The organism is Bradyrhizobium sp. TM233 (assembly GCF_036247965.1).
Taxonomy (GTDB): Bacteria; Pseudomonadota; Alphaproteobacteria; order Rhizobiales; family Xanthobacteraceae; genus Bradyrhizobium; species Bradyrhizobium ottawaense.
In genome coordinates this window covers 1-57,002 of record NZ_BTIG01000011.1, presented here as the reverse complement: position 1 = coordinate 57,002, position 57,002 = coordinate 1, and the positions used below count along the sequence as shown (strand labels likewise).

The 57,002-nt window shown below is 64.0% G+C and carries 57 protein-coding genes (1 of these 57 running past the window's edge); 28 read left to right on the top strand and 29 right to left on the bottom strand.

Annotated features, from left to right (window positions below; all coding sequences use genetic code 11):
• The 13 genes in view from AABA86_RS23235 to AABA86_RS23175 are tightly spaced (at most 31 nt apart) and all read left to right on the top strand, a layout consistent with a single transcriptional unit that may run on beyond the window.
• A protein-coding gene (locus tag AABA86_RS23235; RefSeq protein WP_338308563.1) for a flotillin family protein crosses the window boundary here: on the top strand, window positions 1–2,056 show its 3' portion. 860 nt of this gene lie to the left of the window's left edge; 2,056 of the gene's 2,916 nt are visible here — the last part of the coding sequence; its start codon lies beyond the left edge, outside the window; its stop codon occupies window positions 2,054–2,056.
• Between the two features lie 9 nt (window positions 2,057–2,065).
• Window positions 2,066–2,503, top strand: coding sequence for an SRPBCC family protein (locus AABA86_RS23230; RefSeq protein ID WP_018318067.1), 438 nt, complete (start codon window positions 2,066–2,068; stop codon window positions 2,501–2,503).
• A 2-nt stretch (window positions 2,504–2,505) separates the two neighbouring features.
• Entirely contained in the window at window positions 2,506–2,949 is a 444-nt protein-coding gene (locus tag AABA86_RS23225; protein WP_092253134.1) for an SRPBCC family protein, read from the top strand.
• Window positions 2,950–2,951: 2 nt separating this feature from the next.
• Window positions 2,952–3,770, top strand: coding sequence for an FAD binding domain-containing protein (locus AABA86_RS23220; RefSeq protein WP_338308562.1), 819 nt, complete (start codon window positions 2,952–2,954; stop codon window positions 3,768–3,770).
• Between the two features lie 5 nt (window positions 3,771–3,775).
• Window positions 3,776–4,252, top strand: a complete 477-nt coding sequence (locus tag AABA86_RS23215; RefSeq protein ID WP_028143768.1) for a (2Fe-2S)-binding protein — start codon at window positions 3,776–3,778, stop codon at window positions 4,250–4,252.
• Window positions 4,253–4,260: 8 nt separating this feature from the next.
• Window positions 4,261–5,856, top strand: a complete 1,596-nt coding sequence (locus AABA86_RS23210; RefSeq protein ID WP_338308561.1) for a xanthine dehydrogenase family protein molybdopterin-binding subunit — start codon at window positions 4,261–4,263, stop codon at window positions 5,854–5,856.
• A gap of 1 nt (window position 5,857) precedes the next feature.
• Entirely contained in the window at window positions 5,858–6,880 is a 1,023-nt protein-coding gene (locus AABA86_RS23205) for a xanthine dehydrogenase family protein molybdopterin-binding subunit (protein WP_246551065.1), read from the top strand.
• Window positions 6,881–6,890: 10 nt separating this feature from the next.
• Window positions 6,891–7,772 (top strand): AAA family ATPase, encoded by an 882-nt coding sequence (locus tag AABA86_RS23200; RefSeq protein ID WP_338308560.1) that lies wholly within the window; start codon window positions 6,891–6,893, stop codon window positions 7,770–7,772.
• A complete protein-coding gene (locus tag AABA86_RS23195) occupies window positions 7,769–8,890 on the top strand; it encodes a vWA domain-containing protein (protein WP_338308559.1) in 1,122 nt (373 codons plus the stop codon). Before AABA86_RS23200 ends, AABA86_RS23195 begins: the two co-directional genes overlap by 4 nt.
• Window positions 8,887–9,771: an amidohydrolase family protein gene (locus tag AABA86_RS23190; RefSeq protein ID WP_338308558.1), complete on the top strand. Its 885-nt coding sequence runs from the start codon at window positions 8,887–8,889 to the stop codon at window positions 9,769–9,771. The genes AABA86_RS23195 and AABA86_RS23190 overlap by 4 nt, the downstream gene beginning before the upstream one ends.
• Before the next feature lie 31 nt (window positions 9,772–9,802).
• Window positions 9,803–10,651 (top strand): N-acyl homoserine lactonase family protein, encoded by an 849-nt coding sequence (locus AABA86_RS23185; RefSeq protein ID WP_338308557.1) that lies wholly within the window; start codon window positions 9,803–9,805, stop codon window positions 10,649–10,651.
• A 21-nt stretch (window positions 10,652–10,672) separates the two neighbouring features.
• Window positions 10,673–12,247: an isochorismatase family protein gene (locus AABA86_RS23180; protein WP_338308556.1), complete on the top strand. Its 1,575-nt coding sequence runs from the start codon at window positions 10,673–10,675 to the stop codon at window positions 12,245–12,247.
• A 3-nt stretch (window positions 12,248–12,250) separates the two neighbouring features.
• Window positions 12,251–12,877: an FMN-dependent NADH-azoreductase gene (locus AABA86_RS23175; protein ID WP_338308555.1), complete on the top strand. Its 627-nt coding sequence runs from the start codon at window positions 12,251–12,253 to the stop codon at window positions 12,875–12,877.
• Between the two features lie 22 nt (window positions 12,878–12,899).
• On the opposite strand, the gene ubiV is transcribed toward AABA86_RS23175, so the two are convergent.
• From ubiV to ubiT, 3 genes are read right to left on the bottom strand one after another with little or no spacing between them, the layout of a single operon-like run.
• On the bottom strand, window positions 12,900–13,832 hold the full coding sequence (gene ubiV / locus AABA86_RS23170) for a ubiquinone anaerobic biosynthesis protein UbiV (protein ID WP_338308554.1): 933 nt from the start codon (window positions 13,830–13,832) through the stop codon (window positions 12,900–12,902).
• A gap of 27 nt (window positions 13,833–13,859) precedes the next feature.
• Complete coding sequence (gene ubiU / locus AABA86_RS23165; protein ID WP_212253487.1) at window positions 13,860–14,837, bottom strand: ubiquinone anaerobic biosynthesis protein UbiU; 978 nt, start codon at window positions 14,835–14,837, stop codon at window positions 13,860–13,862.
• The gene (gene ubiT, locus AABA86_RS23160; RefSeq protein WP_212253371.1) at window positions 14,837–15,382 is read right to left on the bottom strand and encodes a ubiquinone anaerobic biosynthesis accessory factor UbiT; all 546 of its coding nucleotides are present in this window, start codon (window positions 15,380–15,382) and stop codon (window positions 14,837–14,839) included. The genes ubiU and ubiT overlap by 1 nt, the downstream gene beginning before the upstream one ends.
• Before the next feature lie 100 nt (window positions 15,383–15,482).
• On the opposite strand from ubiT, the gene AABA86_RS23155 reads away from it, so the two are divergent.
• The gene (locus AABA86_RS23155; protein WP_338308553.1) at window positions 15,483–17,012 is read left to right on the top strand and encodes a UbiD family decarboxylase; all 1,530 of its coding nucleotides are present in this window, start codon (window positions 15,483–15,485) and stop codon (window positions 17,010–17,012) included.
• Window positions 17,009–17,605, top strand: a complete 597-nt coding sequence (locus tag AABA86_RS23150) for a UbiX family flavin prenyltransferase (protein WP_338308552.1) — start codon at window positions 17,009–17,011, stop codon at window positions 17,603–17,605. The genes AABA86_RS23155 and AABA86_RS23150 overlap by 4 nt, the downstream gene beginning before the upstream one ends.
• A 37-nt stretch (window positions 17,606–17,642) precedes the next feature.
• Here the strand turns inward: AABA86_RS23150 and AABA86_RS23145 are convergent, their stop codons facing one another.
• The 11 genes from AABA86_RS23145 to AABA86_RS23095 form a co-directional block, all read right to left on the bottom strand.
• A complete protein-coding gene (locus AABA86_RS23145) occupies window positions 17,643–17,966 on the bottom strand; it encodes a metal-sulfur cluster assembly factor (protein WP_338308551.1) in 324 nt (107 codons plus the stop codon).
• On the bottom strand, window positions 17,963–18,472 hold the full coding sequence (locus AABA86_RS23140; protein WP_338308550.1) for a DUF2249 domain-containing protein: 510 nt from the start codon (window positions 18,470–18,472) through the stop codon (window positions 17,963–17,965). Before AABA86_RS23140 ends, AABA86_RS23145 begins: the two co-directional genes overlap by 4 nt.
• Before the next feature lie 12 nt (window positions 18,473–18,484).
• Window positions 18,485–19,831, bottom strand: a complete 1,347-nt coding sequence (locus AABA86_RS23135; RefSeq protein ID WP_338308549.1) for a hypothetical protein — start codon at window positions 19,829–19,831, stop codon at window positions 18,485–18,487.
• Between the two features lie 129 nt (window positions 19,832–19,960).
• The gene (locus AABA86_RS23130) at window positions 19,961–20,596 is read right to left on the bottom strand and encodes a response regulator (RefSeq protein ID WP_212253495.1); all 636 of its coding nucleotides are present in this window, start codon (window positions 20,594–20,596) and stop codon (window positions 19,961–19,963) included.
• 162 nt (window positions 20,597–20,758) lie between these two features.
• Window positions 20,759–21,388, bottom strand: a complete 630-nt coding sequence (locus AABA86_RS23125; RefSeq protein ID WP_212253389.1) for a response regulator — start codon at window positions 21,386–21,388, stop codon at window positions 20,759–20,761.
• Between the two features lie 60 nt (window positions 21,389–21,448).
• Entirely contained in the window at window positions 21,449–22,651 is a 1,203-nt protein-coding gene (locus tag AABA86_RS23120) for a sensor histidine kinase (RefSeq protein ID WP_338308548.1), read from the bottom strand.
• A gap of 588 nt (window positions 22,652–23,239) precedes the next feature.
• Window positions 23,240–24,061, bottom strand: a complete 822-nt coding sequence (locus AABA86_RS23115) for an outer membrane beta-barrel protein (RefSeq protein ID WP_212253400.1) — start codon at window positions 24,059–24,061, stop codon at window positions 23,240–23,242.
• A 145-nt stretch (window positions 24,062–24,206) separates the two neighbouring features.
• Window positions 24,207–25,469, bottom strand: a complete 1,263-nt coding sequence (gene arcA / locus AABA86_RS23110) for an arginine deiminase (protein WP_338308547.1) — start codon at window positions 25,467–25,469, stop codon at window positions 24,207–24,209.
• 26 nt (window positions 25,470–25,495) lie between these two features.
• The gene (locus AABA86_RS23105) at window positions 25,496–26,929 is read right to left on the bottom strand and encodes a basic amino acid/polyamine antiporter (protein WP_338308546.1); all 1,434 of its coding nucleotides are present in this window, start codon (window positions 26,927–26,929) and stop codon (window positions 25,496–25,498) included.
• Between the two features lie 143 nt (window positions 26,930–27,072).
• Entirely contained in the window at window positions 27,073–30,138 is a 3,066-nt protein-coding gene (locus AABA86_RS23100) for an efflux RND transporter permease subunit (RefSeq protein ID WP_338308545.1), read from the bottom strand.
• A complete protein-coding gene (locus AABA86_RS23095; RefSeq protein ID WP_445083482.1) occupies window positions 30,135–31,223 on the bottom strand; it encodes an efflux RND transporter periplasmic adaptor subunit in 1,089 nt (362 codons plus the stop codon). The genes AABA86_RS23100 and AABA86_RS23095 overlap by 4 nt, the downstream gene beginning before the upstream one ends.
• Before the next feature lie 290 nt (window positions 31,224–31,513).
• Between AABA86_RS23095 and AABA86_RS23090 the strand changes: the two genes are divergently transcribed.
• Window positions 31,514–31,714 carry a DUF3551 domain-containing protein gene (locus AABA86_RS23090; protein ID WP_212253408.1) on the top strand — a complete coding sequence of 67 codons (201 nt, stop codon included), beginning with the start codon at window positions 31,514–31,516 and terminating at the stop codon, window positions 31,712–31,714.
• 214 nt (window positions 31,715–31,928) lie between these two features.
• Window positions 31,929–32,432 carry a DUF1269 domain-containing protein gene (locus tag AABA86_RS23085; protein ID WP_028143792.1) on the top strand — a complete coding sequence of 168 codons (504 nt, stop codon included), beginning with the start codon at window positions 31,929–31,931 and terminating at the stop codon, window positions 32,430–32,432.
• Window positions 32,433–32,452: 20 nt separating this feature from the next.
• Here the strand turns inward: AABA86_RS23085 and AABA86_RS23080 are convergent, their stop codons facing one another.
• On the bottom strand, window positions 32,453–33,163 hold the full coding sequence (locus AABA86_RS23080; RefSeq protein WP_212253410.1) for a Bax inhibitor-1/YccA family protein: 711 nt from the start codon (window positions 33,161–33,163) through the stop codon (window positions 32,453–32,455).
• Between the two features lie 241 nt (window positions 33,164–33,404).
• Between AABA86_RS23080 and AABA86_RS23075 the strand changes: the two genes are divergently transcribed.
• The 11 genes from AABA86_RS23075 to AABA86_RS23025 all read left to right on the top strand — a co-directional run bounded on the left by AABA86_RS23075 (window position 33,405) and on the right by AABA86_RS23025 (window position 44,476).
• Complete coding sequence (locus AABA86_RS23075) at window positions 33,405–33,608, top strand: DUF6894 family protein (protein WP_212253412.1); 204 nt, start codon at window positions 33,405–33,407, stop codon at window positions 33,606–33,608.
• Between the two features lie 131 nt (window positions 33,609–33,739).
• Window positions 33,740–35,179, top strand: a complete 1,440-nt coding sequence (locus tag AABA86_RS23070; protein WP_338308543.1) for a basic amino acid/polyamine antiporter — start codon at window positions 33,740–33,742, stop codon at window positions 35,177–35,179.
• A 30-nt stretch (window positions 35,180–35,209) separates the two neighbouring features.
• Entirely contained in the window at window positions 35,210–35,455 is a 246-nt protein-coding gene (locus tag AABA86_RS23065) for a hypothetical protein (RefSeq protein ID WP_212253416.1), read from the top strand.
• A 48-nt stretch (window positions 35,456–35,503) separates the two neighbouring features.
• The gene (locus AABA86_RS23060; protein WP_338308542.1) at window positions 35,504–36,616 is read left to right on the top strand and encodes an AI-2E family transporter; all 1,113 of its coding nucleotides are present in this window, start codon (window positions 35,504–35,506) and stop codon (window positions 36,614–36,616) included.
• Window positions 36,613–37,200, top strand: coding sequence for a hypothetical protein (locus AABA86_RS23055; protein WP_338308541.1), 588 nt, complete (start codon window positions 36,613–36,615; stop codon window positions 37,198–37,200). Before AABA86_RS23060 ends, AABA86_RS23055 begins: the two co-directional genes overlap by 4 nt.
• Window positions 37,201–37,686, top strand: a complete 486-nt coding sequence (locus AABA86_RS23050) for a DUF992 domain-containing protein (protein WP_212253429.1) — start codon at window positions 37,201–37,203, stop codon at window positions 37,684–37,686.
• Window positions 37,687–37,914: 228 nt separating this feature from the next.
• Window positions 37,915–38,472: an HdeD family acid-resistance protein gene (locus tag AABA86_RS23045; RefSeq protein ID WP_212253431.1), complete on the top strand. Its 558-nt coding sequence runs from the start codon at window positions 37,915–37,917 to the stop codon at window positions 38,470–38,472.
• 329 nt (window positions 38,473–38,801) lie between these two features.
• On the top strand, window positions 38,802–39,047 hold the full coding sequence (locus AABA86_RS23040; protein WP_212253440.1) for a hypothetical protein: 246 nt from the start codon (window positions 38,802–38,804) through the stop codon (window positions 39,045–39,047).
• A gap of 64 nt (window positions 39,048–39,111) precedes the next feature.
• Window positions 39,112–40,350 (top strand): efflux RND transporter periplasmic adaptor subunit, encoded by a 1,239-nt coding sequence (locus AABA86_RS23035; protein ID WP_338308540.1) that lies wholly within the window; start codon window positions 39,112–39,114, stop codon window positions 40,348–40,350.
• Window positions 40,347–43,499 (top strand): efflux RND transporter permease subunit, encoded by a 3,153-nt coding sequence (locus AABA86_RS23030; RefSeq protein WP_338308539.1) that lies wholly within the window; start codon window positions 40,347–40,349, stop codon window positions 43,497–43,499. Before AABA86_RS23035 ends, AABA86_RS23030 begins: the two co-directional genes overlap by 4 nt.
• A 206-nt stretch (window positions 43,500–43,705) precedes the next feature.
• The gene (locus tag AABA86_RS23025; protein ID WP_338308538.1) at window positions 43,706–44,476 is read left to right on the top strand and encodes a hypothetical protein; all 771 of its coding nucleotides are present in this window, start codon (window positions 43,706–43,708) and stop codon (window positions 44,474–44,476) included.
• Between the two features lie 37 nt (window positions 44,477–44,513).
• Here AABA86_RS23025 and AABA86_RS23020 read toward each other — a convergent pair whose 3' ends face one another.
• The 14 genes from AABA86_RS23020 to AABA86_RS22955 all read right to left on the bottom strand — a co-directional run bounded on the left by AABA86_RS23020 (window position 44,514) and on the right by AABA86_RS22955 (window position 56,798).
• A complete protein-coding gene (locus AABA86_RS23020) occupies window positions 44,514–44,963 on the bottom strand; it encodes a tetratricopeptide repeat protein (protein ID WP_240543397.1) in 450 nt (149 codons plus the stop codon).
• Window positions 44,964–45,131: 168 nt separating this feature from the next.
• Complete coding sequence (locus tag AABA86_RS23015) at window positions 45,132–45,530, bottom strand: hypothetical protein (RefSeq protein WP_212253449.1); 399 nt, start codon at window positions 45,528–45,530, stop codon at window positions 45,132–45,134.
• 12 nt (window positions 45,531–45,542) lie between these two features.
• Window positions 45,543–47,222, bottom strand: a complete 1,680-nt coding sequence (locus AABA86_RS23010) for a type II and III secretion system protein family protein (protein WP_212253456.1) — start codon at window positions 47,220–47,222, stop codon at window positions 45,543–45,545.
• Window positions 47,223–47,655: 433 nt separating this feature from the next.
• Complete coding sequence (locus tag AABA86_RS23005; RefSeq protein ID WP_212253458.1) at window positions 47,656–48,075, bottom strand: TadE family protein; 420 nt, start codon at window positions 48,073–48,075, stop codon at window positions 47,656–47,658.
• A complete protein-coding gene (locus AABA86_RS23000) occupies window positions 48,072–49,409 on the bottom strand; it encodes a TadG family pilus assembly protein (protein ID WP_338308537.1) in 1,338 nt (445 codons plus the stop codon). Before AABA86_RS23000 ends, AABA86_RS23005 begins: the two co-directional genes overlap by 4 nt.
• Window positions 49,410–49,418: 9 nt before the next feature.
• A complete protein-coding gene (locus tag AABA86_RS22995; RefSeq protein WP_338308536.1) occupies window positions 49,419–49,850 on the bottom strand; it encodes a hypothetical protein in 432 nt (143 codons plus the stop codon).
• Window positions 49,851–49,901: 51 nt separating this feature from the next.
• The gene (locus tag AABA86_RS22990; protein ID WP_338308535.1) at window positions 49,902–50,549 is read right to left on the bottom strand and encodes a methyltransferase family protein; all 648 of its coding nucleotides are present in this window, start codon (window positions 50,547–50,549) and stop codon (window positions 49,902–49,904) included.
• Between the two features lie 2 nt (window positions 50,550–50,551).
• Complete coding sequence (locus AABA86_RS22985; RefSeq protein ID WP_338308534.1) at window positions 50,552–51,460, bottom strand: type II secretion system F family protein; 909 nt, start codon at window positions 51,458–51,460, stop codon at window positions 50,552–50,554.
• On the bottom strand, window positions 51,457–52,389 hold the full coding sequence (locus AABA86_RS22980; protein ID WP_338308533.1) for a type II secretion system F family protein: 933 nt from the start codon (window positions 52,387–52,389) through the stop codon (window positions 51,457–51,459). Before AABA86_RS22980 ends, AABA86_RS22985 begins: the two co-directional genes overlap by 4 nt.
• Entirely contained in the window at window positions 52,386–53,810 is a 1,425-nt protein-coding gene (locus AABA86_RS22975; protein ID WP_338308532.1) for a CpaF family protein, read from the bottom strand. The genes AABA86_RS22980 and AABA86_RS22975 overlap by 4 nt, the downstream gene beginning before the upstream one ends.
• Window positions 53,807–55,012, bottom strand: coding sequence for an AAA family ATPase (locus tag AABA86_RS22970; RefSeq protein ID WP_338308531.1), 1,206 nt, complete (start codon window positions 55,010–55,012; stop codon window positions 53,807–53,809). Before AABA86_RS22970 ends, AABA86_RS22975 begins: the two co-directional genes overlap by 4 nt.
• The gene (gene cpaB / locus AABA86_RS22965; protein ID WP_212253474.1) at window positions 55,012–55,974 is read right to left on the bottom strand and encodes a Flp pilus assembly protein CpaB; all 963 of its coding nucleotides are present in this window, start codon (window positions 55,972–55,974) and stop codon (window positions 55,012–55,014) included. The genes AABA86_RS22970 and cpaB overlap by 1 nt, the downstream gene beginning before the upstream one ends.
• A 1-nt stretch (window position 55,975) precedes the next feature.
• Complete coding sequence (locus tag AABA86_RS22960; protein WP_338308530.1) at window positions 55,976–56,482, bottom strand: A24 family peptidase; 507 nt, start codon at window positions 56,480–56,482, stop codon at window positions 55,976–55,978.
• Window positions 56,483–56,582: 100 nt separating this feature from the next.
• A complete protein-coding gene (locus AABA86_RS22955) occupies window positions 56,583–56,798 on the bottom strand; it encodes a hypothetical protein (RefSeq protein WP_038949704.1) in 216 nt (71 codons plus the stop codon).
• Window positions 56,799–57,002 lie beyond the last annotated feature (204 nt).

Genomic DNA, 57,002 nt, shown 5'->3' with positions numbered 1-57,002 from the left:
GCGCGAGACCATCGAGCGCGCCCGCATCGCCAACGACCAGGCGATCGCGGAAGCCCGCATCGCCTCCGAGCGGGAAACCCGCCAGAAGGAGATCGAGCGGACCCGCACCATCGAGGAAAAGGAGTTGCTGGCGCGCGAGGAGATCGAGAAGACGAGGATCGCCAACCAGCGCTCGATCGACACCACGCGGATCGCATCCGAGCGCGAGGTCCGCCAGCGCGAGATCGAGCGGATGCGGACCGTCGAGGAAGCCGAGATCGCGGCGCGCGAAGCGATCGAGAAGGCGCGGATCCAGCAGGACCGCGTCATCACCGACGCCCGCATCGCCAACGAAGAGGAGACGCGGCGCCGCGAGATCGAGCGCACGCGTGCCGTGGACGAGGCCGAGATCGCCGCCCGCGAGGCGACCGAGAAGGCCCGCATCGCCCAGACGCTGATCGTCAATGTCGAACGTATCTCCTCCGACGAGCGCACCCGCGCGCTGGAGATCCAGCAGGTGCGCACCATCCAGGAGGCCGAGATCGAGGCGCAGCGCGCAGTGGAGGCCGCCCGCATCGCCCGCGAGCGGACGCTTGCCGCCGAGCGCATCGCCGCCGAGCAGAACACGCGGCAGCTGGAGATCGAGCGCAACCAGGCGCTCGACGTCGCCGGCATCGCCGCGCGCGAGACCACGGAGGCCTCACGCATTGCCCAGGAGGAACGTGTGCGCTCGCTGGAGATTGCCCGCAACCGCGCGGTCGAGGAAGCCGACATCGCCTCCCGCGAGGCGATCGAGGCCGCCCGCATCGCCCAGGAGAAGGCCGTCGCGGCCGAGCGCATCCAGGCCGAGCGCGACACCCGCTCGCTCGAAATCGAGCGCACCGGCGTGCTGGAGGCAGCCGAGCTGAAGCGGCGCGACGCCATCGAGCGCCAGCGCATCACCGTCGATCTGGCGCTGGAGGCCGAACGCATCAACTCATCCAAGAAGCGCGAGGTGCTCAACATCGAGCAGAAGAAAGCGATCGAGATCGCCGACGAAGACCGCGTCATCGCTTTGTCGACCAAGAAGTCCGAGCGGATCGATGCCGACCGCCAGGTCCGGCAGGCCGAGATCGTCGCGCGCAAGGAAATCGAGACCACGGACGTCTCGCGCGAGCAGGCGCTGGAGGCGGCTCGCATCGAGCGTCGCCGCTCGATCGAGCAACTCGAGGTCGCCCGCGTTCAATCCTTGCAAGAGGCCGAGATCGCCTCACGCGAGGAAGTCGAACGCGCCCGCATCGCATCCGACCGGGGCCTCGACGAAGCCCGCGTCGGCCGCGAGCGCGAGCTGCGCAAGCTCGAGGTCAATCGCGAAAAGGAGGTCGAGACCGTCCTAATGGAGAAGGCGATTGCGATCCACACGAAATCGCTGGAAGAGTCCGCCGCCAAGGCGTCGGCAGAGGAAGCGCGGATGCGCGCAACCGAAGCCACCGAGCGCGTTATCACGGCGCGCGAGAGCGAGATCGCCAAGCGGCGCAAGACGGTCGAGGTGCTGCTCGCCGAGAAGCAGGCTGAGGAGACCCGGATCGCGGCGGAGGCCGAGCGCGTGCGCGCGGCCGTGGAGGCGGAAGCCCAGCGGATGCTGAACGAGGCCGAGAACGTGCTGACCGACCAGGCGCGCTACTCGCTGTTCCGCCGCAAGCTGCTCGACCGGATCGAGGGCATCGTCCGCGAGAGCGTCAAGCCGATGGAGAAGATCGAGGGCATCCGCATCCTCCAGGTCGACGGCCTCAACGGTAACGGCCATGGCGGCAACGGCGGCCGCAGCGCCACCGACGAGGTGATCGACTCCGCCCTGCGCTATCGCGTCCAGGCGCCGCTGATCGACTCGCTCCTGGCCGATATCGGCGTCGAAGGCGGCAGCCTCGCCAAGATGCCGGGCCTGATCCGCGAGGCGCGCGATATGCAGGGCATCAAGGAGTCCGCACGCAAGGGCGGCGGAGGCGGAGGTGGCGGCGACAAGCCGGCGGCCGCGCCAGCCCCCTCGGCCGAAGGTGGCGAACCGCCGGCCGAGCGCGGGCCGAGGAAGAAGAGCTGAGGTCGCGCCATGGCCCGCGTCTACGTCTCCACCGTCGTCAATGCCCGCAACGACCGCGTCTGGGCGCGGGTGCGCGATTTCAACGGCTTGCCGAACTGGCATCCGGCGATCGCCGAAAGCCGCATCGAGGGCGGCGAGCCCGCCGACAAGATCGGCTGCGTCAGGGACTTTCGCCTGCGCAACGGCGACCGCATCCGCGAGAAGCTGCTCGGCCTCTCCGACTACGACATGTTCTGCACCTATTCGATCCTGGAATCGCCGATGGGTGTCGAGAACTACGTCGCGACCCTGCGGCTCACGCCCGTCACCGACGGCGACCAGACCTTCATGGAATGGACCGCCGAATTCGACTGCGCGCCGGAGCGGGAGACCGAGCTCGTCAGCAATATCGGCGGCGGCGTGTTCCAGGGCGGATTTGATGCGCTCAAGCGCGTGTTCGGAGGCTGACCGTGCCGCATGTCGTCAAGAGCACGATCCTGGACGCGCCGACCGATGCGGTGTGGACCGTGCTGCGCGATTTCAATGGGCACGATCGTTGGCATCCGGTTGTCGCGACCTCCTCGATCGAGCGCGCGCAATCCTCCGACAAGATCGGCTGCATCAGGCGGTTCAAGCTCAATGACGGCTCCGAGCTGCGCGAGCAATTGCTGGCGCTGTCGGACCTGGAACAGTCCTTCAGCTATTGCCTGCTCGATACGCCGGTGCCGATGTTCAACTACGTCGCCCATGTCCGGCTGCTGCCGGTCACCGACGGCGACCGCACCTTCTGGCACTGGGAGTCCCGCTTCACCACCAAGCCGGAGGATCGCGACCGCATCACCCACATGGTCGCAGAAGACATTTACCAGGCCGGATTCGAGGCGATCCGCCGGCATCTGAGGGAGGCCGCATAGTCATGGCCGTGACAGTGAAGACGTTTGCAAGCGCCAGCGAGGCGGCAGGGGCGCTGTCCTCGGACCGCACCGCGCGCTATCTCGGCGGCGGCACGCTGGTGATGCGGGCCTTGAACGAGGGCGATGTCGCGATCTCGACCGTGGTCCGCGCTCAGGACCAGGCGCTGACCCGGATCGACGCCTCGGGGCCGCGCATCACGCTCGGCGCCGGCGTCACCTTCGCGCGCATCCTTGCGGAACGGGACCTCGCCTTCCTGCACGCGCCCGCCCGCTCGATCGGCGGTCCCGCCGTGCGCAACATGGGCACGGTCGGCGGCAATCTCTTCGCGCCCAGCCCCTATGGCGATTTCACCGTGGCACTGCTCGCGCTCGATGCGACCGTCGCCGTCGCGGGCGGCTTTGGCTCCCGCGACATCGCGATCGAAGAGTTCCTGCAGGCGCGCGAACGTCAGGCCGGAACATTGGTGCTGTCGGTGTCCTGCACCCGGCCGGCGAGCAGCGACGCGTTCCGCTATCGCAAGATCGCCCGCATCAAGCCGAAGGGCGGCTCGGTCATCACGCTCGCGGCACATCTGCCGATCAGTGGTGGCCGGATCGCGGGCGCTCGGATCGCGCTGGGATCGATGGCGCCGACCCAGATCCGCGCCCGTGCCGCCGAGCGCGCGCTGGAGGGCCGATCGCTGGACGCCGCAACCGTCGCGGCGGCCGCATCCGCGGCGACTGAGGGAACATCGCCATCCGACAACGCGCTCGGCAGCGCCTGGTATCGCCGCGAGATCGTCGGCGTCCATCTGCGCCGCCTGCTGTCAGGCCAGGAATAGAGCCCATGTCCAAGATACCCCTGCAATTTCGTCACAACGGCCGCGACGTCGCCATCTTCGTCGACGGCGGCACCAATCTGCTGGTGGCGCTGCGCGAGCTGATCGGCGACATGACGCCGAAATTCGGCTGCGGCCAGGGCGGCTGCGGCACCTGCAGCGTGCTGATCGACGGCGAGCTTCATCTCTCCTGCCTGACGCTGGCGGAGACGGTGGCCGGCCGTTCGATCGAGACGCTCGACGGCATGAAGCAGGGCCCGAACCTGCACCCGCTGCAGCGCGCCTTCGCCGACCATTTCGCGGCCCAGTGCGGCTATTGCACGCCGGGCATGCTGATGGCCGCCAAGGCGCTGCTCGACCGCAATCCCTCGCCGAGCCGCGACGAGGTCATTGAAGCCATCTCCGGCAACATCTGCCGCTGCACCGGCTACGAGCCGATCATCAATGCCATCCTGGCCGCCGCGAGCGGCCGGGTCAGCGCCTGAGGTCAACCATGCTGGAACTTCGCAAGGACATTTTCGCCGACGAGCGCGACGATAATCTCAAGGAAATCGGCAAGGGCACCCAGCGCCAGGACATGCTCGGCCATGTCACGGGCACGTCGAGCTACTTCAACGATCACAAGCTGCAAGGCATGCTGCACCTGAAGGTCGTTCGCTCGACACAGGCGCATGCAAGGATCCGCCGCATGGATACGGCCGAGGCCGAGCGTTCGGCCGGCGTGCGCCGGATCATCCGTGGCACCGACGTGCCGGTCAATCTCAACACGCTGCTCAGCCTGATCAACTTCGGCAAGGACGACGAGCCGTCGCTGGCGGTCGACAAGGTCCGCTACAAGGGCGAGCCGATCCTCGCCATCGTCGCCGACAGCGAGCGCGAAGCGTTCGAGGCCATCGCGAAGGTCAAGGTCGACTACGAGCCGCTCCCGGCCGTGTTCGACGTCGAGGACGCACTGAAGCCCGGCGCGCCCGTGGTCAACGAGACCTATCCGAAGAACGCCTTCATCTATCACGACGTCTACGACCATCAGCGCCTGCGCTTCGGCGATGCCGACGCCGCGCTCGCCAGCGCCGACCACGTGCTGGATCAACGCTACCAGATGTCGCCGATCGAGCACGCGCCCACCGAGACCAACGGCGCGATCGCGGCGCCCGACACCAACGGCCGCTACGTCGTCTACACCTCGACCCAGGCGCTGTTCTTCTCCGTCGACACCTGCGCCAAGATTTTGGATGTGCCGTCCAACACGTTCCACTTCATCGGCGGCACCGTCGGCGGCGGCTTCGGCGGCAAGGTGGACACGTTGACCGAGCCGCTCGCGATCCTCGGCGCCATGCTGACCGGGCGCCCCGTGCGCTACGTGTTCGGGCGCGAGGAGGAGATGCAATACGGCCCGCCGCGCGGCGCCGAACGCATCTACATCAAGGACGGCGTGATGCGCGACGGCCGGGTCGTCGCGCGCAAGATCCGCGCCTATTTCGACAGCGGCGCCTACACGCGGCTGTCGAGCTACGCCGCGGTGAAATGTGCCGCCCACCTGCCTGGCCCCTACACCATCCCGAACGTCTATGGCGACGTCTACTGCGTCTTCACCAATCGCACGCCCGCGACCGCCATGCGCGGCTTCGGCGTTACCGCGATGGACTTTGCGATCGAATGCCAGATGGACAAACTCGCAAACCTCGTCGGCATGGACCCGATGGAGTTTCGCATTCTCAACGCCTATCGCGACGGCGACATGAAGGCGCACCGGCGCGAGGCCAAGAACACCGCGCTGATCGAATGCGTGCAGGTCGCGGCCGAGAAGGCCAAATGGCCGATCCGCGACGAATTCAAACGCGCCTCCTCGCGCAAGGATGGCGGCGGCAGCCGCGCGGCCATCCCGCCGACGCCGACGGACTCTTCGCGCACGAGGCCAGCCGCGCCGGTCCAGCAGCGCACCAGTTACGACCGGCTTCCGCCCACGGTCACCCGTGAACCACCGCGCGATCCACCCCCGCCGGCACCGCCGCCTCCCCCATCGCGCCCGGCCGCGCCATCGCATGGCGCGACGCGGTTCTCGTCGGTGTTCGGCACCAGGAGACGCTGACATGACCAGGCATCGCGGACGCGGCATGGCGTCGATCAATTATCCCATCGGCATGAACCTTGGCGGCGACCCGAGCCAGGCCCTGGTTCACTCCAATCCCAGCGGCAAGTTCACGGTGGCGCTGTCGTCGATCGACCTCGGCCAGGGCATGAAGTCGGTGACGCGGCAGATCTGCGCCGAGACGCTGGGCGTGCCGGTCGAGGACGTCTATGTCGACACGGCGGATTCCGACACCGGCCCGCACTGCATGGGCTCGTTCGCCTCGCGCGGCACCCACCGGGTCGGCAATGCCGTGATGGCGGCGGCCCGCGAAGCCCGCGGCGTGATGATGGAGGCGGCGGCCGAGGAGCTCGAGGTCAATGCCGCCGATCTCGACACCGACGGCCGCGGCAATATCCACGTCAAGGGCGCGCCGCACCGTTCGATCTCGACCAAGGATGTCGCGATTGCCGCGCAGTTCAAGCAGGGCAAGACCATCTCGGGCCGCGGCATCTTTCTGGTTCCCCTCTCCAACGTCGACCCGGAGACCGGCGAGATGTCGCCGGCGACCTGTTACGCCCATGCCTGCCTCGTCGCCGAAGTCGAGGTCGACGACGAGACCGGCGATGTCGCGATGGTCCGGATGGATTCCGCCTACGAGCTCGGTCGCGCGCTGAACCCGCGTCTGGTCGAGCAGCAGCTGGTCGGCGGCGCCTGGATGGGCGTCAGCCACGCGCTCTATGAGACCCCGGAGCCCTATTATCCCGATCCCGTTCACGGGCCCCGCGACTTCGTCGAATATCTGATGCCCGGCCCCGGCGACATCTGCCCGCACGATATCGCCGTGCTGGAACGCCCGGCGCCCGATGGTCCGTTCGGTGCCAAGGGCCCCGGCGAGATGTGCGCCAACCCGGTGCTGCCGGCCGTCGCCAATGCGATCTTCAATGCCGTCGGCGTGCGCATCGACGACCTGCCGATCACGCCTGAAAAGGTGCTGCGCGCGATCAAGGCCCAGGGCGGCGCGCGGCCGCAGGCGCGGCGCTAGAGGAACGGCCGTGGCGGTTCGCAGCAACATCGTCGGCATCGACAGCCCCGAGGCGCTGGAGAAGGCGCTGCGCGCGGCCTATTACCTTGCCGACGAGGGCCTTGCGACCGCGGCCTATCTCGGTCTCGCGCTCGGCAAGCCGCTGCTGCTCGAGGGCGCACCCGGCGTCGGCAAGACGGAAGCCGCAAAGGCCATTGCCGCCGTGCTCGGCCGCCGTCTCATCCGCCTGCAATGCTACGAGGGCATCGACGCCTCTGCCGCGCTCTATGAGTGGAACTACCCGCGCCAGATGCTGGCGATCCGCCAGGCCGGCGACGAGAGCATCGACATCTATGGCGAGACGTTTCTGATCGAGCGGCCGATGCTGGCCACGCTCCGCGCGCCCGATTCCACCGTGCTGCTGATCGATGAGATCGACCGCGCCGATCAGGAGTTCGAGGCCTTCCTGCTCGAATTCCTCTCCGACTTCCAGATCTCGATACCCGAGCGCGGCACGGTCCGCGCGGCCGAACGCCCCGTGGTCGTGCTGACGTCGAACCGGACGCGCGATTTGCACGAGGCCTTGCGCCGCCGCTGCGTCTATCACTGGATCGACTATCCGAGCGCCGAGCGCGAGGCGCGGATCATCATGATGCGCGCATCGAGCGTTGCCGAGGCCACCGCCCGCGCCGTCGTCGCGGCCGTGGAGAAGCTGCGGCGCGAACCCCTCAGCAAGGCGCCGGGCATTGCCGAGGCCGTCGACTGGGCCGAGGCCGCGACGCTGCTGCACAAGGGCGGCGCGCGCTGGCCCGATGCGTTCAAGCGCTCGATCGGCGTGGCGCTGAAGGACGAAGAGGATCTGCACTTCATCTCGCCGCGGCTCGATGCCTTGCTCGCGGAGGCGACCGCATGACCACCGAGCCGCAGCTCCCCCGCGCCGCACGCATCTTCGTCGCCTTCGTCCCGCTGCTGCGCGCGAACGGCTTTGCCGTGGCGCCGGAGCAGACCACGACGTTCCTGGCCGCGATCGAGCTGCTGGGTCCGCATAGCATCGAGCACGTCAGACAGGCCGCCCTGGCGACGCTGGCTCCGCCACCCGAACGCCGCGCGACCTTCGACCGGCTGTTCGATCTCCATTTCCGCGGCAGCGAGGCGATCGCGCGAGACGACGAGGGCGAGGACGACGAGACAGTCCGCCTCCAGGAGGAGGGCCGCGGCGACGAGGAGCCCCTGCTCTCCGACGAGGCCAATGAGTCCGGCCTCACCGCGACCCGAAGCGAGGCGCTGGTCGAGCGCCGCTTTGGGGCGACCTCGAGCACGGACGCATTGCGCCGCCTGACGCGGGAGGCGCCGCGGCGGCTGCCGCGACGGCGCGGCCACCGCCGCATGCGCGCCCGCCGCGGGCCGTTTGCCGATCTCCGCCGCACCTTGCGCGACTCTGTCCGCAGCGACGGCGAGATCCTGCGGCTCGGTCACATGAAGCGGCGCCAGCGCCCGCGCAAGATGCTGCTGCTGATCGACGTCTCCGGCTCGATGAAGAGCCGCACCGAGGAGAACATGAAGCTCGCGCATGCGCTGGTGCAGGCGGCGCCCAATGTTGAGGTGTTCACCTTCGGCACGCGGCTGACCCGCATCACCCGCCCGTTGCGGCTGAAGCGCCGCGAGCAGGCCATGAATGCCGCCGCGCATCTGGTCAGCGACTGGGACGGCGGCACCCGCATCGGCGATGCGCTCCAGGCCTTCCTCGCCGTGCCCCGCTTCGGCGGCTATGCGCGCGGCGCGGCGGTGGTGATCGTCTCCGACGGACTCGAGCGCGGCGAGACCGACGCACTTCGCGACGCCGTCGCGAAATTGTCGCGGCGGGCCTGGCGCCTGAGCTGGCTGACGCCGCTGGCGACCAGCCCCGGCTTCCGCCCTCAGACCGAAGCGCTCGTCGCCATCGAGCGCTTCGTCGATGACCTCGTGGATGGCGGTTCGAGCGCGTCGATCGTCGCGCATATTCTGGCGCTGGGACGAAGGAGAGCGGCGTGACCGACATTGTCGATGGTCATCATCATATCTGGCGGCAGGCCGACCTGCCCTGGCTGATCGGCCCCATGCAGCCGCGCATCTTCGGACCTTACGAGCCGATCCGTCGCGACTATCCGATCGAGGAATATCTCGACGACCTCAGGGCCACCGGCGTCACCCGCTCGGTCTACGTGCAGACCAACTGGGCCAACGACCGCTTCGAGGACGAGGCCGCCTGGGTGCAGCAGACCGCCGACGCGCACGGCTGGCCGCACGCGATCGTCGCCTATGCCGATTTTGCCGTGGACGACGTTCGCCCGCAGCTCGACCGCCTGAAGCGCTATCCTCTTGTGCGCGGCGTGCGCATGCAGCTGCATTGGCACGAGAACCCGCTATACCGCTTTGCGGCCCGCGCCGATCTCTGCGCCGACCCGATGATCCGCCGCAACGTCGCGCGTCTCGCCGGCTATGGCTGGAGCTTCGATTTGCAGGTGTTCACCCCGCAGATGCCGGACGCCGCGGCACTAGCCGAAGCCTGCCCCGACGTGACCTTCATCCTCCAGCATGCCGGTATGCTGGAGGATCTCTCGCCTAGCGGCCGCGCCGCCTGGCGCAGCGGCATGGCCCGGCTCGCGGCCTGCCCGAACGTGGTCTCAAAGCTCTCCGGGCTCGGCACCTTCATCCATCGCAACGATCCCGCGCACATCGCCGCCGTGCTCACCGACACCGTCGCGATCTTCGGCGCCGAGCGTTGCCTGTTCGGCTCCAACTTCCCGATCGAGAAATTGTGGACCAGCTATCGCGAGCTCGTCGGCGCCTTTCGCACGGCCGCGGCGCCGTTCAGTGCTGAGCAGCAGGACGCCATCTTCAGGACGACGGCGAGGCGCGTCTACCGGCTTTGACAGACAAGAAACAGATGAGGGAGGGCAACGAATGGCGCTGGAGATCAAGATCCTGGACTATGGCGATATCGAGCTGGAATCGAGCTTTCTGGTGCTCGGCCGCGACTGCGGCCGCACCCGCCGCGTCCTCACCCTCGGCTTCCTGATCCTCGGGGGGAAATATCCGGTCGTGGTCGACACCGGCTACCGCTCCAACCAGATCATGGAGACGCTGGGCATGCGGGGCTTGCAGTACCACGAGAACATGATCGAGAACCAGCTCGCGCGCCACGGCGTGCGCATGGGCGACGTCCGCTTCGTCTGCCACACCCATCTGCACATCGACCATGCCGGCAAGGACGATCTGTTCCCGATGAACACGACCGTCGTGCTCAATCGCAAGGAGCTCGAATATTCCGTCTCCGGCCTGATGCATCCGCAATATCCGGCGCCCGACATCAAGCACCTGATCGACCGGCTGCACACCAAGGGCGCGCTGCGCTTCCTCGACCTCGAGATCACCGGCCCGATCGAGCTGATGCCCGGCGTCTACTGCGACGCCGCCAATGCGCATACCGAGGGTTCGATGAACGTCATCGTCGAGACCGCCGATGGAATCGCCACTATCTGCGGCGATGTGATCTACGATTTCAACGACCAGATCGTGACGCCCTTCAACGAGATCCACGATTGGGAGCCGCGCACGACGGGCAACCACGGCACCAGCAAGCGGGCGGAGAAGGCCTCGATCAAGAAGCTGTTGAGCAATTCGCGCTATCTGCTGCCGGTGCACGACCGCCCCGCCAAGATCGAAGGCGGCAACGTCGTCGGCCGCCTGCACGATCAGGTCCCCGGACCGATCGTGCAGTCCTTGCCCGCACGCAACTGGTTCCCGGCTTGAGATGATCTTGGGGATCGACCGATGACGCACGTCACCTTGCGAAGCGAATTCGAAACTTTGATCGACCCCTATGCGCCGGTCGCGCAGGTCGGCACCGGCTTTGACTTCACGGAGGGGCCGATCTGGCATCCGGTCGATCACTATCTGCTGTTCTCGGACATGCCGGGTGACGTACGCCGGCGCTGGGACGCGCGGCGCGGCGTCGCCGAGGTCAAGCGTCCCTCCAACAAGTGCAACGGCATGACCTATGATGCCGAGCTCAATCTGATCGTCTGCGAGCACGCGACATCGCAGCTAGTCCGCGAATGGCCGGACGGGCGGCGCGAGGTGCTGGCTTCGCATTTCCAGGGCCAGGAGCTGAACAGCCCGAACGACGTCTGCGTGCACTTCTCCGGCGCAATCTATTTCTCCGACCCCTGGTACGGCCGCATGCCGGTCTATGGCGTCGAGCGGCCGCGCCAGCTTGGCTTCCAGGGCGTCTATCGCCTCGTGCCCGGCGGCGAGCCGAAGCTCGTGGTCGAGCGCAATCTGTTCGACCAGCCGAACGGCCTGTGCTTCTCGCCGGACGAGAAGCTGCTCTATGTCAACGACACCGTGCAGGCGCTGATCCGCGTGTTCGACGTCAACGCCGACGGCTCGCTGTCGAATGCGCGGGTGTTCGCAAGCGGCATCCGCTCCGAGCTCGAGGCCGGCCTGCCCGACGGCATGAAGTGCGATCAGCACGACAATATCTGGGTCACCGCGCCCGGCGGCGTCTGGGTCTATTCGCCGCGCGGCGAGCTGCTCGGCAAGGTCCGCGTGCCCGAGATGGTCGCCAACCTCGCCTGGGGCGGGCCGGATTTCCGCACGCTGTATCTGACCGCGACGCACTCGGTCTATGCGATCCCGACCAAGGTCGGTCCGCGGCACGAGCCTTATATGAGTGGCCGGCGAAGCGACGGCGGCCAGGCGGCAAGCGCATCGCCGGCGGCGCCTATCCTCGCTGACGGCGACATGCGCCTTGATCCGCAGCGCTGCGCCATGATCATCCAGGACCTGCAGAACGACGTCATCATGGACGGCGGCGCGTTCGCCGAGTCGGGCGCTCCCGGGCATGCGAAGCAGCAGCACGTCGTCGAGAATGTCCGGCGCCTTGCTGAGACCGCGCGGGCGCGGGGCGTTGCGATCATCCACGTCTGGTTCGTCGTCGAGCCCGGCGCACCCGGTGTCACGCTGAACGCACCGCTGTTCGAAGGCCTGGTCGACAGCAAGGCGATGGTGCGCGGAAGCTGGGGCGCAGCGCCGGTCTCCGGCCTCGAGCCCCGGCCCGGCGATTTCGTCGTCGAGAAGATGCGGATGAGCGCGTGGGAGGGCACGCGGCTGGAAACCATCCTCAAGGCGACCGGGCGCGACATGATCATCAACACCGGCGCCTGGACCAACATGTCGGTCGAGCACACCGCCCGCACCGGGGCAGACAAGGGCTATTTCATGATCGTCCCCGAAGATTGCTGCTCGACCATGAACCCCGACTGGCACAATGCCTCGATCAATTTTGCCATGCAGAACGTCGCGATCGTCACGAAGGCAGACACCGTTATCAAAGCGCTGGGATGAGCGGTGGCAAAGCTCCTGCACCTGTCCTGCTCTCCCCGCGCCGACTCCTTCTCGAGCGCCGGCGCGCGCGTCTTTCTTGACAGCTTTCGCCAGGCCCGGCCGGACTGGGACCTCGATGTCATGGACCTCTGGCGGGAGCGGATGCCGGAATTCTCAGGCCCCATCGTCGAGGCCAAATATGCACGGATGAACGGGCAAGCCTTCAACGACACGCAACGCGACAGCTTTGCCGAGGCCGAGCGAATGGCGCTGCGGTTTTCGTTGGCCGATCGGGTGTTGATCTCGACGCCGATGTGGAACTTCAGCATTCCCTACAAGCTCAAGCAGTGGTTCGACATCGTCGTGCAGCCCGGACTGACGTTCCGGTTCGACCCGTCACAGGGCTATCTCCCACTGCTCAAGGACCGGCCGACGCTGGTGATTCTCGCCAGTGGCAGCGACTTTGCCACCGGCATGAACCGCGGCCGCATCGACATGGCAACGCCTTACCTGCGCGACATCCTGCGCTTCATCGGCATCGACAATGTCCGTTTCGTGCCGATCGGGCCAACCACGGGACCGCAACAGCCGATCGAGGCCGCGCAGGACAGGGCCCATCGACGGCTGGCCGCAATGGCCGCGACTTTCTGAGCACCCGGCAACGCCGGAACGGTTAGAGAGCCCCGATTTGCGCCGAGGCTTGCGCATCCCCTGATCGGGCCTGACGATAGACGTGCCCCGGCTCCGCCCACACGAAGCCATTCGAGAACGGCACGCCGGGATAGGCTGCGGCAAGCCGGCGATTGCCGCCCTCGACATCGTCGCGACCGTCCAGCACGTCGCGAAAAGCCCTGGCGACGACGACCATGTCGCAATCCTGCGGCGACAGGCGCAGTGATCCGACATTGCTCTCGCGCAGGAGGCCGGCCTCGCCCAGCAAATTTGCGCAGGTGTGCGACAACGTCTGCACGCCGTTGATGGTCAGGAAGTCCTGCTGCTCCAGCGTGTTGAGGAGCAGACCATCCGGGTCCTTCTCGCAGACGAAGCGGCAATTGTCCTTGGTGAGCTTGTGAAGGCGCGCATGATAGCACCGCGCGGAGATGGCCAGCGGCACGCGGCCGAACGCGAACACTTCGATCGTGGCATCGGGAACAGCCTTCGCGATCGTGGCCACCGAGGCCAGCGGCAATTCCGGCGGCAGGCAGATGCGCCTCGCCCCGTGCGCGGCGTGAAAGGCCGCGCTCGCTTCGTTGTAGATGTTGACGAAGGGACCGATGGCGTGCGGCCGGCCCGCAAGCGCCCTGAGACAAGTCAGATCGTTGACCTCGACCATGGCGCCCTCGACCGCCGCGAGCTCCTCGGTCTGGCGGCGCTCGCGCCGCAGCGAGACCAGGATCAGCGAGCCCAGCAGCACCTGCTTGCCTGCGTTCTGCAGCCGTTCGACCACGGCCGGGATGTGATCTGCGAAGAACGGCGAACGCTTCGAGCAGACGATCTCGCCGACGGACACGATTTCGACCGGCGCTTCATCGGCGATCCGGAAATAGAAGTCGCGCCAGCGTTCCGGCGCCCAATTGTACAGAACTGGACCGAGGCTGAGTTGCATCTTTCGGATCTCACATCGTCGAACGGATTAGCGCCAGGTCTTGCGATAGGCGCCGAGCGTTGAGGCCTGACCTTCGGTGAACGGCTTCAGGCTCGCAATGTCCGCCTCACTGCCGCTCTCGAGCGCAGCGAGCGCATGACGGAAGTGGCGCACCACGCCTTCGACATAGGCACGGCCGCGCTGGCGGCCCTCGATCTTGAGCGCGGTCACGCCGGCATCGCGCAAGCCTTTGAGCAGCGTCGTGGCATCCAGGCTGACGGGGTCCTCGAAAATATAGCCGGCACCCTGCGCGGTCGAGAAGCGCCCCTTGCACAGCGTCGGATAGCCCGCAGGCTCGCTGACCCCGAACCGGTTGATGGCGAAGCCGCCGAGACTGGACTTGGTCCCATCCGCAGTCTGTTCGTAGGTCACATGGCTCGGCGGTGAGCAGACGCCCTGCATGTTCGGCGACTTGCCGGTCGCATAGGACGACAGCGAGCAGCGCCCTTCGGCCATGACGCAGAGGCCGCCGAACACGAAGACCTCGGTCTCGCAGGCCGACTCCCGGGTGATCTCGGCGATCTCAGGCACGCTGAGGACACGCGGCAGCACGACGCGCCGCGCGCCGAAAGTCTCGGCGTAGAAGGCGATGGCATCGGGATTGGCGGCCGCAGCCTGGACCGAGACGTGCAGACGCTGGTTCGGATGGCGCCTCGCCGCATAGTCCATCAATCCGATGTCGGCGAGGATCAGCGCATCGGCCCCCGCGCTCGCCGCATCGTCCACCGCGCGATGCCAGATGTCGACGGCGGAGGCGCGCGGGAAGGTGTTGATGGCCACCAGGATCTTCGCGCCGCGCCCATGCGCCAGCGCGATCCCCTTGCGCAGCTCGTCGCGGCTGAAATTCAGCCCCGGAAAGTTGCGCGCGTTGGTTTCATCGTTGAAGCCGCAATAGATCGCATCGGCGCCGGCATCGATGGCGCTCTTCAACGCCGCCGGCGTGCCGGCAGGACAGATCAGCTCCATCATCTCGATTGCTCGCCATGGCCTGAGGAGCCGATCACACGGCCACGGGCGGCCTCGAAGGCGCGCCTCGCCGGCGCGCCCAGCGGGCCGAACAGAGAGGACGCCTCGGCAGCGAGATCGAGCTGGGCGTCGTCGATCGCATTGCGCAGCGCCAGCACCGCCTCGACATCGCCCTCGACCACGAGCTCGCGCGAGAACATCAGGGCATCGCCATCGACCCTGCCTTCGAGCAGCGCCAGCAGATTGGCGAGCGAGGCCGAGATCCGCGCATCCAGGCCTCGCGGCAAGTCGCGCACGACGGACAGGCGCGGCGGCCTGGCCTCGACCACGAAGGCGAACGGCAGATCGATCGGCTTGATACCGAACCGCGCGCGCGCGTGAGGGCCGAGCCGGTCGAATATTGCAGGGTTGCGCCGGTGGATCCGCTGCAGGACGCCGCCGAGAACGAGCTGCAGCGGCAGCAGAGGCAGGGGACGCATGGCCAATGCGACGAGCGGCGGAATCGTCGGCAACGGGCCGGGCGATGCGGCGGACGGATCATTCATGGCCCCACATCTGGACGGATTGCACGCCGCTGTATTTGAGCGGGAACAATGAAGACCGAAAACAACCCGGCTAGCTCTGATTTTTTGGGAGCTTGTCCAGTTGCAACGTGATGTGCCGCGCTTTCGCGACTTGTCCGACTTCCTGCGCTTCATCGAAAGCCGGGGACAGTTGCGACGCATTCGCGAGAAGGTCTCCGTCGTCCACGAGATCACGGAAATCCACCGGCGTGTGCTCGAGGCACACGGACCTGCACTATTGTTCGAGCAGCCCGTCAAGGCCGACGGCAACGCGTCGGAGATGCCGCTCCTCACCAACCTGTTTGGAACGGTCGAGCGGATCGCGTGGGGAATGGGCATCACGCCCGACCGCCTCGGAGATCTCGGCGCGCTGATGGCCGAGCTCCGCGCGCCGCGACCACCGCACGGCATCAGGGATGCCCTCGACAAGATCCCGCTTGCGCGCGCCGCGTTGGCGACGCGCCCGCGCACACGCGCGGCGGCGCCGGTTCAGGACTGCGTCGCGATGGGGCCCGACATCGACCTTGCAAAATTGCCGATCCAGATCTGCTGGCCCGGCGAGCCGGCGCCACTGATCACCTGGCCACTCGTGATCACCGTCCCGCCGGAATCCGCGACGGCGGACCAGGAGGAGAATGTCGGCGTCTACCGCATGCAGGTGCTCGGCCGCGACCGCGCCATCATCCGCTGGCTCGCGCATCGCGGCGGCGCCCGGCATCACCAGCAATGGAAGGCGATCGGGCGCGACATGCCGGTCGCGATCGTCATCGGCGCCGATCCGGCCACGATCCTTGCCGCCGTGCTGCCGCTGCCCGAGACGCTGTCCGAGCTGCGCTTCTCGGGCATCCTGCGCGGCGAGCGGCCTGACCTCGCGCCATGCCTCACGGTCCCGCTCGCGATCCCGGCCGAGGCCGAAATCGTCATCGAGGGCTTCGTCTCGGCGACCGAAACCGCGCCCGAGGGACCGTATGGCGATCACACCGGGTACTATAATTCCGTCGAACAGTTCCCCGTGATGCGCGTGACGGCAATCACCAGCCGACGTCAGCCGGTCTATCTCTCGACCTTCACGGGCCGGCCGCCGGACGAGCCGTCGCGGATCGGCGAGGCGCTCAACCAGCTGTTCGTGCCGCTGATCCGTCAGCAATTCCCCGAGGTGACCGACTGCTGGCTGCCGCCGGAGGCGTGCTCCTACCGCATCGCGATTGCGGCGATCAAGAAGCGCTATCCCGGCCAGGCGCGGCGGCTGATGCTGGGCCTGTGGTCGATGCTGCCGCAGTTCAGCTACACGAAGCTGCTGATCATCGTCGACGACGACATCGACATCCGCGATTGGCGCGCCGTGATGTGGGCGGTCTCGACGCGCAGCGATTCCTCGCGCGATCTCGTGACGCTCACCGACACGCCGATCGACTATCTCGATTTCGCCTCGCCGAAATCCGGGCTCGGCGGCAAGCTCGGCATCGACGCCACCACCAAGATTCCCCCGGAGACGGATCGGGACTGGGGCGTTCCGCTGGCCATGGATCCCGCCGTGGTCGCGCGTGTCGATGCGATGTGGGCGAATTTCGGCCTGTCCGGCGCGCCCGCACGTGCACCGGTCCTCACATGAGCGGGCGGCAAGGCATCATCGTCGGCATCAGCGGCGCCTCGGGCGCTGCGATCGGCATGCGCATCGTCGAGCTGCTCGCCGATGATCCACACTACGCAGTTCATCTCGTGGTCTCGCCCGCGGCAGAGCGTACGCTGGGCGAAGAAGTCGGGCGCGATGCGCTCGCGCGGCTGCGCGCCCTCGCCTTCCGCCACTATCTTCATTCCGACATCGGCGCCGCGATCGCCAGCGGCTCGTATCCGGTCGCGGGCATGATCGTGGCCCCGTGCTCGATCCGCACGCTCTCGGCCATCGCCTGGGGGCAGCTCGACAACCTCCTGACGCGCTCGGCCGATGTGCAGCTCAAGGAACGGCGCCGGCTGGTGTTGCTGGTCCGCGAAAGCCCGCTGCATCTCGGCCATCTCAGGGCGATGCTGCAGGCAACCGAGATCGGCGCGATCATCGCTCCGCCGATGCCGGCCTTCTATCTGAAACCACAGTCGCTGGAGGAGGTGATCGAGCAGATCGCCGCCCGGGCGATCAACCTGCTCGACCTGGCAAAGCTTCGCGCACCCGCAAGGATCTGGTCCGGCCCAGGCGCCGAAGGCGTGTAGACAGCGGAGCGCCTCCAGGCAGAGCCGCCTCGCCGGATCAATTCACCTCGGCAAAGCCGAGCGACGCCTTGACGCCGGGCGAGATCATCCAGGGCTGCCAGGGCGGCTCGAACGTCATGGTGACGTCGACCGATTCCACGCCGGGAACCAGGCACGCGCTGTTGGCGACGCCCTCCTTGAGAAAGGATGCGGCGGGACAACCCGGTGTCGTCGCCGTCATGGTGATGTGCACCGCGCCGTCGTCGATCGACACGTCATAGACAAAGCCGAGGTCGACGATGTTGTGCCCGAGTTCCGGATCGATCACGACCTTCAGCGCCTGTCTGATCTGAGCCACGAGATCATCATCGTTCATCGTCATGCGCAAACCCTCACTGTCAGTTGATAGGTGTCCTTCTGCGGCGTGAATCCGCCGTGCCACTGATGGCCGCGCTTGGTCAGCTCCCGAAACAGGAAGACCGGTTCACGACTGAGCAAGGCGCAGAGCGTCTGCCCGGGGGCGAGCCGCTCCATTGCAGCCAGAATCCGGACCATCGGCTCCGGCGGATCGAGGTCGCGGTTGTCGAGATGAACCACGGGCTCCGGCCAATCGCCACCACTCGGCGCCGCGGGCGCCGGTTCAGCCGCATCTGGCGAGCCGTCGTCCGGCAGGAACCGGATCTCCCATTCGCCGCCTTCGAGCTCGGCTTCCCGATGCGCAAAGCCCTTGCTCGCCATGACGTCGAACAGGGGAACCGGCTTGAAGGGGACATAGAGCCGCAGCCCCTCCCCGGGCTCGAGCCGCGCGAGCGCAGCCATGATGATCGAGAACGGCTCGCCGCCTGCACGCAGGATCGGCCGGACATCGACGTCGACGAATTCGGTCATTGCAGTCTCCTTTCAGTTTCGCGAGACCAACAGATGCGGCAAGACTGCTCCCGTCGGCAGACGCAGCGGTTCCGCCACGTCCGCAAGCCGCCTTGCCCTGATGAGCTCCTCGCTCAGGCCGAGCGTCGCGAGCGTCACCACCGCGACGGCGACGCGAAAGCCGAGTGCCGCGTCGACCAGGAGCATCAAGGTTGCCGCCCAGCTTCCGGCAAAGAACAGCACGAACCATTTCAACGCGCGGCGCTCGTCAACGAGATCCTGCACGCGAGGCGTCGGCACTTTGCCCATCACCGGACCGTAGGTCTCGAGCCAGGTCAGGAACGGGACGATCTTGTAGAGATTGGCGAGCACGAGGCCAGTGAGCCAGCCGAACGCGACCAGGAACGCGAGCGCTCCGACATGCGACGGGAGAGAACCGGTCGCAAGGACCACGGCGCCGAGGATTGCGACTGCGACGAGGCTCGCCAGCGAAACGAGGCTCATGCGCGTGTTGAGCTCGAGCGCGCGACGTTTGCGGGCTCTGTACAGGCCGAGCACGTCGCGGCCGTAGGCGATTAGCGACAGCAGCGCCGCAGCTCCTGCCAGCAGAAGCGCCAGATTCACCCCGGTCGCACGCCAGAGTGCGAGCACGCCGCCGACGGCTCCGGCAGCCAGCGCCGCGATGCCGGCAAGCCAGGCAAGCCGTCCCAGCCTCGCATCGCCGTCGGGCGCGAGCATGAACATCGCCAGCAGGCGATAGCTGACGCCCATGGCCGTGAAGGTCAGCCATCCGCCAAGCCCGGCAATGGCGTGGATCGGAACGCCCGACACCAGCAGGTCCGGCCATTGCGCGCCGATAGCGGTTCCGGACAGCACGAGAGAGAACGTGCCGCCGAATGCCGCCGTGACGCAGATGCAGGCAAGCCCGGCTGCGACGAACCGCGCCGGCCCCGGCAGCGGACGGGCCGACCAGAGCGTCATGCCGAGATTGGCAACGATCAGCGCGAAGCCGGCGATCAGCAGGCTCGCGCCGACGGGCAGCAGCCGGGGCGACCCGTTGAAGTGTCCGCCAAGCGTCAGAAAGCCCGCGAGCAGGATGGCCAGCCCAAGCGTCAGCAGTACCAGAGCCGGCAGCGTCCAGCGCTCCGCATAGAGCGGCCTTGCGACGAGCACCGGCACGAACTGAAACAGCGCGCCGCACACGACCATGCTCAACCAGCCGATGCAGACCATATGGACGATGACGAGCGTGTCCGGGCCGCCGATGTCGTGGTTCGGAAAACCGAACCCGGCGACCACAAGGACTTCCGCGAGCAGCAGCCATACGATTGCGACCGCGAAGTAGCTGATGGCCCATCTACAGAGACTGGTTCCAATCACGGCCTGCTTCCCATCGCGTGCACACGAAACCCCGTGTCAGCACCCGAAACGGTAAGCAGTTGCAGTCACGACCACTTTGTCGAGGCGCAAACTCCGGCGCCTTTCGCGGCCGACATCAGCATGATCCGTTCAGGGCAAGACCAACTTCTTGCGGATCGCATAGCGGACGAGCTCGGCGGTGGACGACATCCTGAGCTTGCGCATGGCCGAGGCGCGATGGGTCTCGACGGTCTTCACACTCAGTTTCAGGATCGAGCTGATCGACCTGTTGGTATGCCCCTCCGCGATCAGCTGGACCACGCTCTGCTCGCGTGAAGTCAGCAGCATGTCGGCCCGATTCTCCTTGTTGCCCTGGTAGTCGTGCAGCAGCCTCTCCAGCAGGATGCTGGTGAAGTAAGGCCTGCCGTCAAGCAGGGCCTCGATGGCGGAGATGAGGTGCTTGCGTGCGTCTGACTTGAACAGAAAGCCGCGCACCCCGGCCAGAATGGCTTCGGTCAGAAGTTCCTCGCTCTCGTGCATCGTCAGGATCAGGACCTGCGCGCCAAGGTGGAGCGCCTTGAGGCGGCGACTGACCTCCAACCCGTTCATGACCGGCATGGAGTAGTCGACGATCACGATGTCCGGCCTGGTCTCGATCGCCAGCGCGACCGCCTGCTCGCCATCCGTCGCCACGCCGCTCACGATCCAGCTGGAATGCGTTTCGATGATTGCACGCAGCCCGGAACGCACAACTTCATGATCATCCGCAATCAAGATGCGTTTCACCGTGTCGTTCCCGTTTGCCGACCCTTGCGCTTCCGGGCCGATACCGGCAGCAAACCGCAGTCGAACGATCATAGGGAGCGCGGCTGGAATCGTTATCCCACAAAACCCTGATATCTCCCGGCGAAGGTACCGACGCCCGTACTGCTCGCCGATATCGCCGCCTCAAGCTTCGACCAGCCCGGTCCGAACGGCGTACCGGACCAGCCCCGCCGTCGAGTTCACCTCCAGCTTGCGCATCGCGGCTGCCCGGTGGGCCTCGGTGGTCTTGACGCTGAGGTTGAGGATCGCACTGATGCCCTTGTTGCTGTATCCTTCCGCGACCAGCTTGACGACCAGCTGCTCGCGAGCCGTGAGTTCGTGATGCCGCTCGCCGCCGGCCCGCGGCCCGTGGTCGAGTTCGGTCAAACCTCTCCGAGGGCAGAACGGCCGGTGCAGCAACAAGGCTTCGACAGCTGCGACAAGCAGCTTGTTGGCGTCGGACTTCACCAGGAATGCGCGCGCCCCCGCCTCGAATGCCTGCTGGGCAAGCAAGCCCGAATTGTGCACCGTGAAGATCAGCACCTCGGTCTGCAGCGGATACTCCCTGATCCGCCGCGCCACCTCGACGCCGGTCATGCGCGGCATCGAGAAGTCGACAATGGCGACATGGGGCCGGCTTTCGATCGCGGCTGCGACCGCCATGCCGCCGTCATTCACCTCGGCGACCACCTCCCAATCCACCCGTTGCTCGAGCACCGCCCGCAAGCCCGACCGTACCGCCTCATGATCGTCCGCAATGAGAATTCGCTTCATGGCAGAGCACTCCGAATCCGCATCGGTGATGGGCCGGGGACCCGGCCCGCCGCCTCGCGGTTAGTGTTTTTTCGCTGATTGTGCGCCTGCGCGGGCCCTTGCGCTTGTCGTGGCTCCGCGGCGATTGGCCCTGTCCGCCGAGGGAGCATAGGGAAATACTGCACACAACACCGTTCCGGCATGCCGGGACGCCCGACTGGATTGGATGTCGAGCGTACCTCCGATCTCGTGCAACCGCGCTTTCATCGCCGGAATTCCGACACCAACGGAGACCGCGCTCCTGCCGAAACCCGGCGGGAGCCCGCGTCCATTGTCGCTGAGCGTCAGGTGAAAACGGCCGTCCGCGGTGTCGATGACGATGGCCACCTCGGTCGCGTTGGCGTGACGGAAGACGTTCGTCAGCGCTTCCTGGACGACCCGCAGCAATGTCCGCTTCGTCTCATAAGGCAGCCGATCCACATCCGGCACGATGTCGACACTTGCGCGCAACGACGTGCGCGCCGCAAATCCCTCCGCGTACCGCTCGATCGCAGCCTTCAGGCCCTCACCGGCGAGGTTCCGGGGATGCAGCAGATACGCAAAGGCGCGGATTTCCCGGAGCGCTTCATCGATCGATCCATCGATCTCGTCGCAGAGCTGTTCGGCCAAGTCCGATTCGCCAATGCTGCTTCGGATCCGCATGAGACCGAGACTCGCGGCAATCAGGTGCTGGCACGTCGAATCGTGGAGATCGGACGCTATCCGCTGCTGAATGCCTTCCTGGATCAGGCCGAGATTCACGTCGAGCCGGTTGTCCGGTCCGCCCCCGCTCTCGAACGCGCGGTTGCGCAGGGGGCGGTGACTGCCGATCAAGCGAACCGCACCGCCACGCGAAGATTGAACGACCGGAGTTACAACCGTTTCAACGTTCCGGGGCGAGCCGCCGAACGCGAGACGCTGTCGGATTCTGATTTCCGCTCCTTCCGCGACGCACGCCCCCAGCGCCTGGCAGACGATTCTGGCGTCGTCCGCGTTCATGCAATCGAACACATCCATGTCGTAGACGTCTTCCGGCGAGAGACCGAGCCGAGACCCGAACTCCGGATTGATCGCCTGGTAGACGAAGCGTCCTTCAGGAGACGGACGCACGACGAAGAGGAGATCAGCCGAGAACGTCCAATAGAGCGCTTCGATCGATTGCTCCGAACCTGTCTGCAGCCAATTCCCGAGGCTGGTTCGATGCGACTCGCTGGCGGGGGAGACATGTACCTTCACGATACGCACTCACTCTTCTCCGGCGACATCGCGACGCTGACAACAGCATCGCTTGTGTCCGCTCGCCTGTTCGGGGACATCTCCCCTCGCCGGCCCGCGGACGCGCCTTGGAGCCGATCCAATTATACACCCTGGAATCGCCCCACAACAAGAGGTAGCATTTCCATAGGATTAAAATCTCGAATCCGCGACGCGGCGTCTGCGCTGCGCGACGAAGCGGTTCGCGCCCTGCGCTCGAATTTGGCGCAACAGAGATTAAAAATGCGGGATTCCGAGCAGCGGACTCCTGCGCCGATGGGCGGCCATGCCTACCAACGCGGCGATGACGCTAGCGGCCGCTGCCACCATTTGCGCCGGACTTCCCCCTGTGTTCCGTCCTTGCTTTTGAAGCCGTCGGAGGTGGCGCAATCTGCAGGGGATGCGATGGCGGCGTCAAACGGTGCGTCGCAGCATCGTCCCGAAGCGCATCGGTATCAAGACGCTGGCCTCGATCGACGGCGTCGCGCGGATCGGCGGCGGCAACGGATGCCGCCGCTAGGCCCACAACAATGCCGATCAACAGCGACAAGCCTCTTGCGTGCATCGATCGGATACCTCTCAAAATGCGAAGTCCAGACGGGGGCCGATGCGAACGTCCCTATATCGTCGTAGCGGCACGTTCGACGTTCGCGCCTCGTACAGCACGGTCGTCGTGAGCGACACATTGCTCGCAAAATTATACTTCAGACCGACGTCTGCCGAATAGAGCTGATCGTGTCGCCCGCGATTGAGCCCGTCGGTGAACCAGTAAGCCTCGAACAACGGCGTGCTCACAATCGACCATCTGGAATCGAGCTTGACCTCGATACCGAGCACGGCGTCGAAGCGCCAGCGGCGCGCCTCCGCCAGGTCGGAAAATCGATAGGTCAGGAGCAGCAATGGCGAAAACGTCGCGCTATTGAAGCGGAAGTCGCGCGCAACCGAGCCCATCACATCGTTCGAGGTGAAGGCCAGGTCGCGGTAGATACCGTCAAAATCGTAGCGATGCTCGTAAATGGCGGAGAAACGCCAGCCGTCCCAATTCTGGGTCAGGCGCCCGCCCATCCGCGCGACGGCAAAGTTGCCGTCCTTCTCCCGCGAAAACGCTTCATATTGCGCCCGCGCATAGAGGCGGTACGACAGGTCATTGCCGAGGTCCCCGTCCAGCCGGACGCTCACGTCGGGCACGTAGTAAACGTCCGACTTGCGGTTGTCGCGGGTAAACAGGGCGTTGTCGGTGAAGGTGGGCGCGATGGAACCGACGACGCTCCAGGTGGGTGTGGAGGTGTACGGCACAGGGGCCGCGATCGTCTTGAACTCGGTGACATCAAGGTCGGCTGCACCTGCCGTGCTTGCGCCGAACAGACCAAAGATCGGCAGAAGAATTCTGGACCTTCGCATGGTGTCCCTCGATGGCTGTCGCGTGCATCGGGATTCGCGTCAGGCTGTGACACGATTGTGGCGTGTTAATGTTATTCGGTTAAATCATGGGTTGATCAGATCGATCATCGTTTCGTAAACGGCCGCAAGGACCGCTGATGCGGGCTTAATAGTCGACTGCGTCCCTGATGATCGGACAGGTCATGCAATGACCGCCGCCGCGACCACGTCCGAGTTCCGCACCAACGATGGTGATGACCTCGATGCCCTCCTTGCGCAGCAGCGTGTTGGTGTAGGTGTTGCGGTCATAGGCAAACACGACGCCGGGGGATGCGCAGACGAGATTGGCGCCGCTATCCCACTGGGTTCGCTCGCGCATATAGGCATTTCCGCCTGTCTCGACCACGCGCAGCTTCTTCAGCCCAAGCGCCTCTGCGACGACCTCGACGAAGGGCTTTTCGTCCTTGCGCAGCTCGATGCCTGCGGAGCTGCCGGCCGGACGGTAGGAAAATGCCGCGATATTGTTGACGATGTCTGGATAGAGCAGCACGCAATCGCGATCGGCGAACGTGAAGACCGTATCCAGATGCATCGCCGCTCGGAGCTTGGGCATGGCAGCCACGATCACGCGCTCGGCCGCCTTCTTCTTGAACAGGGCGGCGGCGAGCTGGCTGATGGCCTGCCGCGAGGTGCGCTCGCTCAATCCGATCAGCACGTTGCCTTTTCCGATCGGCATCACGTCGCCGCCCTCAAGCGTCGCAAGGCCGTGATCCTGTGTCGGATCGCCCCACCAGACATTGACCTTGCCGGCGAAATCCGGATGGAACTTGTAGATCGCGGCGGCGAGGATGGGCTCTTCGTGGCGCGCCGGCCAGAACAGCGAATTCAGCGTAACGCCCCCGTAGATCCAGCAGGTGGTATCGCGCGTGTACAGGGTGTTGGGAAGGGGCGGCAGGAGATACTCGGTCATGCCGGCCGCTTCCCGGATGAGCCTGAGCGTCTCGCCGCCGCGGGCTTCCGGAAAGTCCTGGGTCGACAATCCGCCGATCAAGGTCTCCGCCAGCTCGCGCGGCTTGAGGCTCTCCAGATAGGCGCGCAGTTCGTCAATCAGGCCGAGGCCGACCTGATTGGGAACCACCTGATTGTCGAGAATCCACGTCCTCGCCTCCGGAATGGCGACCGTGTCGGCGAGGAGATTGTGCATCTCGACGACTTCGATACCGCGGTCGCGCATCTTCTGCACGAAATCGAAATGATCGCGCTTGGCATTGTCGACCCATAGGACGTCGTCGAACAGCAAAGTGTCGCAGTTCGTCGGCGTGAGACGTTGATGAGCCCGCCCCGGCGAACAGACCATCACCTTGCGCAGCTGGCCGACTTCCGAATGAACACCGAAGGGAACCCCTTGGTCCGATGTCTGCTTTGTCATGAGGCCTATCTCCGGAATTGCTCCGCTCAGATCGTGATGTAGCCCGTAGCCAGGCCATGAATGCCGATGGCCGCGCCGATCGCGACGACAATGAAGATGATCCACTCGACGAAGGTGAAGACTCTCGCCTTCTGTTCGAGACGTGCCCACAAATACAGTGCCGTGCCGGGCGCGTAGAGGATGGCCGACAGCAGGAGGTATTTCATTCCGGCCGCATAGATCAGGAAGAGCGTGTAGATCAGCGCAATGCCGGTAAAGATCAGCCCGCTTCGACGCTCGTCCGGGCGCTTCTCATAGGTCTCGCCCCGCTTGACCAGCAGGAGCCCGTAGGCGGCGACCAGGAAAAACGGGATCAAATTCATGACGCTCGTCAGATTGAGCATCAGCGAGAAGGCGTCCCGCGACCAATAGGTGCTGATGACGAAGAGCTGGACGACGACATTGGTCAGCCACAGCGCCGCAGCCGGGACCTTGTTCTCGTTCTCGGTGCCGAACAGGGCCGGCATATCCCTGGTGCGGCCCGCGGCTGAAAGAACCTCGGTGCAGATCAGGCTCCAGGCGAGATAGGCGCCGAGCACCGAAACCAGAAGTCCGATGCTGACGAAGACCGCCCCCCAATGTCCCACCACGGCCTCCAGCACCGCTGCCATGGACGGCTGACGCATGTCGGCGATGTCGGGACGCGGCAGCACGGCGTAGGGCAGCATGGTGACGAGCACCATCAGGCTGGTCACCATCACAAAGCCAATGATCGTCGCCGCGCCGACATGGGATCGCTCCTTGGCATAGCGGGAATAGACGCTGGCCCCCTCGATCCCGAGGAACACGAACACCGTGACCAGCATGGTCGCGCGGATCTGCTCGAAGAGCCCCTTGTCCGGCATGCCCTCGCCGCCCCAGAAATTGTCGCGGAACTGGTCGGCCTTGAAGGCGAAGATCAGGATGACGATAAAGACCAGGATCGGCACGATCTTGGCAATGGTCACGATGGTGTTGATCGCGGCGGCCTGTTGCACGCCACGCAGGATCATGAAGTGAAAGAGCCAGATCCCGATCGAAGCAACGATGATCGCGGTGACGGTATTGCCGTCGCCAAACACGGGAAAGAACGCGCCCAAGGTCGACTTGATCAGGACCCAATACGACACGTTGCCAATGCAACTTCCCATCCAATAGCCGAGCGCCGACAGAAAGCCGGGATAATCGCCGAAACCTGCTTTCGCATAGGCGTAGACACCGGCATCGAGATCGGGCTTTCGCTCCGCCAACGACTGAAACACGCGCGCCAGCGTGTACATGCCACCGCCCGCGATGCACCAGGCTAAGATGGCGCCGAATGGACCGGTTGCGATGCCGAATGTGCGCGGCAGTGAGAAAATGCCGGAACCGACCATGGAGCCGACCACCATGGCCGTCAGAGCAAATAGCGAAAGCTTCTGGATCGACGGCGTCGCGCTCATGTGAAAGCCTCGGACCGCGAGGGATGGTCGGCGCGGCGGCCGCTTCGCTCGCTGCGACCCGGACGATGCGCCGTGGGGCACGCATGGCCAATCAGGTGATTACCTAGTCGAGGTCCGGGATTACCCTCACCGCCCACGCGCTCTCAGGCCGCGGACGAAGAGCCGGAAGCTTCGGCCTGCTCCTTTCCGCCGAACCAGGCGACATACAGTGTCGGCAGGAAGACCAGGGTCAGACCGGTCGCAACCAGCAGGCCGCCCATGATCGCAAAGGCCATCGGCCCCCAGAACACCGTCGGCGCAATCGGGATCATGCCGAGAACGGTGGAGACGGCCGTCAGCATGATTGGACGAAAGCGGGAACTGCTGGCGTCCACCGCGGCCTGCCAGGGCCCCTTCCCCAGTAAACGCTCAGTCTCGATCTGGCCAATCAGGATGACCGCGTTCTTGCTGATCATGCCGAGCAGCGCAAGCACACCGAGAATGGCGACGAAGCCCAAGGGCCGGCCCGACAACAGCAGCGCTGCGACGACGCCGATCAGACCGAGCGGCGCAACACTGACGACCATCAGCAATCGCGGAAAGCTCTGCAACTGGGCCATCAGGACCGTGAACATGACGAACAGCATCACAGGCACCACCGCCATGACGGACGCCTGTGAATTCCGGCTTTCCTCCACCGTGCCGCCGACCACGACGCGGTACGAAGCCGGCAGCGCCGTCTTCAACTTTGCCATGGCCGCGGCCTGCCTGTTGACGACCGTCTCCGGCAGCACGCGGTCGGCAATGGCGGCCCGAACCGTGAGCGTGGGCACGCGATCTCGTCGCCAGATCAGCGGAAACTCCTGATCATACTCGAAAGATGCGAACTGGCTCAGTGGAACGGTCCGCCCGCCCGCGATCGGCATCTGCAACGTGCGTAAACTCGCCAGCGAGACCCGCTGTTCGTCGGTTGCGCGGACCACCACATCGACCAGATAGATATCGTCGCGCACCTGCGTGACCGGCGTGCCGGATATCACGGTGTTCAGAACGGCGGAAATCGTCTGCGAACTGAGGCCGAGAAGTCGGGCCTCGTCCTGGTTGACGCGAATGCGCACCTGGCGATCGGACTCCATCCAGTCGAAATTCACGCTCTTGGCAGCTGGATCGGCCCCGACGATCCGCGCGACGTCGAGTGCGATATCGCGCACCCGCTCGACGTCAGGACCACTGACGCGATACTGCAGCGGCCATCCGACCGGGGGGCCAAGGCCGAGCGGAGAGACCGACGAGATCGCGTTCGGAAACTCATCGGCGAGGAATCGTTCCAGCTTGCCATGCAGCCGCTCACGCGCCCCAATGTCTCTGGCCACGACGACCGCCTGCGTGAAGAATTCGTTCGGCAATTCGACGCTGAGCGGCAGATAGAACCGGATCGCACCGCGCCCGACATAGGTGCTCCAATGCGCGACGTCGGGATCGCCCGTCAGCATCTTGTCCAGACGCTTTGCCGCGGTTTCGCTGGCAAGGATCGATGCATTCTGCGGCAGGCTGAGATCGACCAGCAGTTCCGGCCGATCGGAGGACGGAAAGAACTGTTGCGGGATGAGCGGCAGCGCCAGCACGGAGGCGGCGAACAGCGCGGCCGTCCCACCGAGGGTCACCCACTTGGCGCGGATCGCCGATATCAGGAATCGTCGATATAGCCGGAACACCCATCCGGAAGCCGCAGCCCCCTTCTGCTCGGGCGGAACAAGGATGGCAACGCCCAGCAGTGGCGCGAAGATCACCGCGACGACCCAGGACGCCAACAGCGCGATCGCGACCACTGCGAACAGCGAGAACGTGTATTCGCTCGCGGCGCTTGCAGCAAAGCCGACCGGAATGAAGCCCGCGATCGTCACGAGCGTCCCCGCAAGCATGGCAAGCGCGTGGGTCCGGAAGGCGTAACCGGCGGCCTCGACCTTGCTGTCGCCCAACGCCAGGCGAATGAGCGTGGCGTCCGTCGTCGTCATGGCGTCATCGACCAGCAGGGCAAGCGCAATGATCAGGGCCCCGAGCGATATCCGCTGCATGTCGATGTGAAGGACCGCCATGACCGGAAATACGATCGCGAGCGTGAGCGGGATCGCCAGCGCGATGATCAGACCCGGACGAACACCGAGGCTGATGAAGCTCACGACCAGAATGATGGCGATCGCCTGCAGCAATGAGGTCATGAACTCGCCGACCGCCTTGCCCACGACGACGGCCTGGTCGGCCACGAGGCTCGGCTCGATCCCGATCGGCAGATCAGCGGTGATCCGCGCCATCGCCTCCTTGACGTTCCTGCCGAGCGCAAGGATGTCGCCGCCATCGCGCATGGCAATAGCAAGCCCAATCGCCGGGCGGCCATTGATCCGGAACAGTGGCTGGGGCGGGTCGGCGTAGCCCCGCCGCACTATCGCAAGGTCGCTCAGGCGCAGCATGCGACCGCCGGCGGCGAAGTTGATATCGGCAATGTCCTGCTCGGACAGGAAGCTGCCCGACACCCGCAGCGATATCCGCTCGGTGCCGGTCTGAATCGTTCCCGCCGGCATCACGACGTTCTGCGCGCGCAACGCCGCGATCAGGGCCGTGCGATCAACACCGAGATTTGCAAGTTCCTGCTTGGAGAACTCGACGAAGATCACTTCCTCCTGCGCGCCGAGCAGCTCGATCTTCGCGACATCCGGCACAGCCAGGAGCTGCGAACGGATCGCCTCGACCCGGTCACGCAGCTCGCGTTGCGCGAAGCCGTCGCTGGTGAAGCCGTAGACGATGCCAAAGGTGTCGCCGAAATCGTCGTCGAAGAACGGCCCAACGACACCGGCAGGCAGCGTATGGCGAATGTCGCCGATCGTCTTCCGCACGTGATACCAGGTATCGGAGACATCCCGCGCATTGGCGCTTCCCTTGAGGTTCACGAAGATGGTCGTGAGGCCAGGACGGGTGAAGCTGCGCAGGAAATCCAGATGCGGGGTCTCCTGCAATTGGCGCTCGAGACGCTCCGTCATCTGCTTCATCGTCTCGTCGGCCGTCGCCCCCGGCCAGACGGCATGAACGATCATGGTCCGGATCGTGAAAGCCGGATCCTCGTTCCGGCCCAAACGGAAATATGACAGGACGCCGGCAGCCACTGCTATCAGCATGAGGTAGACGATCAGCGAGCGTCGCCCCAGTGCCCATTCCGAAAGGTTGAATCCGCTCATCGCCCCGACCCGAGCACGCGCACCTTCTGGCCTGGATGAAGTGCCTGAACGCCCGCAGTCACGACGATCTCGCCGCTGTCAAGCCCTTGCGCAATGATCACCTGCGCCTGGTCGAACCGCAGCACGTCGACATTTCGCACCGAGACCGTATTGGCCGAGGGATCTAAGACCCAGACGGCCGGCTGTTGATTCATTCTGGTCAGCGCGGTTGCGGGAATGCCGATCATCGGTCCGGAGCTCGCCTCGGCGCGCCCGACCACGGTCGCCCCGAGCTGCATCGCAGCCGGCGGATCGGTAAGGCCAACCTTGACCTCGAAGGTTCGCGTGACCGGGTTGGCCTGGGCGGCGACCTGCCGGATGCGCCCTTGCGCCGTCACTGCCGGATCGTCCGTGAGAGCGACCGTTACCTGCAAATTGGCTGGCGCCGCTCTCACCAATTGGGCGGGCACATCGAAGACTGCATCGCGACCGTCCTGGCGAGCGATCTTCGCGATCGTCTGTCCGGCCTGGACGACCTCGCCGGCGGCGGGGCCGGTTTCGGTGACCTTGCCCGGCGCATCGGCGCGCAGCTCGGTAAAGCCGACTTGATCGTGGGCGGCGCTCAACTGGGCTTCGGCCGCATCGACCTGCGATTGGGCGGTTTGTTGCGCCTGCGTCGCGGCTTCGAAGTTGGCACGGGTGGTCCAGCCCTGCGCCAGCAGCGTCTGCTGACGCTCGAAGTGATTGCGGGCCTGAGTGAGCTGGCCTTGCGCCGCGGCAAGGGCCGCCTGCGCCTGGCGTAGCGCGTTCACTTCGTTCTGCGATTCCAGCTGCGCCAGAAGCTGGCCGGCCTGGACGCGATCACCAAGCCGGGTGTTGTTCGAAAGCAGCCGCCCGCCGATTCGAAATGCAATGCTTACCTCGTCCTCCGCCTCGATGCGCCCGGTGAACGTGAACGGCGTCAGCTGCTCGCGCTTCTCGACCGTGGTCGTGCGAACCGGACGTGGCGCCGGGGGTGCATCCTCCGCCGGATCCCTTTCACAGGCGGCAACCAGCAGCGTGGTGACCGCTGCGACAAGCGCGGTGTTCAGCGGCCGCATCGGCATGACATGATCATCGGTCAACTGCTCCGCCGGCGATCTTGTCGATGGATCATCTCCCTTCCATCGGTAAATCTACTGAGCGATCACCGATGCAATCGTGGTCCGGAGATCCTTCCGGCATAGTCAGAAGATTCCCAAGGCAACGTCAGGCAATCACCTGATACCGAGGGCGCCGCAAGCGGTGCATCAAGGCTGCACCTGCTCTCGCCGCGGCGCGCTCGCCAAAGCAGCAGGTGGCAAGGGAACCGGCCGCTCAGGCCCCGAATGATTCACACGACGATAGGAGGATCGACATGAGAAAGCTGGCTTTGCTGTCCGCCGCCGTCTTCATTGCGCTCAGCGCGATGGGCTCGCCGACGCCCGTACAAGCGCAGGATCTGGCATGGTGCTCGAAGTTCAAGGGAATGCTCAACTGCATGTACGAGACCCGCTCCCAATGCCGCGCATCGCTGAGCGGACGGCACGGCACCTGCGTGCAAAATCGCCGCCGCTAACGGCAGCGCTCAGTCCGATATCGGCCGGGCGGCGTAAATGATGCGCTGTTGGTTGTCGTACGCCACCCGGATTCGGCATGCATGCCGCAACTGCCCGCCCATCGGGACATTCCTCCGCCAACGTCCGGGGTTTCCTCCAATCGCGGCGGGTACCCTTGCACGGTAGCGTCGATTGCAATGCGCCGGTTCGCTTTTGGATCAACGGGAGGTGTCAATGTCCGATCTTGTCGCGATCGTGTATCCGTCGGAAGCAAAGGCAGAAGAAGTCCGCCAGCAGCTCTTCAAGCTGCAGAAGGAATATCTGATTACCATCAGCGACGCCGTGATTGCCGTGAAGACGGACGCTGGCGGCATCAAGCTCAATCAACTCGTCAATACGACCGCGATGGGCGCAATGACGGGAAGTTTCTGGGGCCTTCTCATCGGCGTCCTCTTTCTGAACCCAATCCTCGGAGTCGCGGTTGGCGCAGCGTCCGGCGCGCTCGGCGGCGCACTCTCGGACTTCGGCATCGACGACGCCTTCATGAAGAGCCTGTCGACCAGCCTCCAGCCCGGCAACGCGGCCTTGTTCGTCCTGATCAAGCACATGACGGCGGACAAGGTGATCAACGAGATCAAGAGCGCCGGCGGCGTTGTACTCAAGACGTCACTCGACGAGACGAAGGAGAAGCTCCTCCGCGATGCGCTGACGAGCGCGGTGGAGCGGCCGGCGGCCTGAAGCCGCCGCTCCTCCCTGTCTCAACGCCTGCCGCCCGCAAGCCGCAGCAGCATCATGAAGAGGTTGATGAAATTCAGATAGAGCGACAGCGCCGCGATGACCGACTTGCGACCCGCAGAGGTATGGTCATCCGCGCTGTCGTACATCGCCTTGATCCGCTGCGTGTCGTAGGCCGTAAGCCCGGCAAATACGCCGACACCCACGATCGAGATCAGCCAGTCGAGCGCGCTCGAGGACAGAAAGATGTTGATCAGGCTTGCGATGATGACGCCGATCAACCCCATGAACAGGAACGTGCCCAGCCCGGAGAGATCGCGTCGCGTCGTATATCCGAAGGCGCTGAGCGCTCCGAAACTCGCGGCGGCGATGAAGAAGACCCGGGCAATCGACGAGTTCGTGTAGATGTGGAACAACGTCGAGAGCGATACGCCGACCAAGGCGGCGTAGAGGAAGAACAGCAGCCGTGCCGTCGACACGGACAGCGTATTGATGCGCGAGCCGATGAAGAAAACCAGCCCCAGCGGCGCGAGAATGAAGACCCACATCAATGGACTCTGCAGCAGAGCCGGGCCGGTGACCTGATAGGTCAGCCAGGCCACGACGGCGGTCAAGCCGACGCCCGCGGCCATGTGTGCGTAGATGCGCAACATGTATTCATGCAGGCCAGCGTCCACCGCAGACGCGCCGCCAGCCGACTCTGCCGCAGTCAGGTTCTGATCGAAATTTGACACATCCGCCTCCTCTGGACTTCGCCGGGGGAGACGACGCTAATCCTCGGCCTTCCGGAACGGCATCGGACAATCACCCGAATGCCGCCCGTGGAAATTACCCTTCGCTGTCGCAACTGCGGGCATCGCAGGGATGCCGCACATTACCGATGCGAGAGCTTGGAACTACGTTTAAGCCGTTTGGCGTATGCTCCTTACGGCTTTGTCACTTGGAAGTCGGGCGGGTCGCGATCTAACCCATGCCATGCGCTTCTTCTTTCACATCGCCGACAGATACGGCCTCTTCCCCGACGGGACCGGACAGGACTGCCCGGATCAGGATGCAGCCATCCTGCACGCCAGACGGCTCGCCGCCGAGCTCGCCAAGGCCGGTGAATTCTGCCGCGGCAGCGTCGTGCTTGTGGCCAGCCCGCCGCAGACGGCTTGCGGAGCCCCGGGCGGCGGCTGATTTTTCTGCCCTCACCTCCTACAGAGAATCCCTGATGTGCGCATGCGGCAGACACTTCTATGGTCCTCCGCAGGGGGCGGTCGGCAGATGCGACCACCACCGCGCTCCGGATTGGGAGGCCATCCTCCGTCATGGCGTCTTCGTCGAACGAGGCCGATCAAGAGCTTTCCCGCAACGCGTTGATTGCGCTTGTGATCGGATCGATGGTGGGATCCGGCATCTTCGCCCTGCCGGCGGCGTTCGGACGTGCCACCGGCGCCCTCGGTGCGATCATCGCATGGATCGTCGCAGGGACGGGCATGCTCATGCTGGCGCTCGTATTCCAGTCGCTGTCGCAGCGCAAACCGGAGCTGGATGCCGGCATTTACGCCTACGCCAAGGCCGGATTCGGCGACTACATCGGATTCGCGTCGGCGGCCGGCTACTGGATCGGCTGCTGTCTTGCCGACGTCGCCTGTCTCATTCTGATCAAGGCCACACTCGGGCAATTCTTTCCGATCTTTGGTGACGGCACGACGCCGACGGCGATTGCATCGGCGACACTGCTGCTGTGGAGTGTGCACTTCCTCGTGCTGCGGGGCATCAGGGGCGCGGCCAGGCTCAACACGATTGCAACCTTCGCAAAGATCGTTCCGATCCTCCTGTTCATCGTCGTGGCCGCGTTCGTCCTCGATCGCGAGCTCCTGCTGCAGAATTTCTGGGGAACTGAGCCGCCCAGCCTCCGGCAGGTGCTGAGCCAGGTGCGCTCTACGATGCTGCTCACCGTATTCGTGTTCGTCGGCGTCGAAGGCGCGAGCGTCTATTCGCGCTACGCCAGGAATCGCGCCGACATCGGCATTGCAACAGTGGTGGGCTTTCTGAGCGTTCTCTGCCTGCTCGTCCTGGTAACGCTGCTGTCCTACGGCGTGTTGCCGCGGAACGAGCTGGCGGATCTTTCGACGCCGTCGATGGCAGGCGTGATGGAATCAATGGTCGGACGCTGGGGCAGCGTGTTCATCAGCGTAGCCCTGTTGATCTCCATCCTCGGCAACTATCTGTCCTGGTCGCTGCTCGCCGCGGAGATCCTGCATTCGGCGGCGATACACCACACCATGCCGTCCTTTCTCGCGCGTGAGAATGCGAACAAGGTACCTGTTGGTGCTCTCTGGCTGACCAACTGTGTGATCCAGGCGTTTCTGCTCGTCAGCTGGTTCGCCGAATATGCCTTCACGCTCGCACTGAAGATGACGAGCGCGATGACGCTGATCCCGTACGTTCTTGTCGCAGCCTATGGTCTCAAGCTCGCATCGACCGGCGAGACCTATTACGCCGGCGAGCGCGCCCGCACGACCGATGGGATCCGCGCCGCCGTTGCGACGCTCTACGCCGCCGCGATGATCTACGCCGGCGGACCGAAATTTCTCCTGCTGTCCTCGATCCTCTACGCGCCTGGAACCTTGCTGTTCCTGATGGCCAAACGCGAGCGCAGGGAAAACACCTTCACGAGAACCGAAGCTATCCTGTTTGCGGCGATCGCAATCGCGGCGGGCGGCGGCGTCTATGGGCTCGCCGTCGGCGCCCTTTCGATCTGACCCAGCGTCTTTGATTGTAGAGAGGCGAACATGAACATGACGATCACGAGTTGCGGCTTGCTCCTCGCCGGGTTGCTGATCGTCGCGGCGCCACCCACCGTCACGCTCGCGCAATCGAAGGACGACGGCGCAACGATGGCAAAGCAGACCGGCACCACGACATCCAAAAAGGATGCCGCGCCGCCGAACACCAACACCAATCCGACAAAGCACCGGTACTGGCGTCATCGCGGCGGCAAACACCCGCACTATGGCAGCCGCCGCCTTCGTACCTGAGGCATCGTAGTGGCCCCTTCGATGGATCAACCTGAGAGCGTTTCCGGAATGCGCTCCGAAAAATACCGAGAGCTCATCCGGCACGAGACCGCTGTCGAGGAGCCCGGCGAGGCCGGACGGCCAAGTCTGCTGGCCGTCGGTCTCACCCTGCTCGCCGCCGGCATCGCCTTGTTCTTGATCTGGCAAACGGTCTCCAGCCTTCTGATCGTCTTTGCCGGGGTGTTGTTCGCCGCCTTTCTGGACGCCTTGGCGCGAGCTCTGGCGCCGGTCCTTCCATTCAAACGCGCCTGGCGGTTGACGCTCGTTGTCTTGCTTCTGTCCGCGCTCTCTTGCTTCGGCCTCGCCTGGGGAGCGCGCAAGCTGCCGGAACAGACGCGCCTGCTTCTGAAAGTGATGGATGCGCAGGTCGATCTGCTCCAGGAGCACCTGCTGTCGTATGGCGTGGACCTGCTCGGCCCGGAATGGGGCCGCGACTTTGCACAATGGTTGTTCGCCGATCAGGGCCGGTTCTTCAGCCACGCTCAATTTCTGCTCGGCGGAGCGTCGAGCCTCCTGACCGCGGTGCTGGTGATCCTGTTCCTCGGCATTCTCTTCGCTTTCGATCCCACCGGCCACCGCGAAAGCGTGATCGCGCTGGTCAGGCATTCCCATCGCGGCCGTGCGCGCGCCGTGATGGACGAGATGGGCAACGTCATGCGGCTGTGGTTCGTCGGACAATTGATCCGCATCATGCTGATGACGTTGTGCGTGTGGCTCGCGCTCTATCTCATCGGGCTGCCCGGTCCCTTCGTGCTTGGACTTCAGGCCGGCCTGTCGAACTTCATCCCCTATCTCGGGCCGATCGTTGCCGCAATCCCGATCGCGCTCGTCGCGATGCCGCTGGGCGCATCGCTCCTGATCTGGGCGGTCGCCGTGTACACCATCATCCAGTCGATCGAAGGCTACGTGATCGGCCCGCTAATCCAGCGCCAGGCGGTCGAGACCCCGCCTGCGTGGACACTGGTTGCGATCGTCCTTCTCGGCGCTCAGTTCGGCGTCATGGGCGTCGCGGTCGCGATGCCGCTGGTGGCGATCGGTCGGGTTGCGATCGTCAGGTTCTATGTCGAGGACTATCTGGGCGGCGATCCCAAGCCACGATCGATTGCGAGTGAGCAGCCATGAGCGAGTTCGAAGCGCATTCGAATGATGCCCCGGTGCGTTCGACGACGGCCCGTTTCCTGTGGCAGCAACTTCCCTACGTCGTCGCGCTGCTGCTCGCGATCGTCGGCGTTGCCTACACCAACGTCTCGCACCAGCCCTTGACCGGTTATTGGGAGTTCCTGGCGCTCGCCATCGGCGTCGTCTGCGTTGTCACCAAGTGGCCGGAGATCGAGGGCAAGGAGGGCCAGATCCGGCTGATCTGGACCCAGGCCCTGCACTGGATCGCGGTCCTGATCACAATGAACATCATGCTGATTTCGGGCGTGCAGCAATTGCTTCCGACCCCTGCAACGGGGCTCGTCCTGCTGACATTGCTCGCGCTCGGCACGTTCCTTGCGGGCCTGAGCCTGCTGTCGTTGCAGATCTCCTTCCTTGGCCTTGCGATGGGCGCCGCCGTTCCGGCGATATCCTGGCTGAAGCAATCCATCTTCTTCTTCCTGCTCGGGGCTGTGCTGCTCATTGGCCTCGCCATCTCATTCTGGTGGCGTCAGGACGGCAGCCCCTCGCAGAGCATCAGGGACATCACGAACCGACGGGAGGGTTGAATGCGAACGTTGCGATGTCTTGCCGCCATCGGCGCATCAGTCGTTCTTTGCGCTGTCAGCTCGCCGGCGCAAGCCGAGAGATTCAGGGTGGGCAGGCTCCTGTGCTTCTCGGAGCCACGTGTCGGACTGGTGCTTGGATCGACGCAGGCGCTGCGCTGCGTGTTCAGCGCGCTGCGCCCGCCGCGGCAGTACGTCTACGAGGGACGGATACGGCGCGTCGGCGTTGATATCGGCGTGACCAGCGCCGGCACGCTATCCTGGGCCGTCTTCGCCAGGAACTCGCGGATAGGTCCCGGCACGTTGCGCGGCAGTTATGTCGGCGCGAGCGGCAGTTTGGCATTCGGTCCCGGCCTCGGCGCCAACGTCCTGATCGGCGGCTCGCGGAGGAGCGTGATGCTGCAGCCGATCTCGATCGAGCGCTCGATCGGGCTCAATCTCGCGGCTGGCGTAACTCATCTGACATTGGGACCGCGGGGCGGGCTCTGATGCCGCTTCCGGCCTCGCTGCTCGAGGAAAACGGCCTGGACCTGCCGCCCGCTTCGATCCCGCCGCCACGATCCCGCAGCTCGGTCTGCGCTTGATGCCGGTTCGTGCAGGGAGAGGGTGAGAACATTCCCGCCTCGCGGCTCAGGGTTTCGTCCGATGTCGGCGTCGGGTGTTCGAAGCTAGAATTCGATGCATCTCGATCGGGCCGTGACCGCCCAGGAGGATCGCATGACAGTGTATGACAGTCGCGGGAGTCTCGATGCCGTGGTTGCTCCGCCGCTGTGGGTTTGTGCGCTCCTCGGCGTCGTCCTGATCGCTGCCGGCCTGTTCGCGCTCGGCGATCTTGCCTTCGCCACCGTCGTCAGTGTCAAGCTCATCGGGCTCACCGCGATCGCCGCCGGCGCATTCGAGATTGCCCACGCCTTCTGGACCAAGGGGTGGGGTGGGTTCCTGTGGCAAGTCCTGCTCGGCGCGCTCTACCTCGCCTTCGGTGTCGTGCTGCTCACCCAGCCGGTCTCGGGCGCGCTGATCCTGACCTATTTCCTCGGCGCGGTGCTGTTCGCTTCGGGTGTCATTCGATGCGTGCTGAGCTTTGCCCATTGGCGGCAGAACGGATGGATGATGCTGATCTCGGGCGTCTTCGCGGCGATCGCCGGCGTGCTGGTCCTGTTCGGCTTCCCCACCATCAGCGCTTGGGCTCTCGGCTTCCTGTTGGGCGTCGACCTGATTGCCCATGGCCTGGCATGGCTGCTCTACGCGCTGCAATCGGTGCGAACGACTGCATAACAGAGGAGAGAACAGCCATGGATGCTCCCAGTCGCCGCGTCTTCCTCAGCCTTGCGACGAACGCCATTGCCGCCGCCGCGATCGGAGCGTCCGGCGCGCACCTCATCAGTGTTGCGGACGCAATGCCGGTCGATCCCGATCTCTCTCGCGCCGGCCGGGCACCGGATCGCGCCATACCGGTGCAATGGGGACCTCCGCCGCGGCCCGGCTGGGGCCCGTCTCGTCCTGGCTGGGGCCCGCGACCGCGCCGACGCCGCCGCTGGGTTTGCTGGTGGCATCGCGGGCGCCGTCATTGCGGATGGCGCTGGTAGTCCGAAGGGGATGAGGAAATGGTACGCAACAAGAACCAATGGCTCCTCGTCGCCGTGCTGGCAGTGCTTCTCCTCGCCGCGAGCTGGTTCTGCCTGTCAGTCTGGAGGGCGACGCCCTCGATGCCGCTTTACGGAAACATCGTGCTGGCGGCGGCTGCGATCCTTGTTCTGGTGTTCGGCTGCGGCCTGATCGCGCTGATGTTCTATAGCCATCGCAAGGGCTACGACGAGCCGGCGCGCAGCGACCGAACCGCGCGGGACTAGCGCGGCCCGTCGAATGGCGGCGGCCTGACGCCGGCAGTTCCGAGCCCGGAGCAAGGAGCGGACGATGAACCTTGCTGACGTCCGGCTCGGACTGCTGGCGGCGAGCCTTGTGACATTGTCGGCCGGCGAACCCGCGCGGCCGCAGCCAGCCCCACCCGCGCCCGCCGTCGGCGTCGTCGAAGCGGCGCAGCGGCCGATCACCGAGAGCAGTGAGTTTCTCGGCCGGATCGAGGCCATCAACCAGGTCAACATCGCCGCCCGCGTCACCGCCTTTCTGGAGCAGCGGCTGTTCACCGAAGGCGCCGAAATCAGGAAAGGCGAGCAGCTCTATCGGCTCGAACGCGGCCCGTTCGAGGCCGATGTCGCGGCCAAGCAGGCGCAGGTGGCACAGCTCGAAGCAACGCTCGAGAATGCCAAATTGACCACCGAACGCGCCCGCACCCTGCTTGGCGGACCGGCCGGGCAGCAATCGACCTACGATGCCGCGCTCGCGAGCCAACGCAGCCTCGAGGCCCAGGTCAAAGCCGCGCAGGCACAGGTCCAGGCCTCACAGATCAACCTCGACTACACCATCATCAGCGCGCCGATCGACGGCAAAATCGGACGCACGGCCGTGACGGAAGGCAACATCGTCGGCCCGAATTCGGGCGTGCTGACCACGATCGTCAGCCAGGATCCAATGTACGTCACGTTTCCGGTGCCGCTGCGCCAGGGACTCGAACTGCGCGAACGCTACGGCCCCCAAGGCGGCCTCGAAGCGGTGACGATCCGATTGCGGCTGCCCGACGGGCGCATGTATGGGCAATCCGGCAAGCTGAATTTCGTCGACAACACCATCGCCCAGAACACCGACACGATCACGGTGCGCGGAGAGATCGCCAACCCGATCCTGCGCGCTCCCTCGGCGGCGGGCGTTACCGCCCACGAGCTCACCAACGGCGAATTCGTCACTGTCGTGCTCGAAGGCGTTCAGCCTATCGAGGTGCTGGCGATTCCGCGCTCAGCGGTGCTGTCCGACCAGCGTGGCGACTACGTTCTCGTCGTCGGCGCGAACGACAAGGCGGAGCAGCGGCGCATTCAGCTCGGGCAATCGACTCCCGCGATCGCCGCCGTCATCAGCGGATTGACGGCCGGTGAAAAGGTGATCGCGGAAGGGTTGCAGCGGGTTCGCGCCGGCCAAACCATCTCTCCAGAGCCGGCAAGTCCGCTGATCTTGTCGAGCATGAAGGACCCAACCGGCGAAGCGGCTCCGCAAGGGGCGCGCGCTCCCCTGCCTCGAACCCCCAAGGGCGGCAGCCAATGATATCGAGCGTCTTCGTCGACCGGCCGCGTCTTTCGATGGTGATCGCCGTTGTCATCACCATCGCCGGCGCGCTGGCGCTCACGCAGATCCCCGTGGCGCAGTTTCCCGATATCGTGCCGCCGCAAGTCACCGTGGCCGCGAACTTTCCCGGCGCCTCCGCCGAGGTCGTGGAGAGCAGCGTCGCACAGCCGTTGGAGGCGCAGGTGGTCGGCGTCGACCGCGCGCTCTATATGAAATCGACCAGCGGCAACGACGGCAGCTACACGCTGACGGTTTCGTTCGCGCTTGGCACCAATCCCGACATCAACACGGTCAACGTCAACAATCGCGTCCAGAGCGCATTGTCGCAATTGCCCACGGAAGTGCAACAGCAGGGCGTGACCGTCCAGAAGCGATCCTCTTCGATCCTGCAGTTCCTGGTGCTCTACAGTGCAGATGGCCGGCAGGACCCGCTCTTCATCACCAATTACGCCATCATCAACGTGCTGGACGCAATCGCGAGCACGCCGGGGGTCGGCCAGGCCAATCTGTTCGCCAGGATGAACTATTCGATGCGGATCTGGTTCGATACGCAGCGCCTCACCAGCCTCAACCTGACCCCCTCGGACGTGGTCGCGGCCATTCGCGCGCAGAGCGTCCAGGCTCCCGTCGGCCGCATTGGCGCGCGGCCGATCAGCGACGATCAGCAGTTCCAGTTCAACGTGCAGACGATGGGCCGCCTCGCCACCGCCGATCAATTCGCCAACATCGTGCTGCGCGCCGAGCCGGACGGATCCTCGCTGCTGGTCAGGGACGTCGCCCGCGTCGAGCTGGGTGCGCAAAATCTCGACAGCGAAGCCCGGATCGACGGGCGAGCTGCCGTTCCGATTGCGATCTACCTCGCCCCGGGCGCCAACGCGGTGACCACCGCGCGCGCGGTCGCGGACACGATGCAACGGCTGTCCGGCCGGTTTCCGGCAGGGCTCGGCTATCTCGTGCAATACGACTCCACCACCTTCGTCCGGGACACGATCACTGAGGTGCTGTGGACATTGGGCGAGGCCTTCATCCTGGTTGTGATCGTGGTCTATCTGTTCCTCGGAAACATGCGCGCCACCGCGATTCCGGCCGTCGCAGTACCGGTAAGCCTCGTGGGCACATTCGCCATCCTGCTCGCGCTCGGTTATTCCGCCAACACCGTATCCCTGCTCGCAATGGTGCTCGCGATCGGTATCGTGGTCGACGACGCCATCGTCGTGGTCGAGAATGTCGAGCGTGTCATGGCGGAGGAGCCTGATCTGTCTCCGGCCGAGGCCAGCAAGAAAGCCATGAGGCAGATCACCGCGCCGATCATCGCGATCACGCTGGTTCTGCTCTCGGTGTTCGTGCCGATCGCTTTCATTCCCGGCATCTCGGGCACGCTGTTCCGCCAATTCGCCGTGACGATCAGCGCCGCCATGATGATCTCGGCATTGAATGCCCTGACGCTGTCGCCGGCTCTCTGCGCGCTGTTGCTGCGTCACACAGGACAGCGTCGCGGCATCATCGGCCGCATCCTCACCGGCATCGACTGGGTGCGCGATCGCTACAGCGGCGCGGTCCGCCGGCTCGTGCGCATGGCAGCCTTGTCGCTTCTCCTGGTGGCCGCCTTTGCCGCAGCAATCTTCGGCCTGTCGCTGGTGACCCCGACGGGCTTCCTGCCCGAGGAGGACCAGGGCGCCTTCTTCACCTCGGTTCAGCTGCCGGACGGCGCATCGGTAGCGCGGACCAGCGAGGTCACCCGGCAGATCGAGGACATCTTGAAACAGATGCCGGCCGTCGATCACGTCCTCGCGGTGATCGGCTTTTCGCTACTCGACGGAGCTTCCGAGCCGAACAGTGCGCTGGTGGTGGCGCGACTGAAGCCGTTCGCCGACCGCAGGACGGCGACGGATTCCGCCCAGGCGCTGATCGCCAAGACCTTCGCCGCCGGCGCGCAGATTAGGCAAGCCAACGTGCTGCCGTTCAACCTGCCGCCGATCATCGGGCTCTCCACCGGCGGTGGCTTCGAATATCAATTGCAGGCCCTGGAAGGTCAGGCTCCGGCCGCGATCTCCAGCGTCACGAACGCGTTGATCGGTGCGGCCAATGCCGATCCTCGGCTCGCACGCGTGTTCTCGACATTCACGGCGACCAATCCATCGCTCTATCTCGATATTGACCGCCGCAAAGCACAGGCGCTGGGCGTCACCGTCAACGGCATCTTCACCGCGCTCCAGGCCACGCTTGGCGGCGTCTACGTCAACAACTTCAACCTGTTCGGCCGCACCTGGCAGGTCAACCTGCAAGGTGAAGCATTCGATCGCGCCGATACGTCCGATGTCTGGCGCATCCATGTCCGTAACGGATCGGGCGAGATGGTGCCGTTACGGTCCCTCGCCGGCCTCAAGATCGTGACCGGGCCGCAGGTCATCACCCGCTACAACAACTATCGTTCAGTGACCGTCAACGGCGGTCCGGCATCGGGCATCTCGTCCGGGACCGCGATCGCCGCCATGGCGCAGATCTCGGAGGATGTTCTGCCGCCGGGTTACAGTTTCGCGTGGACCGGCACCGCCTACCAGGAGCAGCAGGCCGCCGGCCAGACCGGCATCGTGCTCATGCTCGCCGTCCTCTTCGCTTATCTGTTCCTGGTCGCGCTCTATGAGAGCACCGTGATCCCGATCCCCGTGCTGCTCTCGGTCGTCGTCGGCGTGCTCGGATCCTACCTCGGCATCAAGATCGCTGGCCTCAATCTCGACCTCTACGGCCAGATCGGCCTCGTCGTGCTGATCGCGCTTGCCGCCAAAAACGGCATCCTGATCGTCGAGTTCGCCAAGGAGCAACGCGAGGCCGGTGTGCCGCTCGACGAGGCGGCGATCCAGGGCGCACATATGCGCTTTCGCGCCGTCATGATGACCTCGGCGGCCTTCATCCTCGGCCTCTTGCCGCTCGTGATCGCGACCGGCGCAGCCGCCCTCAGCCGGCGCGCCGTCGGCACGGCCGTCTTCGCCGGCATGCTGGCCGCAAGCTCGATCGGAATATTCATGGTGCCGATGCTCTACGTCGTTTTCCAGCGCCTGCGTGAGCGTGCGAAGGCAGCCTTTAAGTCAGGCCGTCAGCCCACTTCGCCCGACCGCAATGCAGTCTAGACGGCGTCGATCGATCGGGCAGCGGTCTGCCGCGGCTCAGCGTCATGCTCGAACCGAAGGCCTGTCGCTATCTCTTGAAGCTGCCCTTAGAGCGGCTCACGCCGGGGCTTGGAGCCTTTTCCGTTCCGATTGATCGAATCCTCGGGTACCCTGTTCTAGCCGCGTCGGCGGAACTGCGTTGATAGATGGCTGCATGGAGAGCGGAGATGGGCCGGCTCGATAAGGAGATGGATCCCTTCCACCCTGCCGCTCATCCGGCTACGGGGGATCGCGTCCCCGAGAATCTACAGCTTCAGCATGTCGACATGGCGTCGTCAGTTGATCCGGACCGAGAGGAAGCCACCTCGTCGCCCGCGCATTTTGGGTCGGGCCAGGCGGCGACCGGCGGAACGGGCTCTACCGATTGGATCGACCGAGGACGTCGCATCTGGCGGAGCCATCTCCAGCGCGATCAACTCCCCCGGACGACCGGAGGGTCGATGGGAAACTTTGAGCGGTGGTTGATCACACTGCTGAGCGTCGGCCTCGTCGTGAGCTGCGTTTGCGCGATCATTGTCTTCATGCAGGTCAACGCGCGCAAAGCGGAGATCGCAACGCTGCAACGTGATATCATCGCGCTCAAGCTACGCGTAGCCAGGCTCGATCAGATCGCAAGCACCAACGAGATCCGTGAAAAGGCAAGCAGTGGAACACCCAAGCCGCCGTCGGAGACCCAGCCTGACCAGGCTCCGCTCATCCTGTCACGTGAAGAGATTCAGCTCATCCGAGACTATATCAAGCCTGCACCAGTTGCAGGCCCCGCGACTGAGACGATAAAGGTCGGCGATCCCGTCGCGGGAGAAACCGTACCCTTTCCCTCTCCGATCACGGAGAAGGTGCGGAAACTGCTCGGCGCGCGATTTACCGTTCGCAATGGCCTTGTCGTCATCATCCGCAGCGGCAGCCGTCACGCTGATGCTGTGATTGGGCCAAATTGACGAGAACTGGCCGTGATCGCAGTAGCCGGTCGACCGCTTATGGCTGGTTGTTGGGTGGTCTTTCAATGAACCGCCGGCTGCCATTGAGAAGCTCGAGGTTATTGGCGATGACCGGATTACCCGGATCGAGCGAATAAGCCTTCTCGAACTTCCGTCGCGCCGCATTCAGATTGCCGCGCAGCATGTACGAATATCCCTGGTCATTCAGGATCTGAACGGTTTCGCCTCCCAGCCGGATCGCTTGCGCATAGGCCTGATCGGCCAGGTCGAAACGACGCAGCTTGTCGTAGCTCGCTGCGAGACCAATCCAGGCCGTGACGTCCTTGGGTGATTTCTCGACAGCGTCCTTGAAATAGCGCTGTGAGAGTCCGTAACTGCCGCGATTGTAATGCTCCAGGCCCAGCCGCACAGGCTCGTCCGACGGGTAGTACTTGACGTCGGTCGGCTCCTGCACCGGGTCCCCACCCGGTGGATCGACCGGAGCCACGATGGCAGCCTCCCTCGTGGTATAGTCACATGCTGCAAGGCCTGGCGCCAGCCAGCAACAGGTCAGCAGTAGAATGGCACGTCGCATAATCTTGTCCCCCGCCCGGCCCAGCGGACGCACTGCACCGCACTCAAATGTCCCGTCACTCAACTCAATTACCAGAAGCCGCTACCTGCCCCCTGCCCCACCGACCGGCACCGATACTCCCGCCGATGCTCCCGCACCCAATCCAGTTACGTTGACATTCTGCGTGACCGGAGGCCGCTGGCCGATGAGTTTCGTCGGATCGCCCATGTCGGGAAGCTGATCCACCGGCTGCTGCTGGTTGCCGTAACGCGTCACGGCCGAGCCCACACGTCGAGCATCGTATGCGATCCGGCGATCACCGACGTATCGCGGCCATGGATGAATTGTATGGGTCACGGCGTTGACCTGCTTGGCATCGCCGGCGGTCATCGTGATGCTGTCGGAACGCTGAAAGTAGCGGTCCACCTCGTCATGACCGGCGACACCGTAACATCCCCCGAGGAGGAAGGGCGCAAACAGAGCCAGATACCTGATCGTCATCTCGCGCGTCCTCTAGTTTAGAGTTTTGACGACCGTCTGATCGGCACTCGCGGCCGGGACGACGACGGGGGTCCGGACTTCAGGCGCGATGATGTGGCCATACGGTCCCTTCACCTCGCCTCCGGAATTGACGTAGTCATTGTACCGCTTGCGGACTTCCATCTGGCCATTGAGGAAGAAATCGACGTCGTTGGCTGGCAGGCGGGAGTCGAGTGGCGATGCCAATTGCTGACCGGGTGCCGCCGGCGCGACCAGGCGCGGGGTCACGATGATCACCAGATCGGTTTCCTCCTGCTGATACGATTTGCTGCTGAACAGGCTACCAATCACCGGCACCGAGCCGATCCAAGGCAGTTGCGAGACGTCCTGGCGATTGCGGGTCTGCAACAGGCCGGCGATGGCAAAGCTCTGGCCATCGCGCAACTCAACCGTGGTTCGCGCGTCGCGGCGGGTCAGCGCAGGAACGGTCGTCCCCTGGATCGTCACGGCGTTGGCGAAATCAAGTTCGCTGACCGATGGCTCGACGCGGAGATTGATCACGCCGCGCGAGAGCACAGTAGGGACGAAGGCGAGCTCAACACCGAACTTCTTGTAGTCGATTGTGATGGTGGGAAAGCCGTTCTGAGTCTGGGTCGGGATCGGCACTGGAAATTCACCGCCGGCGAGAAAGCGGGCAGCATCGCCGGACAGCGTGGTCAGGTTTGGTTCCGCCAGCCGGCGTGCCAATCCTTTGGTTTCCAGCGCCGAGATCAACAGGTCCACCGAGCCCCCGCTGCTGGTCCTGATAATGCTGGTCAACAAGCTTCCGAACGGCGCCGGCGCAATGCCTCCTGCAGTACCGGCCAGCGTCCCGAGAGTTCCGAGGATCGGAAGGCTGCCAGCAGGATTGGCGCCAACAGGAGTGCTGCTGGGACTAAGGTTGCTAGTGCCGCCGGTGGTGGGTACCCGAGTGAGACTATTGATGCCACCGATGGGTGCCCGCCCGACGGCGGTCGTCGAACCAAGTCCGCTATTGCCCACATTGGTGCCATTAGCATTAGCAGCATACAGATTGACGCCCAAGTTGCGTCCAGCCTCGCGGCTCACCTCGAGAAAGCGCACCTCGAGCATCACCTGTTGCGGCGCCGCGACGCTCATCGCGTTGACGACGACGCCCCCTTTCGCGACCGTGCTGGTGGCGATCGCCATGGCCCGCTCGGCCGTAACTGCGTCGGCGGCGACCCCACTGAGCACCACCTGGCCCTCGGAAGCCGACACGCGGATACCCTGCCCGCCGGTGCTGGTCCGGATGTTCTGCTGCAGATTGCCGGTATCGATCACGACCTCGACGTCGAGGATCCCGATCTGCTTCATCGAGCTGTCGAACAGGATGACGTTGGTGGTGCCGGTCTGCTTGCCCTGCACGTAGATGAGATGATCGCTCAGCGACTTCACGTCGACGATGTCGGACGAACCCGCCACGATCGTCGCAAAGGCCGTGTCGACCTTGAAGGTACGTGACTTGTTGACGACGAGCTTGACCCGCTGGACGTCACTCATCTCGCTGACGATGACGCCGCCGGAGGAGCTGCGCCGGTCTGCAGCCGCCGCGCGGTCGGTGAACCCAGAGGAGGCGAGCGCCGCGCCCAGACCCATCACGCCGAAGGCGAGAAGCCTCCCGACCTTGTTACCCGCAACGCGATCGCCACTCATCCGAGTCCCCCCACTGCGATCCACGGAGATCCCCGCAAATCTACGTGCTCGACGTCCTCAACATTTCCCCTCTGCGCACCACGTCGCAGAGCTTACAATCTGTCCCACTACAATTCGTTACTTCGTGTTTCCAAGATCATCCTCCCTCATGCAGGCAGGTTGCAAGACGTGATACTTACCGCGCCGCCGCAAGCAGAAAGAAAACCCTTCAATGTTGCCAGCGCGCATCATTCTCACTGGTTGTGGGGAACCATCCCGCCGCACAACCGCTCTTGGCGCGCGCTCCGGTCGTGGCCTTGCGATGGAAGGACAATCGGTGGCACGCTTGGCGATTCGCTTGGCCGAGTAATCCCGCACCCGCGCGTTTGGCCCGCACGCCGCGGCGACAAAGAGCAGTCGAGCCAAACATGTCAGGCGTGCTGCCATATTCGCCTTAGAAGGGAATCTGGTTGGAGGCGATCGGCGCATTGAGCGTTGTGCCCCATATGGGCATCAGCATCTTAAAGTTTGCCTGGGAAGCTGTAACACTCAAGCTGTTGCTGTTGGCCCCCACGGTCAGCGTTGGCGTGAGACCTCCAAAAAACAGGAAGGGGGCCGCGGTCTGCTTGGCGGCGGTGGACAGGGGATCCCCGATGCAGCCGGCCGGCGACTGCGGCGGGCTTTGAAGCAAGGCAGGCGTATAGCAGCTGATCATGACCGCACGGGCGCCGGCACTCGCGAGCGTCCGCAAGGATTGCATCGTGATGGCATAGCGCCCAAGATCGAAGATGACGAACATCAACGTGAAAAGCGCCACGGACACCATGATGAATTCAAACGGCGCGATACCGCGATTGTCGAGCTTTCTCATCATTGCACCAAAGCGACAACTTGGGTGTAGACGATGGTGGCCGGCGCACAGCCTTCTGTGCTGAGGTAGCCGCCACCGCTCATGTCGATCGTTTTCGCAATCACTTGTGAACAGGTCGTATTCGCACTGGAAGTCGTACCGGCCCAGCTAACGTCGACCTTGGGAAAGTAGATAGCCCCGCCCAGGCTAACCTGACCGCCACCGTTTATGGTGACCTTGTTGCTGGTCTTGCTCGGAGCCTGATCATCAATCAGGACGCCATTCAGATCAGAAGAGAACGCGTTAGTGGTAGGTGCGGAGAGATCAGCCGTACCGCCGTTGATGGTAAGCTGCGAGTCTCCGAGCAGGACGAGGGTTACGCCTGTGCCCTTCAGTTGTCCGCCGGTCATCTTTATATTTGCTTTGAAGAAGAAGTATGTTCCCGGATCCAAAACGTACTTATCGCCGTTCTGCACCGTGAAACTGCCGTAAGCTCCAGTCCCGGCGCTATTTGGCGCGCAATGCTTCCACCCATCCGCCTGAAGGGTGCACGGCATATTTGTATTGCCCGTCCTGCTGTTGAACGATGCGGTGTCCAGTTTGCTGAGCGGATTGCTAGCGTACGTCATAAAATAGTTGTGCGGCACGCTAACATTGCTGCAGCTGCCTGTGGGGGTGCAGCCACTTACACCATAAACTGCCCATCCCGAGCCGGTGAACGTTGGAGTGCTGGCAAGTTGAACACTGGTATCCGACATCAGAGCGCAGCCAGTTCCGTTGTTGCTGAGGTTGCCAGCAAGCTTGAGTGCGCCGGAGTCAGGTCCAAGCGCCAGGACGCAGGCCTTGGTCGGCTGCTGGACCACTGCAATGGCTTGGGTGGGGATGTTGATGTTGGTCAAACCCAGCACTGCCGCCAGGTACGCCGGTTGTTGCTGACTGACTCTGGCGCGAACGGCATTGCCGGTACCTGCAGCTGGCGTTGTGAACGTGGTCCCATTGTAATCGCCGATATCGATCTGCACGGACCGCGAGACTCTGGTCGGTAGGCTTGTCGGACAGTTTCTGCCCGGATAGCCGGTAGCGTCGTTGGGACTCGAGTTGCAAAACCCGTTCTGTGCCGCGAATTCCTTGCCGCGATAATCCACTGTCTGGGTTTCGCAGGCCGCACCCGCCATCGTACATGAAAGCCGCAATGCGCCCGAATAGGCGGCCGAGTCGGCGGCGTTCTGCGCATGCTGGCGGGTGACGTACCACGATCCGGCCTCAGCCCCGAGTGCGACTACTCCGATGAGCGGCACGAGAGCGATGACCGTTGCGAATGCGACGGAGCCTCGTTGGGAACGGAGCAGACTACGCATGGAAGCCCCCTACTGGAAGCGTTCTGAGTAAGGCAGCGTGTAGGTACAAGTGGTGGGACACAGCACCCCTCTCCACACAATTGGAGCCAAAGTGATGGTTGTCGAGAATGTAATGTACTTGGGAGAAGCTAGATTGCCTGGCGAACAGCTGGCCCCCGCGTCTCCGCACAAAACCTGAAGGTTGCTGATCGCATGACCAGCGACTGTCGTCTGGAGCCCCGTCTTCCAGCTCACCGTGCCGTCAGGGGCGAGCGGATTAGCGTACTGCACATACTGCCCGAAGGAGCGCAATGCGCTCCATGCGGAGATAAACTGGAAGCCCGCAGCAGCCAGGTCGGCGAGCGGCATGAGCAGGAACGCCACCAAGACTGGGTAGACGAGCAAGGTCTCAAACGCGACGGCGCCGCGTCGATCCACGATGAACGACTTCCTGTGGCTCATGAGTTGACCTCGACCGATACTCACCCTTCCGGTCGTCGACCGGAACAGCACTCACCAAACGTAAGGGACCACTCTCCAGCGCGATGCTTCGTAACCGGAATATTCCGGGCAGTTGCGACGAAGCAGGTCCTCTTCGTAATAAATTCGGCAAACCTGAACGCCGATATGCAAGACGAGCAAGACCGCTGTCAGCGGCGTCGGGCTTCTCAGCACCACACCCAGCACGGCGATTTCTTCCGCAAGGTAGAGCGGGTGCTTGATCCACCGATACGGACCCGTTTGCACCACGTTGCGCGCCTGTGGCACCAGACTGAACGACCTGCCAAGATGTCGGATGGTGACCAGCATCATGATCATGCCGATCAACACGCACGCGGTGGACGCCAGGTTTGGCAACGCCTTGTCGGTCTCGCCGAAGAAGGCGATCGTCCACGGCATATAGGTGCCGACGAACGCCGCTATCCTTGGGAGACGGCCGTTCGCTTGCGCCTTCGCCGGGGGCCGCGTGATGATCAACAGCGCCAGGAGCACGTAGAAGACAGCGAGGCAAACACTCGACAGGAGCGACGGCCAAGGATCATGAACCGATGATCCGATCTTGATCGCCACGCCAAGCGCCAGCAACATGAACCACATGCCGCCGAACAGTTGCATTGTCCGATCGTAAGAGAACGTTTTCGACAGGGCAATCGTGCTCATGGCTACTTACCGAAGCTGGCGAACGAACGCACGAGGTGCAGAATGGGACTTCCTCCCAAGATGACGAACATGGCTGGAAGCAGGAACAACACCATCGGAATGGTCAGCTTGGCGCCCAACTTGTGTGCTCTTTCTTCAAGCTTGGTAATTCGTTCGCGCCGGAGGTCGACGGCGATACTCCGCAGAGCCTGGCCCACCGGCGTTCCATATTGCAGGCTTTGGCCGACCATGATTCCGAATCGGCGAAGCCCATCCGACGTCGATCCCAGTTTCTCGAATGCGTCGCTGCGGCTTGGCAGGATCCGGAGATCATCAAGAAGGCCGCTCATGACCCGGGCTATGGCGGGATTGGTCTCATTCATTTCCTGCGCGACGCGTGCCAGCCCGCTTTCCAGGCCCATTCCCGCCTCGCTGCACACAACCAGCAAATCGATCATGTCCGGCGTGCCCAGGCGAATGGCGGCATCAAACCGCCGCTTCAGCACCGCCAGTATCAATCGCGGCGCCAAGATCCCGATCGCCATGCCAATCAGCGTGAAGACCAGCACATCCAGCAGTGCCTTCCCGAAAAGCTGAGCGACCCCCCCGGCGATGATCGGGCATAGCGCCATGCTGACGGCTTTGACGCCGATCCAGGTCGGCAAGGCTCGATGATGATTGAAACCTGACGATTGAAGGATGGTTCGTAGCTGATCCAGATTCTCCTCAGCATAGAAGCGACGATACCGCATGCCGAGTGACGAGAACCAACCGGTCACATCCTGGAAGGGCGCAGACCCGCCAGCCACGCCCATCACGGCGTTCGATACCCGGGCGTCCAATGCACGAATGTGTATTTCGCGGATGATCAACATGCAGGACGCAGTCGCAGCCACGACTGCGAGGGCCACCAGACTGAGACCAGAAGTCATAGTTCTGTTTCCCTTCTGACCATCCAACTTATCACCAGGGCTCCGACAAGCACCGAAAGGACTGCGTAAGCCAGCAGCTTGTTTCCAACCGGATCGGTGAACAACAGATCAACCGTTTGCGGATTGGCTGCGTATAGGACCCCACCTGCAATCAAGGGCGAGACTGTCAGCGCTCGTGAGGAAAAGATCACCTCTCCTGCCAGCGCCTTGGCCCGAGCAGCCAGCGCAACACGTTGCCTGACAGTGTCTCCCAGGTTCTGCAAGGTCTCGGCCAGGCTGCCACCGGACTTCAACTGGACGGCAAGTGTCACCGCAAAGATCGCATACTCCGCCACCTGCGTCCGCCGATAGACGGCTTGGACAGCTTCCTCTGCAGGTCTTCCCAGATTCACTTCGCTGCATACGATGGCAAACTGCCCGGCGGTTGGCTGCGGCATATCGCGCGCGAGGGCACGAAATGCCTCGTGCACAGGCAGACCCGATCGCACGGTACTTGTCACCAGCTGGATCGCATCAGGCAGCTGTCGAAAAAGCTGAAGAGCAAAGCGACGTTGCTGCCATCCGAACAGGCCTCGTATCACAATGAGGGCCGCGATTACGGCGACAATGGACCCGTAGACGATGGAATATCCCAGCTGGCTGTTCGCATAAAGGATCGCTGCTGCTCCGAATGCACCGGCAAGCAGCACATAGGCAGGATGCAACACGTAAGGTATATCGGGATTGTAGTTGGATAGCCGATTGAGAAACTGAGCCTGGGACCCGGCCTCCAAGCGGCGAATGGATGGCAGGTTGGCCGGATGCGACGCTGGCAGAGCAACCGCCAACTGGCGATTGATGCGTCTTTCCCGCGCGTCGAGCCACAACGAGATGGCCGCTGCGCACATCGCGAGCGCCAGAACAGTGACGATCACGGACTCCAGCGTCATATTTGCCTCATGGCCTCGGCCCAAGCACCATCCAGCCCGAAATAGACCAGCCGGCTCTTGAACTTCGGGGTTGCAAGGTTGGACTTGTAGCTGCCCGATATCCGCCCGTGCACATCCTCCTCCTGATACTCGAAGGCTGCGATGTCATTGGTGGTGATCACCTCGCCTTCAAGGCCGATCACCTCGCTGATCTGAACGATACGGCGCTGTCCGTCCCGCATGCGCTCGACCTGCACAATGAGATCCAGCGCAGCGACGATCTGGCTTCGAATGGCGCGCGACGGCAGATTGACCTGTCCCATCTGCACCATGTTTTCGATGCGGGTCAGGGCATCCCGGGTACTATTCGCGTGTACCGTGGAGATCGAACCATCATGGCCGGTGTTCATCGCCTGCAGCATGTCGAATGCTTCGGAACTGCGCACCTCGCCGACGACGATCCGGTCGGGACGCATACGCAGGGCATTCACCAGCAGATCGCGTTGTGTCACCTGCCCTGTGCCCTCGAGGCTGGGAGGCCGGGTCTCCAGGCTGATCACGTGCGGCTGCTGAAGCTGCAGCTCAGCCGCGTCCTCGATCGTGACGATACGTTCGGTGTGATCGATGAACTGACTCATCGCGTTCAGGAGCGTCGTCTTGCCGGATCCGGTGCCGCCGGAGACCAGAACATTGAGCCGCGAGCGGGCGGCGATCTCCAGCAATCGTCCGATGGCCGCGGTCATCGAGCCGTTTTCGATCAATCCGGCGATGTCCAAACGGCGGCTTGGAAACTTCCGGATGGAAATGCACGGACTATGGATCGCCAGCGGCGGGAGGATGATGTTGACCCGGCTGCCATCCAGCAGGCGACAATCCACCATCGGACTGGATTCGTCGACGCGCCGTCCAACCTGCGCGGCAATCTTCTGAGCGACGGAGGCGATGTGATCATTGTCGCGGAATCGCACCGCAATTCGTTCCAGCTTGCCGCTTCGCTCCACGTAGACATTACTTGGACCGTTCACCATGATATCGTTGATCGATTGGTCCAGCAGTAGCGGACGCAGCGGCCCGTAGCCCGTCATGTCGTCGGCAATTTCGTCCGCGAGCTGCAGCTGCTCGCGGCCCGACAGCTCGAGCCGTTCCTGGTTGGCAATGTGGTGAATGATCTCCTCAATCTGCCGCCGAAGAACTTCCCGCGAGACGGTTGCGGCCACCGCTGGCTCGATCTGCTCAATCACCCGTTCACGCAGCGAAGGCGGGATTATGGGTTGGTGGATCCCCGGTTCGTCGCGCCTTGGCGCAGGCGACGGCACGCTCGGTGCGGATGCAGTCGCGCTGGGCGACGGCAAAGGCAGGCCTATCGCAGATGCAGGGAGGCCTGCCACCAATGCAGATACGTGAGCCGGTGCGTCGTCGTCACGCCTACCAAACTTCTTCATCGCAGATGTGCTGTGAGCACCCTCCTCCACCAGCTACCCCGCTCGGCAGCGACACCGCTGATCTCCCGTACGATCGGTGCCAGGTAACGCCGCAATTTCCTGACGTGCTTCAGAGCTGGAATTCCGAGATTGAGCGCCTCGGTCATGCCCTTGCCGAGATCGGGAACGACGATGTCGGGCTCTGCACCCAGCGCCTTGACAACCGCCGCCCTCGGAAGGCCTCCGGGACGACCGGCCCGGTTGAGCAAGGTGAAGACCCGGTCCTTGCCCGCGATGTTGATCACGGCGGCGCGTAGCGCATGGGCATTGCGAAGTCCGGTCACCTCGGATTCGAGCAGCACCATCACATGCCGGGACAGCGTAATCACGGGATAGATCGTCGGCGGAAACGGAACGGGTACATCGACGACGATGTAGTTGAACCGTTGACGCAGCAGACCCAGCACGTGTCGTATGCCAGCTTCGGTAATTTCGAGCTGCGCGTCGAGGTCCTCGTCGGCCGAGACCAGGCAAACCCTTTCGTTGACTTCGATTGCCGCGCGCTCGAGGAAGAGCGTGTCTGCCCGCGCCGGATTTTCCAGAGCGATACGCAAACCCGGCCCGGGACGAACACCCAACATCACGGCGGCCTCGCCGCCCTGCAGATGAAGATCAAGCAGCGCCACCTTGGCCTTGGTTGTCTCGGCAAGTTGCAGCGCCAGATTGATCGCGATGCTCGTGGCGCCGGCGCCGCCCTGCGCCCCGCAGATCGAGACCACGTGCCCGCCACGATCGATCTGGTTGGCTGCGACGTCGCCGAGAAGCTTGGGGCGCAGCTTGTCCAGCACCATGTCGCGCGTGAGCGGCCGCGGCAGATACTCGGTCAAGCCGAGCTCCAGGAGCTCTCGGTAGAAGGTGATCTCCCTGTTGTCGCCGATCACGGCCACGCGGACATCGGGTGGACAGACGCCGGCCAGCCTTTCCAGTTCGGTAAAGGGATCGTCGATGCCACTGATGTCTGCCACCAGCGCGAACAGATCGGTGTCGGTTTCAAGCATCCGTATGGCATTGCGGATCGTGCCGCGCCTGATCGAGAGGTTGGCGCCTTCGAGCCCCTTGCGCAGCGCCGCAGCGCTGAGCTCATCATTGACGAAGCCGACGATGCGGTTACGCGTGACGATCGACGTCGATTCTTCAGGCGGAGTGGCTATGGCAATGTTCATCAACGTTTCTCCGACAACCTGTTATCGTAACCCGCCGCCGTTGCAGCCGGGCGTACGGCTTCCGATGCACCGTCGCAGCTGACGAGAGCGTCTTCCTCTTGCTTCCTGACCGTGTATTGCTTGACCTCACCGCCTGAATGAACGAACACTGCCGTCCTCTGTGCGGAAATTGCATACTGGCGGGCAAGTTCAGGCGACACGTCACAGCTCGACATCGCGCCGGTGTCTGCCTTGTCCCACTGATCGACTGCTGCGCGTACGGCGAACGAGAGCGTCCCGAGCTGCTTTGCGACGGTGACTTTCTTGACCTGCACCTGCGTAAGCTCCAGTGACACGGTCTGCGTTTGCTTACCCGCCATCCCGCCGATGGGTCGCGCGCCCTGCACGATCTCCTGATCAATCGCGATGACTCGAACATTGCGCAGAACGGTTTCGCTGAGGGCACGACGCGCGGTATCGACTTTCTCGAAAACCTGAGTCAACACGACGTCGACGTGATCGCCCGGCCTGATGAGGCCTGAGACACCGGCTTCCTCGTCAACCTTGATGCTGATGGCACGGCTGTCTGGCGCCAGGACACTGGCGAGGAAACCCCGATCCCGCGGACGCAGGATATCCTGCAACGTAACGGGACTGCCCGCTTCGACGAAGTTGCGGATGAGTGAACCGGCAAGTCCGGCCTTGGACTCGGGGGTCTCAAGGATAGCGCCTTGGGGAACGCGCTCCGGTGGCACCGAGCGGACGGCCAAATCCTCTTCGCGGGCCAACGTCCCCCTCGGCAATGGCCGTGCCGCGACAAAGTATCCGGCGGTCGTCGGCGCCGCCGGCGCGAGGGTCTCTGTCACTTGTACTGGGACCGGAGGCAGCGCCTTCGGCAGGTTCATGCTATAGGCGATCAGTCCGAACGCTGTGGTTGCAAGCAAAAGCACCACGATGATCGACAGACGCAGCGCGGATGACATTTCACGATCCTTTGCTCAAAATGGTCCAGATACCGCCGCAGGCGATAGCAGCTCCGTAAGGCAGCGGGGCGTGTCGCAAATGGCGCCAACGCTCGATCGCGTAGATCCGGCGCGCGAGCGACGATCCGGCGGGTGCCAACCTGGGATATGGCAGGTGACGCATCATCAGATGCACCAAGGCAAGAACGCCGCCGGCCAGAACGGTGACGGTCAGCAACTGCATCACGCCGCTCGGCGGGAGACCAACCGCCAGGGCAACCAGCAGCTTGACGTCGCCGCCACCAATTCCTCCGCGCGCGTACAGGACAAAAAGTAGCAGAAAGAGGATCGCGGCTGCGATCAGCGACACAGCGACTTGAATCGTGCTGGGCAATTGACCGGCGATCCCGAGGAGCGCCAGCGCAAGACAAAATTCGTTTCGGATCAAGCGCGTCGCGACGTCCATCGTTGCGACATAGAGCAACAACAGGATTTCCAGGATCGAGGCTGTGGGAGCAATCCAACTCATGAAATGCACGTTTCAAAAAAGTGGAAGGCAAACTGGCGGGAGCACTCCTGCGGGAGGGGGGCTGCTTGGATTGCCCCCCTCTGGCGTCAAAACGGCTGTATCAACCAGCGATCGCGGTCGTGAAAGCGGTGGTGATTGCGGTGATCCCGGTAGTCAGCGCTGCCCCGATCTGCCCGCCGGCTCCACCACCGAACACAGCACCCACTGCGCCGACGATACAAACCGCGACGATGATGTACTCGAATGACACCACGCCATCCTGGTCCGTTCGCAGACGCTTCAACGCTTCCTTGGTCTCGATGAAATGATGCAACATAGGAAGAATCCCTTCTTTCAAGATGAATTTGCAGACACCTCGGCAACTTCCAGCGGCTGCGGATTTATTCCGGCCCCGCCAGCGATAAACTATCCATTAAATGTTTATTATCGTCAACATTTAATATATAATGTTTTTTGAATTAACCCTACTCGAAAGCGAGCCGTCGTGAAAATCCAGAATCGGCGAAAACCGGCGCAACAG

Excerpts from the sequence above, each read along its gene's own strand:
- AABA86_RS23010 (WP_212253456.1), bottom strand. The coding sequence starts at position 47,222 with ATGAGTGGCGATCGCGTTGCGGGTAACAAGGTCGGGAGGCTTCTCGCC.
- AABA86_RS23205 (WP_246551065.1), top strand. The coding sequence starts at position 5,858 with ATGACCAGGCATCGCGGACGCGGCATGGCGTCGATCAATTATCCCATC.
- AABA86_RS23185 (WP_338308557.1), top strand. The coding sequence starts at position 9,803 with ATGGCGCTGGAGATCAAGATCCTGGACTATGGCGATATCGAGCTGGAA.
- AABA86_RS23055 (WP_338308541.1), top strand. The coding sequence starts at position 36,613 with ATGAGCGAGTTCGAAGCGCATTCGAATGATGCCCCGGTGCGTTCGACG.
- arcA (WP_338308547.1), bottom strand. The coding sequence starts at position 25,469 with ATGACAAAGCAGACATCGGACCAAGGGGTTCCCTTCGGTGTTCATTCG.
- AABA86_RS23015 (WP_212253449.1), bottom strand. The coding sequence starts at position 45,530 with ATGACGATCAGGTATCTGGCTCTGTTTGCGCCCTTCCTCCTCGGGGGA.
- AABA86_RS23065 (WP_212253416.1), top strand. The coding sequence starts at position 35,210 with ATGAACATGACGATCACGAGTTGCGGCTTGCTCCTCGCCGGGTTGCTG.
- AABA86_RS22995 (WP_338308536.1), bottom strand. The coding sequence starts at position 49,850 with ATGAGCCACAGGAAGTCGTTCATCGTGGATCGACGCGGCGCCGTCGCG.
- AABA86_RS23105 (WP_338308546.1), bottom strand. The coding sequence starts at position 26,929 with ATGAGCGCGACGCCGTCGATCCAGAAGCTTTCGCTATTTGCTCTGACG.
- AABA86_RS23000 (WP_338308537.1), bottom strand. The coding sequence starts at position 49,409 with ATGCGTAGTCTGCTCCGTTCCCAACGAGGCTCCGTCGCATTCGCAACG.
- AABA86_RS23005 (WP_212253458.1), bottom strand. The coding sequence starts at position 48,075 with ATGATGAGAAAGCTCGACAATCGCGGTATCGCGCCGTTTGAATTCATC.
- AABA86_RS23030 (WP_338308539.1), top strand. The coding sequence starts at position 40,347 with ATGATATCGAGCGTCTTCGTCGACCGGCCGCGTCTTTCGATGGTGATC.
- AABA86_RS23150 (WP_338308552.1), top strand. The coding sequence starts at position 17,009 with ATGAGCGGGCGGCAAGGCATCATCGTCGGCATCAGCGGCGCCTCGGGC.
- AABA86_RS23140 (WP_338308550.1), bottom strand. The coding sequence starts at position 18,472 with ATGACCGAATTCGTCGACGTCGATGTCCGGCCGATCCTGCGTGCAGGC.
- AABA86_RS23060 (WP_338308542.1), top strand. The coding sequence starts at position 35,504 with ATGCGCTCCGAAAAATACCGAGAGCTCATCCGGCACGAGACCGCTGTC.
- cpaB (WP_212253474.1), bottom strand. The coding sequence starts at position 55,974 with ATGTCATCCGCGCTGCGTCTGTCGATCATCGTGGTGCTTTTGCTTGCA.
- AABA86_RS23035 (WP_338308540.1), top strand. The coding sequence starts at position 39,112 with ATGAACCTTGCTGACGTCCGGCTCGGACTGCTGGCGGCGAGCCTTGTG.
- AABA86_RS23180 (WP_338308556.1), top strand. The coding sequence starts at position 10,673 with ATGACGCACGTCACCTTGCGAAGCGAATTCGAAACTTTGATCGACCCC.
- ubiT (WP_212253371.1), bottom strand. The coding sequence starts at position 15,382 with ATGAATGATCCGTCCGCCGCATCGCCCGGCCCGTTGCCGACGATTCCG.
- AABA86_RS23045 (WP_212253431.1), top strand. The coding sequence starts at position 37,915 with ATGACAGTGTATGACAGTCGCGGGAGTCTCGATGCCGTGGTTGCTCCG.
- AABA86_RS23070 (WP_338308543.1), top strand. The coding sequence starts at position 33,740 with ATGGCGTCTTCGTCGAACGAGGCCGATCAAGAGCTTTCCCGCAACGCG.
- AABA86_RS22960 (WP_338308530.1), bottom strand. The coding sequence starts at position 56,482 with ATGAGTTGGATTGCTCCCACAGCCTCGATCCTGGAAATCCTGTTGTTG.
- AABA86_RS23095 (WP_445083482.1), bottom strand. The coding sequence starts at position 31,223 with ATGCCGATGCGGCCGCTGAACACCGCGCTTGTCGCAGCGGTCACCACG.
- AABA86_RS22980 (WP_338308533.1), bottom strand. The coding sequence starts at position 52,389 with ATGACGCTGGAGTCCGTGATCGTCACTGTTCTGGCGCTCGCGATGTGC.
- AABA86_RS23215 (WP_028143768.1), top strand. The coding sequence starts at position 3,776 with ATGTCCAAGATACCCCTGCAATTTCGTCACAACGGCCGCGACGTCGCC.
- AABA86_RS23125 (WP_212253389.1), bottom strand. The coding sequence starts at position 21,388 with ATGAAGCGAATTCTCATTGCGGACGATCATGAGGCGGTACGGTCGGGC.
- AABA86_RS23075 (WP_212253412.1), top strand. The coding sequence starts at position 33,405 with ATGCGCTTCTTCTTTCACATCGCCGACAGATACGGCCTCTTCCCCGAC.
- AABA86_RS23025 (WP_338308538.1), top strand. The coding sequence starts at position 43,706 with ATGGGCCGGCTCGATAAGGAGATGGATCCCTTCCACCCTGCCGCTCAT.
- AABA86_RS23050 (WP_212253429.1), top strand. The coding sequence starts at position 37,201 with ATGCGAACGTTGCGATGTCTTGCCGCCATCGGCGCATCAGTCGTTCTT.
- AABA86_RS23230 (WP_018318067.1), top strand. The coding sequence starts at position 2,066 with ATGGCCCGCGTCTACGTCTCCACCGTCGTCAATGCCCGCAACGACCGC.
- ubiU (WP_212253487.1), bottom strand. The coding sequence starts at position 14,837 with ATGGAGCTGATCTGTCCTGCCGGCACGCCGGCGGCGTTGAAGAGCGCC.
- AABA86_RS22990 (WP_338308535.1), bottom strand. The coding sequence starts at position 50,549 with ATGAGCACGATTGCCCTGTCGAAAACGTTCTCTTACGATCGGACAATG.
- AABA86_RS22955 (WP_038949704.1), bottom strand. The coding sequence starts at position 56,798 with ATGTTGCATCATTTCATCGAGACCAAGGAAGCGTTGAAGCGTCTGCGA.
- AABA86_RS23210 (WP_338308561.1), top strand. The coding sequence starts at position 4,261 with ATGCTGGAACTTCGCAAGGACATTTTCGCCGACGAGCGCGACGATAAT.
- AABA86_RS22970 (WP_338308531.1), bottom strand. The coding sequence starts at position 55,012 with ATGAACATTGCCATAGCCACTCCGCCTGAAGAATCGACGTCGATCGTC.
- AABA86_RS22975 (WP_338308532.1), bottom strand. The coding sequence starts at position 53,810 with ATGAAGAAGTTTGGTAGGCGTGACGACGACGCACCGGCTCACGTATCT.
- AABA86_RS23115 (WP_212253400.1), bottom strand. The coding sequence starts at position 24,061 with ATGCGAAGGTCCAGAATTCTTCTGCCGATCTTTGGTCTGTTCGGCGCA.
- AABA86_RS22985 (WP_338308534.1), bottom strand. The coding sequence starts at position 51,460 with ATGACTTCTGGTCTCAGTCTGGTGGCCCTCGCAGTCGTGGCTGCGACT.
- ubiV (WP_338308554.1), bottom strand. The coding sequence starts at position 13,832 with ATGCAACTCAGCCTCGGTCCAGTTCTGTACAATTGGGCGCCGGAACGC.
- AABA86_RS23090 (WP_212253408.1), top strand. The coding sequence starts at position 31,514 with ATGAGAAAGCTGGCTTTGCTGTCCGCCGCCGTCTTCATTGCGCTCAGC.
- AABA86_RS23100 (WP_338308545.1), bottom strand. The coding sequence starts at position 30,138 with ATGAGCGGATTCAACCTTTCGGAATGGGCACTGGGGCGACGCTCGCTG.
- AABA86_RS23145 (WP_338308551.1), bottom strand. The coding sequence starts at position 17,966 with ATGACGATGAACGATGATGATCTCGTGGCTCAGATCAGACAGGCGCTG.
- AABA86_RS23085 (WP_028143792.1), top strand. The coding sequence starts at position 31,929 with ATGTCCGATCTTGTCGCGATCGTGTATCCGTCGGAAGCAAAGGCAGAA.
- AABA86_RS23195 (WP_338308559.1), top strand. The coding sequence starts at position 7,769 with ATGACCACCGAGCCGCAGCTCCCCCGCGCCGCACGCATCTTCGTCGCC.
- AABA86_RS23040 (WP_212253440.1), top strand. The coding sequence starts at position 38,802 with ATGGTACGCAACAAGAACCAATGGCTCCTCGTCGCCGTGCTGGCAGTG.
- AABA86_RS23220 (WP_338308562.1), top strand. The coding sequence starts at position 2,952 with ATGGCCGTGACAGTGAAGACGTTTGCAAGCGCCAGCGAGGCGGCAGGG.